The organism is Micromonospora eburnea, from assembly GCF_900090225.1.
GTDB lineage: Bacteria > Actinomycetota > Actinomycetes > Mycobacteriales > Micromonosporaceae > Micromonospora > Micromonospora eburnea.
Window position 1 is genome coordinate 5,316,927 of sequence record NZ_FMHY01000002.1, and the last position, 57,671, is coordinate 5,374,597.

At 74.2% G+C, this 57,671-nt stretch carries 49 protein-coding genes and 1 pseudogene (1 of these 50 only partly in view); 24 read left to right on the top strand and 26 right to left on the bottom strand.

Translation table 11 applies throughout. The annotated features are described in order from the left end of the window. The 4 genes from GA0070604_RS22880 to GA0070604_RS22895 all read right to left on the bottom strand — a co-directional run bounded on the left by GA0070604_RS22880 (position 1) and on the right by GA0070604_RS22895 (position 6,626). Complete coding sequence (locus GA0070604_RS22880) at positions 1-3,357, bottom strand: error-prone DNA polymerase (RefSeq protein ID WP_091122321.1); 3,357 nt, start codon at positions 3,355-3,357, stop codon at positions 1-3. 195 nt (positions 3,358-3,552) lie between these two features. Further along, positions 3,553-5,193: a DNA polymerase Y family protein gene (locus GA0070604_RS22885; protein ID WP_091122323.1), complete on the bottom strand. Its 1,641-nt coding sequence runs from the start codon at positions 5,191-5,193 to the stop codon at positions 3,553-3,555. 22 nt (positions 5,194-5,215) lie between these two features. Next, complete coding sequence (locus GA0070604_RS22890) at positions 5,216-5,980, bottom strand: hypothetical protein (protein ID WP_091122326.1); 765 nt, start codon at positions 5,978-5,980, stop codon at positions 5,216-5,218. 148 nt (positions 5,981-6,128) lie between these two features. Then, positions 6,129-6,626, bottom strand: a complete 498-nt coding sequence (locus tag GA0070604_RS22895) for an SAV_6107 family HEPN domain-containing protein (RefSeq protein WP_091122330.1) — start codon at positions 6,624-6,626, stop codon at positions 6,129-6,131. A gap of 504 nt (positions 6,627-7,130) precedes the next feature. On the opposite strand from GA0070604_RS22895, the gene GA0070604_RS22900 reads away from it, so the two are divergent. From GA0070604_RS22900 to GA0070604_RS22910, 3 genes are read left to right on the top strand one after another with little or no spacing between them, the layout of a single operon-like run. Then, positions 7,131-8,528, top strand: coding sequence for a ferredoxin reductase family protein (locus GA0070604_RS22900; RefSeq protein WP_244162050.1), 1,398 nt, complete (start codon positions 7,131-7,133; stop codon positions 8,526-8,528). A 26-nt stretch (positions 8,529-8,554) separates the two neighbouring features. Next, positions 8,555-9,034 (top strand): FMN-binding protein, encoded by a 480-nt coding sequence (locus GA0070604_RS22905; protein ID WP_091122335.1) that lies wholly within the window; start codon positions 8,555-8,557, stop codon positions 9,032-9,034. Positions 9,035-9,048: 14 nt separating this feature from the next. Further along, positions 9,049-9,861 (top strand): FAD:protein FMN transferase, encoded by an 813-nt coding sequence (locus GA0070604_RS22910; protein ID WP_208602152.1) that lies wholly within the window; start codon positions 9,049-9,051, stop codon positions 9,859-9,861. On the opposite strand, the gene GA0070604_RS22915 is transcribed toward GA0070604_RS22910, so the two are convergent. Further along, positions 9,843-11,033 (bottom strand): FAD-dependent monooxygenase, encoded by a 1,191-nt coding sequence (locus GA0070604_RS22915; protein WP_091122339.1) that lies wholly within the window; start codon positions 11,031-11,033, stop codon positions 9,843-9,845. The two genes, GA0070604_RS22910 and GA0070604_RS22915, sit on opposite strands and share 19 nt — an antisense overlap. Before the next feature lie 76 nt (positions 11,034-11,109). Here GA0070604_RS22915 and GA0070604_RS22920 point away from each other — a divergent pair, with 76 nt between their 5' ends. From GA0070604_RS22920 to GA0070604_RS22950, 7 genes are all read left to right on the top strand, one after another. Further along, complete coding sequence (locus tag GA0070604_RS22920; protein WP_244162051.1) at positions 11,110-11,946, top strand: TetR/AcrR family transcriptional regulator C-terminal domain-containing protein; 837 nt, start codon at positions 11,110-11,112, stop codon at positions 11,944-11,946. 5 nt (positions 11,947-11,951) lie between these two features. Continuing rightward, on the top strand, positions 11,952-12,461 hold the full coding sequence (locus tag GA0070604_RS22925; RefSeq protein ID WP_091127346.1) for a YbaK/EbsC family protein: 510 nt from the start codon (positions 11,952-11,954) through the stop codon (positions 12,459-12,461). Beyond that, positions 12,458-13,213: a monooxygenase gene (locus GA0070604_RS22930; RefSeq protein ID WP_091122346.1), complete on the top strand. Its 756-nt coding sequence runs from the start codon at positions 12,458-12,460 to the stop codon at positions 13,211-13,213. The genes GA0070604_RS22925 and GA0070604_RS22930 overlap by 4 nt, the downstream gene beginning before the upstream one ends. Then, a complete protein-coding gene (locus tag GA0070604_RS22935) occupies positions 13,210-13,788 on the top strand; it encodes a GNAT family N-acetyltransferase (protein ID WP_091122349.1) in 579 nt (192 codons plus the stop codon). The genes GA0070604_RS22930 and GA0070604_RS22935 overlap by 4 nt, the downstream gene beginning before the upstream one ends. Next, the gene (locus GA0070604_RS22940) at positions 13,785-14,696 is read left to right on the top strand and encodes a carotenoid biosynthesis protein (RefSeq protein ID WP_091122353.1); all 912 of its coding nucleotides are present in this window, start codon (positions 13,785-13,787) and stop codon (positions 14,694-14,696) included. Before GA0070604_RS22935 ends, GA0070604_RS22940 begins: the two co-directional genes overlap by 4 nt. A 76-nt stretch (positions 14,697-14,772) precedes the next feature. Then, positions 14,773-15,900, top strand: a complete 1,128-nt coding sequence (locus tag GA0070604_RS22945) for a glycosyltransferase family 2 protein (protein WP_091122356.1) — start codon at positions 14,773-14,775, stop codon at positions 15,898-15,900. A 12-nt stretch (positions 15,901-15,912) separates the two neighbouring features. After that, positions 15,913-17,400, top strand: a complete 1,488-nt coding sequence (locus GA0070604_RS22950; RefSeq protein ID WP_091122360.1) for a phytoene desaturase family protein — start codon at positions 15,913-15,915, stop codon at positions 17,398-17,400. A gap of 70 nt (positions 17,401-17,470) precedes the next feature. Here GA0070604_RS22950 and GA0070604_RS22955 read toward each other — a convergent pair whose 3' ends face one another. Together GA0070604_RS22955 and metF are read right to left on the bottom strand one after the other, a co-directional pair. Continuing rightward, positions 17,471-18,160: a CDP-alcohol phosphatidyltransferase family protein gene (locus GA0070604_RS22955; RefSeq protein ID WP_091122363.1), complete on the bottom strand. Its 690-nt coding sequence runs from the start codon at positions 18,158-18,160 to the stop codon at positions 17,471-17,473. 45 nt (positions 18,161-18,205) lie between these two features. After that, a pseudogene (gene metF / locus GA0070604_RS22960) lies at positions 18,206-19,122 on the bottom strand (methylenetetrahydrofolate reductase [NAD(P)H]). 227 nt (positions 19,123-19,349) lie between these two features. On the opposite strand from metF, the gene GA0070604_RS22965 reads away from it, so the two are divergent. Together GA0070604_RS22965 and GA0070604_RS22970 are read left to right on the top strand one after the other, a co-directional pair. Further along, the gene (locus GA0070604_RS22965; RefSeq protein WP_091122366.1) at positions 19,350-20,747 is read left to right on the top strand and encodes a helix-turn-helix domain-containing protein; all 1,398 of its coding nucleotides are present in this window, start codon (positions 19,350-19,352) and stop codon (positions 20,745-20,747) included. 9 nt (positions 20,748-20,756) lie between these two features. After that, on the top strand, positions 20,757-21,839 hold the full coding sequence (locus GA0070604_RS22970; RefSeq protein WP_091122369.1) for a polyprenyl synthetase family protein: 1,083 nt from the start codon (positions 20,757-20,759) through the stop codon (positions 21,837-21,839). 118 nt (positions 21,840-21,957) lie between these two features. On the opposite strand, the gene GA0070604_RS22975 is transcribed toward GA0070604_RS22970, so the two are convergent. Beyond that, positions 21,958-22,347 carry an Rv2175c family DNA-binding protein gene (locus tag GA0070604_RS22975; protein ID WP_091122372.1) on the bottom strand — a complete coding sequence of 130 codons (390 nt, stop codon included), beginning with the start codon at positions 22,345-22,347 and terminating at the stop codon, positions 21,958-21,960. A gap of 163 nt (positions 22,348-22,510) precedes the next feature. Here GA0070604_RS22975 and pknB point away from each other — a divergent pair, with 163 nt between their 5' ends. Continuing rightward, a complete protein-coding gene (gene pknB, locus GA0070604_RS22980; RefSeq protein WP_091122374.1) occupies positions 22,511-24,490 on the top strand; it encodes a Stk1 family PASTA domain-containing Ser/Thr kinase in 1,980 nt (659 codons plus the stop codon). Then, positions 24,487-25,365 carry a deoxyribonuclease IV gene (locus tag GA0070604_RS22985; RefSeq protein ID WP_244162052.1) on the top strand — a complete coding sequence of 293 codons (879 nt, stop codon included), beginning with the start codon at positions 24,487-24,489 and terminating at the stop codon, positions 25,363-25,365. The genes pknB and GA0070604_RS22985 overlap by 4 nt, the downstream gene beginning before the upstream one ends. A 102-nt stretch (positions 25,366-25,467) precedes the next feature. Here GA0070604_RS22985 and GA0070604_RS22990 read toward each other — a convergent pair whose 3' ends face one another. The 4 genes from GA0070604_RS22990 to GA0070604_RS23005 form a co-directional block, all read right to left on the bottom strand. Further along, on the bottom strand, positions 25,468-26,487 hold the full coding sequence (locus tag GA0070604_RS22990; protein ID WP_091127348.1) for a threonine aldolase family protein: 1,020 nt from the start codon (positions 26,485-26,487) through the stop codon (positions 25,468-25,470). Positions 26,488-26,723: 236 nt separating this feature from the next. Next, on the bottom strand, positions 26,724-28,130 hold the full coding sequence (locus GA0070604_RS22995) for a class II 3-deoxy-7-phosphoheptulonate synthase (RefSeq protein ID WP_091122376.1): 1,407 nt from the start codon (positions 28,128-28,130) through the stop codon (positions 26,724-26,726). A gap of 111 nt (positions 28,131-28,241) precedes the next feature. Further along, positions 28,242-28,739: a hypothetical protein gene (locus GA0070604_RS23000; RefSeq protein WP_091122379.1), complete on the bottom strand. Its 498-nt coding sequence runs from the start codon at positions 28,737-28,739 to the stop codon at positions 28,242-28,244. 310 nt (positions 28,740-29,049) lie between these two features. Continuing rightward, entirely contained in the window at positions 29,050-30,678 is a 1,629-nt protein-coding gene (locus GA0070604_RS23005) for a glycosyl hydrolase family 18 protein (RefSeq protein ID WP_091122383.1), read from the bottom strand. Positions 30,679-30,821: 143 nt separating this feature from the next. On the opposite strand from GA0070604_RS23005, the gene GA0070604_RS23010 reads away from it, so the two are divergent. After that, entirely contained in the window at positions 30,822-31,310 is a 489-nt protein-coding gene (locus tag GA0070604_RS23010) for a glutathione peroxidase (protein WP_091122386.1), read from the top strand. 96 nt (positions 31,311-31,406) lie between these two features. Here the strand turns inward: GA0070604_RS23010 and GA0070604_RS23015 are convergent, their stop codons facing one another. The 5 genes from GA0070604_RS23015 to GA0070604_RS23035 form a co-directional block, all read right to left on the bottom strand. After that, on the bottom strand, positions 31,407-32,213 hold the full coding sequence (locus tag GA0070604_RS23015) for an SGNH/GDSL hydrolase family protein (protein WP_091122389.1): 807 nt from the start codon (positions 32,211-32,213) through the stop codon (positions 31,407-31,409). A 316-nt stretch (positions 32,214-32,529) separates the two neighbouring features. Beyond that, positions 32,530-32,928 (bottom strand): NUDIX hydrolase, encoded by a 399-nt coding sequence (locus GA0070604_RS23020; protein ID WP_091122392.1) that lies wholly within the window; start codon positions 32,926-32,928, stop codon positions 32,530-32,532. A 24-nt stretch (positions 32,929-32,952) separates the two neighbouring features. Further along, entirely contained in the window at positions 32,953-33,771 is an 819-nt protein-coding gene (gene proC / locus GA0070604_RS23025) for a pyrroline-5-carboxylate reductase (protein ID WP_091122395.1), read from the bottom strand. A gap of 72 nt (positions 33,772-33,843) precedes the next feature. After that, a complete protein-coding gene (locus tag GA0070604_RS23030) occupies positions 33,844-34,872 on the bottom strand; it encodes a 6-phosphofructokinase (protein ID WP_091122399.1) in 1,029 nt (342 codons plus the stop codon). A 180-nt stretch (positions 34,873-35,052) separates the two neighbouring features. Further along, complete coding sequence (locus GA0070604_RS23035; protein WP_091122402.1) at positions 35,053-35,547, bottom strand: polyadenylate-specific 3'-exoribonuclease AS; 495 nt, start codon at positions 35,545-35,547, stop codon at positions 35,053-35,055. Between the two features lie 251 nt (positions 35,548-35,798). On the opposite strand from GA0070604_RS23035, the gene GA0070604_RS23040 reads away from it, so the two are divergent. Further along, positions 35,799-36,491 (top strand): Crp/Fnr family transcriptional regulator, encoded by a 693-nt coding sequence (locus GA0070604_RS23040; protein ID WP_091122405.1) that lies wholly within the window; start codon positions 35,799-35,801, stop codon positions 36,489-36,491. A gap of 72 nt (positions 36,492-36,563) precedes the next feature. Here the strand turns inward: GA0070604_RS23040 and GA0070604_RS23045 are convergent, their stop codons facing one another. Then, positions 36,564-36,821 (bottom strand): hypothetical protein, encoded by a 258-nt coding sequence (locus tag GA0070604_RS23045; protein WP_091122407.1) that lies wholly within the window; start codon positions 36,819-36,821, stop codon positions 36,564-36,566. 138 nt (positions 36,822-36,959) lie between these two features. Here GA0070604_RS23045 and GA0070604_RS23050 point away from each other — a divergent pair, with 138 nt between their 5' ends. The 3 genes from GA0070604_RS23050 (at position 36,960) to GA0070604_RS23060 (ending at position 43,381) form a co-directional block, all read left to right on the top strand. After that, positions 36,960-40,433, top strand: coding sequence for an ATP-binding protein (locus GA0070604_RS23050; RefSeq protein ID WP_091122411.1), 3,474 nt, complete (start codon positions 36,960-36,962; stop codon positions 40,431-40,433). Positions 40,434-40,945: 512 nt separating this feature from the next. Next, a complete protein-coding gene (locus GA0070604_RS23055) occupies positions 40,946-41,785 on the top strand; it encodes a DUF308 domain-containing protein (RefSeq protein WP_091122413.1) in 840 nt (279 codons plus the stop codon). A gap of 177 nt (positions 41,786-41,962) precedes the next feature. Next, positions 41,963-43,381 carry an alpha,alpha-trehalose-phosphate synthase (UDP-forming) gene (locus GA0070604_RS23060; RefSeq protein ID WP_091127349.1) on the top strand — a complete coding sequence of 473 codons (1,419 nt, stop codon included), beginning with the start codon at positions 41,963-41,965 and terminating at the stop codon, positions 43,379-43,381. A gap of 16 nt (positions 43,382-43,397) precedes the next feature. Here the strand turns inward: GA0070604_RS23060 and GA0070604_RS23065 are convergent, their stop codons facing one another. From GA0070604_RS23065 to GA0070604_RS23090, 6 genes are all read right to left on the bottom strand, one after another. Further along, complete coding sequence (locus GA0070604_RS23065) at positions 43,398-44,222, bottom strand: alpha/beta hydrolase (protein ID WP_091122418.1); 825 nt, start codon at positions 44,220-44,222, stop codon at positions 43,398-43,400. Positions 44,223-44,337: 115 nt separating this feature from the next. Beyond that, the gene (locus tag GA0070604_RS23070) at positions 44,338-45,741 is read right to left on the bottom strand and encodes a flavin-containing monooxygenase (protein ID WP_091122422.1); all 1,404 of its coding nucleotides are present in this window, start codon (positions 45,739-45,741) and stop codon (positions 44,338-44,340) included. Positions 45,742-45,843: 102 nt separating this feature from the next. Continuing rightward, positions 45,844-46,545, bottom strand: a complete 702-nt coding sequence (locus GA0070604_RS23075; RefSeq protein WP_091122425.1) for an endonuclease/exonuclease/phosphatase family protein — start codon at positions 46,543-46,545, stop codon at positions 45,844-45,846. Between the two features lies 1 nt (position 46,546). Next, the gene (locus GA0070604_RS23080) at positions 46,547-47,503 is read right to left on the bottom strand and encodes an ROK family glucokinase (protein ID WP_208602153.1); all 957 of its coding nucleotides are present in this window, start codon (positions 47,501-47,503) and stop codon (positions 46,547-46,549) included. A 63-nt stretch (positions 47,504-47,566) separates the two neighbouring features. Beyond that, positions 47,567-48,241, bottom strand: a complete 675-nt coding sequence (locus GA0070604_RS23085) for a hypothetical protein (protein WP_091122432.1) — start codon at positions 48,239-48,241, stop codon at positions 47,567-47,569. A 41-nt stretch (positions 48,242-48,282) separates the two neighbouring features. After that, positions 48,283-48,738, bottom strand: a complete 456-nt coding sequence (locus tag GA0070604_RS23090; protein ID WP_091122435.1) for an SRPBCC family protein — start codon at positions 48,736-48,738, stop codon at positions 48,283-48,285. 202 nt (positions 48,739-48,940) lie between these two features. Here GA0070604_RS23090 and GA0070604_RS23095 point away from each other — a divergent pair, with 202 nt between their 5' ends. From GA0070604_RS23095 to GA0070604_RS23115, 5 genes are all read left to right on the top strand, one after another. Next, complete coding sequence (locus tag GA0070604_RS23095; RefSeq protein ID WP_091127350.1) at positions 48,941-50,746, top strand: AMP-dependent synthetase/ligase; 1,806 nt, start codon at positions 48,941-48,943, stop codon at positions 50,744-50,746. A 14-nt stretch (positions 50,747-50,760) separates the two neighbouring features. Continuing rightward, positions 50,761-52,458, top strand: a complete 1,698-nt coding sequence (locus GA0070604_RS23100; protein ID WP_091122438.1) for a GAF domain-containing sensor histidine kinase — start codon at positions 50,761-50,763, stop codon at positions 52,456-52,458. Positions 52,459-52,465: 7 nt separating this feature from the next. Then, entirely contained in the window at positions 52,466-53,134 is a 669-nt protein-coding gene (locus tag GA0070604_RS23105) for a response regulator transcription factor (protein WP_007072219.1), read from the top strand. A gap of 208 nt (positions 53,135-53,342) precedes the next feature. After that, entirely contained in the window at positions 53,343-54,155 is an 813-nt protein-coding gene (locus GA0070604_RS23110) for an SAM-dependent methyltransferase (protein WP_091122442.1), read from the top strand. Positions 54,156-54,237: 82 nt separating this feature from the next. After that, a complete protein-coding gene (locus GA0070604_RS23115; protein ID WP_244162232.1) occupies positions 54,238-55,899 on the top strand; it encodes a putative bifunctional diguanylate cyclase/phosphodiesterase in 1,662 nt (553 codons plus the stop codon). A gap of 119 nt (positions 55,900-56,018) precedes the next feature. Here GA0070604_RS23115 and GA0070604_RS23120 read toward each other — a convergent pair whose 3' ends face one another. Further along, on the bottom strand, positions 56,019-57,143 hold the full coding sequence (locus GA0070604_RS23120) for a glycosyltransferase family 4 protein (protein ID WP_091122450.1): 1,125 nt from the start codon (positions 57,141-57,143) through the stop codon (positions 56,019-56,021). Beyond that, positions 57,140-57,671: the 3' portion of a M48 family metallopeptidase gene (locus GA0070604_RS23125; RefSeq protein WP_091127351.1), read on the bottom strand. The gene runs 728 nt beyond the window's last position; 532 of the gene's 1,260 nt are visible here — the last part of the coding sequence; its start codon lies beyond the right edge, outside the window — the gene reads right to left on this strand; it ends in the stop codon at positions 57,140-57,142. The genes GA0070604_RS23120 and GA0070604_RS23125 overlap by 4 nt, the downstream gene beginning before the upstream one ends.

The following is a 57,671-nucleotide window of genomic DNA, read 5'->3' on the forward strand; positions in this document are numbered from 1 at the left end:
TCACCGGAAGTCGCGGGAGGCCGGGGTGACCGGCGGGTCGATCGCGTCCAGCCGGTCCGCGACGAGGCTGGTGACGCCCTCGTGCCGGTGCAGCCGGCCCCGCACCACCAGCGCCGCGCTGGTGCGGGCCACCCGCCGGTAGCGCTGCCACAGCCCCGGCGAGCAGGTGACGTTGAGCATGCCGGTCTCGTCCTCCAGGTTGAGGAAGGTCACCCCACCCGCGGTCGCCGGCCGCTGCCGGTGGGTGACGATCCCGCCGACCCGGATCCGCCGACCCGGCTCCACCCGGCCGAGCCGGTCGATCGGCACCGCGCCCAGGGCGTCCAGCCGGTCCCGGACGAACCGGGCCGGGTGGCTCTCCGGGGACAGGCCGGTGGCCCAGACGTCGGCGACGAGGCGGTCCACCGCCTCCATCCCGGGCAGGGTGGGCGGGGCCGCGCCGGGCACCGTGCCGGGCAGCCGGCCCGGCCGGTCCTGGGCCGCCGCGCCGGCGGCCCAGAGGGCCTGCCGCCGGGTCAGCCCGAAGCAGGCGAAGGCGTCCGCGGTGGCCAACGCCTCCAGCTGCGCGGCGGTCAGGCCGACCCGCCGGGCCAGGTCCGGCATGTCCCGGTACGCCCCGTGCGCCGTCCGCTCCGCCTCGATCCGCTCGGCCACGTCGTCACCGAGGGTGCGTACGCCGCCCAGCCCGAGCCGGACCGCCGGACCGCCCAGCCCCCAGGCGTGCGGTGGCTCCCCCGGTTGGCTCCCCCACCGGGTTTCCGGGGTGGACTCCAGCACCGCCCTGGCGCCGCTGGCGTTGATGTCCGGCCGGCGTACCTCGACGCCGTGCCGGCGGGCGTCGTCGACCAGGGTCTGCGGCGAGTAGAAGCCCATCGGCTGGGCGTTGAGCAGGGCGGCCAGGAACGGGCCCGGGTGGTAGCGCTTGAGCCAGGAACTGGCGTACACCAGGTAGGCGAAGCTCATCGCGTGGCTCTCCGGGAAGCCGTAGCTGGCGAACGCGGTGAGCTTGCGGTAGACGTCGTCGGCCAGCTCGCCGGTGATGCCCCGCTCGGCCATCCCGGTGTAGAGCCGGTCGGCGATCTGCGCCATCCGCTCCACCGAGCGCTTCGCCCCCATCGCCCGGCGCAACTGGTCGGCCTCGGCCGCGTCGAAGCCGGCCAGATCGATGGCGAGCTGCATGAGCTGCTCCTGGAACAGCGGCACGCCGAGGGTCTTCTCCAACGCGTTGCGCATCAGCGGGTGCGGGAACGTCACCGGCTCCTGGCCGTTGCGGCGCCGGATGTACGGGTGCACCGAGCCGCCCTGGATCGGGCCGGGCCGGATCAGCGCCACCTCCACCACCAGGTCGTAGAACTCGCGGGGCTTGAGCCGGGGCAGGGTGGCCATCTGGGCGCGGCTCTCCACCTGGAACACCCCGACCGAGTCGGCCCGGCAGAGCATGGCGTAGACCTCGGGATCGTCCAGGGCCATGTCCCCCAGGTCGAGCGTGGACCCGATCATGTCGTAGCCGTAGTGCAGCGCGGAGAGCATGCCGAGGCCGAGCAGGTCGAACTTGACCAGCCCGACGGCGGCGCAGTCGTCCTTGTCCCACTGGAGGACGCTACGGCCGGGCATCCGCCCCCACTCCACCGGGCAGACCTCGATCACCGGCCGGTCGCAGATCACCATGCCGCCGGAGTGGATGCCCAGGTGCCGGGGGAACCTCTGCAACTCGTTGGCGTACGTGACGACCTCCTCGGGGATGTCCGCCACGTCCACCGTGGCGACCGAGCCCCAGCGGTCGATCTGCTTGCTCCAGGCGTCCTGCTGCCCGGGTGAGAAGCCGAACGCCCTGGCCACGTCCCGCACCGCCGACCGCGGCCGGTACGAGATGACGTTGGCGACCTGGGCGGTGTGCTCCCGGCCGTACCGGGCGTAGACGTGCTGGATCACCTCCTCCCGGCGGTCGGACTCGATGTCCACGTCGATGTCGGGTGGGCCGTCGCGTTCCGGGGCCAGGAAGCGCTCGAAGAGCAGCCGGTGCCGGACCGCGTCCACGTTGGTGATCCGCAGCGCGTAACAGACCGCCGAGTTGGCCGCCGAGCCCCGCCCCTGGCAGTAGATGTCCTGCTCCCGGCAGAACGCGACGATGTCGTAGACCACCAGGAAGTAGCCGGGGAAGCCCAGGTCGGCGATCATCCGCAGCTCGTGCTCCAGCTGCGCGTACGCCTCCGGGTGCGCCTCGGGCGGACCGTAGCGTTCCCGGGCGCCGTCCATGGTCAGCTTGCGCAACCAGCTCATCTCGGTGTGCCCCGGCGGCACCGGGTACGCCGGCAGCCGCGGCGCGACCAGTTGCAGGTCGAAGGCGAGTTCCCTGCCGAACTCGGCGGCCCGCGCCACCGCCCCCGGGTACGCGGCGAACCGCGCCGCCATCTCCGCGCCGCTGCGCAGGTGCGCGGTGCCGGCGGCGGGCAGCCAGCCGTCGAGCTCGTCCAGGCTGCGCCGGGCGCGGACCGCGGCCAGGGTGGTGGCCAACCGACGGCGCCCCGGGGTGGCGTAGTGCACGTTGTTCGTGGCGACCGTGGGCAGCCCCGCCGCGGCGGCCAGCTCGGCCAGGGCGTCGTTGCGGTCGGCGTCGACCGGGTGGCCGTGATCGGTCAGCTCCACCGCCACCGTCTCCGGACCGAAGAGCGTGGTGAGCCGGTCCAGCTCCCGGGCGGCGGCGTCGACACCCTCGGTGAGCAGGGCACCGGGCACGTGCCCCTTGCGGCAGCCGGTGAGCACCAGCACGTGGTCGCGCAGCTCGGCGGCGACCTCCTCCAGCTCGCCGTAGACCGGGCGGCCCTTCTCGCCGCCGCGCAGCTGGGCGCGGGAGATGGTGGCGGCGAGGCGGGCGTACCCCTCGTGTCCGTGGGCGAGCACCAGCAGGTGCGACCCGTGCGGGTCGGGCTCGCCGTTCTGCGGGCCGGGCAGCCCGAGGGAGAGCTCCGCGCCGAAGACCGTCGGCAGATGCAGCGCGCGGGCCGCCTCGGCGAAGCGCACCACGCCGTAGAAGCCGTCGTGGTCGGTGACGGCGAGCGCGGTGAGCCCCAGCCGAACCGCCTCCTCGGCCAGCTCCTCGGGGTGGCTGGCGCCGTCGAGGAAGCTGAAGTTGGAGTGGGCGTGCAGCTCCGCGTAGGGCACCGGGGCGTCCGGGCGGGGCAGCTCGGGCGGCTCGTACTGCTCCCGCTTGCGGTTCCAGGCCGGGGAGTCGCCGCCGTCGGCGTCCACCGCGAGCGGGTCCACCACGTGCAGGTGCCGCTCGTCCCGGGACCGCCCCCGGCCGGAGAGCACCTGCTCCAGCTCCGACCAGGGCATGTTCGGGTTGTGGAAACTCACCGACCCACCGCCCGGCCTTTCGCCCCGGCCGCTCGGCTGTGGGCCAGCGCCGGACGGCGGGTGACTGTTGGTCGCCTACGAACTTGATGACGTGGGTGAATCAGCGGGCCGGAGACGGGCGGCGATCCAGCTACGTCATCAAGTTCGTAGCGTCCGACGGGTCGAGTCCGGCTCGGCGTGTCCGCTCCTCCTCGCTCAGTCATAGATCGCCTCCACCAGCCATTGGCCGGCCTCGACGGCGAGCAGTAGGGCGGCCCCGTCGGCGAGGCAGACCTGGAACCGGGCCCGACGCCGGGCCTCGGCCGGTGCCCACCAGCGCTCGTCCACCGGCCACGGGCCGGCCCAGCCGACGATCTCGGCCGGCCGGCCGGTGCCGACGACCAGCCGCGCGGGCGCGGCGCTCACCGCCAGCCGGGCGCTGACCCCGACCGGCTCACCGGCGGCGTCGTGCACGGCGGCGAGGAGCGGGGTCGGCAGCACCACGGCCGGCGCGGGCGGCGGTAGCCGCCCCGGCCACGGCGGAACCGCCGCCACCCCACCCGACCGCACCACCCCAGCCTGCGGGGCCGCCTCGTCCGTTGAGCCGGCGGGCAGCGGCGGTGGGCCGGGGCGGGCGGGCAGCCGTTCGTCGCCCCACGGAACCAGACGCACCTGGTCGGCCGGGGAACGCCCGCCACCGAGCACGGCGGTGACCACCGCCTCGGGGCCGAGGATGCCCTGCACCCGGCTCAGCGCGCGGTGCGCCCGCTCCCGCTCCTCCCCGGTCTCCCCCCACAGCCCGGGTTGCAGGCCGGCCTGGGCGAGCACCCCGTCCGGCACCAGCCGCAACCGGATGATCCCGGCGGTGGGGCGGGCCGGGCGGGTGCCGCCCCGGCCGGTGCCGCCGGAGAGCCACCCGTCCAACTGCCAGCGGACCCGGTCGGCGATGGCCACGGCGGTGAGCAGGCCGTCGTGCCGCCAGACCCGGTGCAGTTCCTGCCCGTGCGCGGTGACCGCCTCGATGCCGAGCCGGGTGCAGGCCAGCCCGTACGCGGCGAGCCGCTCGTGCAGCTGCTCGGCCAGCGCCCGGGCGGCGAACGCCGCGGCGTCGACCCGGTCGAGCGGGTCGTCGTACCCGGCGGTGACCGCCAGGTCGGCCGGCGGCTGTCGGACCGCGAGCGGCCGGTGGTCCCGACCGGCGGCGAGCCGGTGGGCCAGCGCCCCGTCGAAGCCGAACCGGGCCAGCACGTCGCCGCCGGGCAACGCGGCGAAGTCACCGAGGGTACGCACCCCGAGCCGACGCAGCAGGTCGGCCAGGGCGGGCCGGCCGAGCGCCTCGACGGGCAGCGCGGCCAGGAACTCCGGGGTCCCGCCGGGCGGCACGATCCGCCCTTCCCGGGCGGCCAGCCCGGCGGCGAAGACCCCGTCGGCGATCCCGACCTGGCTCTCCACCGCGCAGCTCTGGGCGACGTGCTCGACGATCCGCTCGGCTGCCGCCTCCTCCCCGCCGAGGTAGCGGGTCGGCCCCCGGGCGGCCAACGCGCAGGCCCCGGGGCGGATCACCTCCACCCCGACGGCCACCTCCTCGACGGCGGCCACCACCGGCTCGAACGCCCGGGCGTCCCGGCCCGGGTCGTGGTCGACGACGGTGAGCTGCGGGCAGCGCCCCTGCGCCTCCCGCTTGCGCAGCCCCCGGCGTACGCCCTCGGCGCGGGCCCGCTCGGAACAGGCGACCACCCGGTTGGCGTGCAGCACCGCGACCGGCCCGGTGGCGGGCACCCCGTCGACGATCTCGGCGGCGAGGACCGGCCAGTCCGGGCACCAGAGCAGCAGGGTCCGCACCGGCGTACCGCTCATGCGGCCACCTCGCTCCGCTCACTCATGCCGGGCCGACCACGGTGCGGGACCGGGCAGCCGGGGCGGACGACGCCACCACCCGGAGCCGGGGTGGGACGGCGCGGGCGGCGGCGCCGGCCGCCCGGGGGATGACGCGGGTCAACTCGTCGCCGGGCAACCAGACCTTGATCTCCTTGGGGCGGGCGGCCGCGCCCCGCCCGCGCGCCGAGACGGTCACCTCTCGCCGGCGCAGCCGCCCCCGGCCCGGCCCGAGCCCCTCCCAGACCCCCCGGACCACCCGCAGCGTGACGTCCGCGCCGTCCCACCGGCCGTACGGGACGAGCACGCTGCCGCGCTGCCGGGCCCGGGCGGCCAGCCGGTCGGCGACGGAGGCGGAGACCGTGGCCGGTACGGCGGTGACCACCACGTCGACGCCGTCGATGAGCGCGGCGACGACGGTGGGCCACTCGGGCCCGGGATGCGGCACCAGGGCGAGCCGGTCCAGGGCGATCCCGGCCTCGGCCGCCGCACCGGCTCCGAAGGTGGGCACCCCGACCACGGCGCACCACGAGCCGGCCCGGGACGCCTCGGCGAGCAGGGCGAGGATCAGCGACGTCCCGCCGCTGTGCCGGGGCTGCCCCGCGCCGACCGCGATGGTGCTGCCGCGTCGCAGCCCACGGTGGGGCAGCAGCCCGGTCAGCTCGGGCCGGACGGGTAGCACCCGGTGGCCGCCCGCCGGGTCGGGCGCGCTCGCCGGCCGTACCAGCTCGGCCAGTGCGGCGGAACCAACCACCATGCGGCCCGCCATCCGGACCTACCCCCCTGTCGGGTGTCGCCCACGGGTACCGATCCGTGGTGCTGCTGCTGAATTTCCGCGTGCGGCGGCCGCCGCCGGATCGGGCACGACACGTCCGGCCACCCGCCTCCCCGCCGGGTGGCCGGACGTCGTCGCCCGGTCAGGCGGCGGCCGCTCCGGGTCGCGGCGTGATGTCAGACGCGCCGCGTCGGAGTGACGGAAACAGACCGCCGAGCGGCGGTTGCAGGCCGAGGGCGGTCTCCACCACGGCCACGAACTGCTCGGCGGCGCGGAGCAGGTCGTCGGCCTCCCGGGCGGTGACCACCCGGGGGATGCCGGCCTCGGCGGCGGCCCGCTTACCCGCCCCGGCGGCGAAGTAGCCGGCCCACTCGTCGAGCTCGGGGGCGACGGCGGCGAGCAGGACCCAGACGCTGGTGATCCGGCTGCGTCGGGCGGGCGTGGGGCGGGCCCGGGCGGCGAGCAGGGCGGCGGCGGCGCGCAGCGCCGCGAGGTGGGCGGCGGCGTACCGGAGGCCGTCGGGGCGGGTCCGGGCCGCCTCGGCCAGCCCGTGGCGGGCCACCACGAGCAGTTGGGCGGGGGTGCGGTGCGGCAGCACGTGCGCGGGCACCGTCGGTGCCTGGGCCGGACTGGTCGACATGGTCTCTCCTCCGCATGGGCCGGGGCGGGTGGTGCGGAGGAAGACGCACCGGGTGGGGCCGGCCGGGTGTGGACGCTTCCCCACACCACACCCGGCCGGCGTACCGGCGGGTCCGTCGCCCGCCGCCCGGGGGTCGTGGGCGGCGGGCGACGATCCTGCCTGACGGGCCCGGACTCGCGACTGTCCGGAGCCCCGGTGCGGTCCGCGGAACCGCACCGGCTCGGGAGCCGGCGCCGCGAAACACCGCTCCCGACGTTGGAACGAGCGTACGACTGAATCGAACACTCGTTCTAACTACCCTGACAGTACACCCCTCCCCCGACGAAAATGCAACGTGTGCCCCGGCCGGCGCGCCGATCCGCCGTCCGGCCGGCGAGTCGGCGGCGACACCCCACCGGCCGGAGGATTCTCAGGTGGCGCACAGCATCGGCAAAGCCAACGCCGAGTTCCCCGGCCCAGGGTGGACGCCATGAACGCCGCCAGCCGTACCGAGGGGACCGCCCGGTGACCGCCGCCGTCGCCGACCAGCGGGCCGTACGCCGCGCCCGGCCGGTGGCTCCCGCCTGGTGGACCGACGTTGCCGGCAGCGCCGCGGTGCTCAGCCTGCTGGCCGTCACCGCCCTCTGGACCGCCGACCGGGGAGTGCAGGAGCTGCTGGCCGGCCCCGCCACCGGTCTCACCTCGCTCGGCCGGCTCGCCGGCCTGGTCAGCGCCGACCTGATGCTCGTCCAGGTGGCGCTGATGGCCCGGGTGCCGCTGGTCGAGCGGAGCTTCGGCCAGGACCGGATCGCCCGCTGGCACCGGCTGGCCGGCTTCACCTCCGTCAACCTGCTCCTCGCCCACGTGGCACTGACCACCCTCGGGTACGCCGGCACCGCCCGGCAGGGCGTGCTGGCCGAGACCTGGGACCTGGTCGTCACGTACCCCGGGATGCTGCTGGCCACCGCGGCGCTGGCACTGCTGGTGCTGGTGGCGGTGACCTCGGTCCGGGCGGCCCGGCGCCGGCTGCGCTACGAGTCCTGGCACCTGCTGCACCTGTACGCGTACCTCGGCGTCGCGCTGGCGCTGCCGCACCAGCTCTGGACCGGCGCCGACTTCGTCGGCTCGGCGGCCGCCCGCGCCTACTGGTGGACGGTCTACCTGCTGACGCTGGCCAGCGTGCTGGTCTACCGGCTCGGGCTGCCCGCCTGGCGCTCGCTGCGGCACCGGGTCGAGGTGGCCGCGGTGGTCCCCGAGGCCCCCGGGATCACCTCGGTCTGGCTGCGCGGACGCGACCTGCACCGGCTGCCCGTCCGGGCCGGGCAGTTCCTCCTCTGGCGGTTCCTGGACGGTCCCGGCTGGTCCCGGGCGCACCCGTACTCGCTGTCGGCGCCGCCGAACCGGGACCTGATGCGGATCACCGTCAAGGACCTCGGCGACGGCAGCGCCCGGGTGGCCACGCTGCGCCCCGGCACGAGGGTGCTGGTCGAGGGCCCGTACGGGCGGCTGACCGGGGAGCGCTGGCGCGGCGGCGGGATCACCATGTTCGCCTGCGGGGTCGGGATCACCCCGCTGCTGGCGCTGCTCTGGGAGCTGCCGTACGCCCCGGGGCAGGCGGTGCTGCTCTACCGCGCGCGTACCCCCGAGGACCTGGCCTTCCGGGCGGAGTTGGACCGGCTCGCCGCGGAACGCGGGCTGGTCGTGCACCACCTGGTCGGCCCGCGGGCGCGGCGCCCGTCCTGGCTGCCGGCGTACGCCGAGGGGATGTCCGACGCGGAGGCCCTGCGCCGGCTCTCCCCCGGTGTCGCCGCGCACGACGTCTTCCTCTGCGGCCCGGACGGCTGGGTCGACGCCGCCCGCGCCGCCGCCCGCGCCGCCGGGGTCCCCGACGCGCACGTCCATCACGAAAGCTTCGCCTGGTGACAGGCACGAACCCACAAGGAGGATCCGTGCGCCGGATCACCCTCTGGCTGCTCTCCACCGTGGCCGTCGTGGTGCTGCTGTTCAGCTACAAGACCAGCACCATGGGTCCGGGCGGGGAGACCAGCGCGATCGCCGACGGCTCGGCCGGCAGTTCCTGGACCGGCACGGGCGACGGCTCCACCGCAGGCTCCACCGGGTCGGGCCCGTCGGGCGGGCCGTCCAACGGCGACGGCACGGCCACCGGGTCGGTGGCGCAGACCCGGTGGGGGCCGGTGCAGGTGAAGATCACCGTCTCCGGCGGGAGGATCACCGACGTCCGCGCCGTGCAGGTGCCGGACGGCAACCGCCGGGACCGGGAGATCAACGACTACGCGGTGCCGATCCTGGGGCAGGAGGCACTGGCCGCGCAGAGCGCCCGGATCGACACCGTCTCCGGCGCGACCGTCACCAGTGACGGCTACCGCGAGTCCCTCCAGTCCGCGATCGACGCGGCGCACCTGAAGTGAGCGGGGTGGCGGCGATGAACCTGGCGACGGAGCCGGACCGGCGGGCCTGGGTGGTGCAGGTGATGGGGCTGCCGGTCAGCGTGCACCTGCGTGGGCCCGGGGTGCGCACCGACGCGGTGGCGGAACGGGTGGAGCAGGTCTTCGCCGAGCTGGGCGAGATGGACGCGGTGTTCAGCACGTACCGGCCGGAGAGCGTGCTGGGCCGGCTCGGCGGCGCGCTGCCCGACCCGGCCACCGCCGAGCCGGTGGTGCGCGAGGTGGTGACGCTCTGCGAGCTGGCCCGGACCCGTACCGGCGGATGGTTCGACGCCCGGCGGCTGCCGCTGCCCGGCGGCGGCCTCGGCTTCGACCCGTCCGGGCTGGTCAAGGGGTGGGCGGTGGAGCGGGCCGCGCGGTGGCTGACCGACCTGCCCGACCACGACCTCTGCCTCAACGCCGGCGGGGACGTGCTGCTGCGCACCGCGCCGGGCCGGCCGGCCTGGCGGGTCGGGATCGAGGACCCCGGCCACCCCGAGCGGCTGCTCGACGTCGTCGAGCGGGCGCACGGCGCGGTCGCCACCTCGGGCACCGCGCGGCGCGGCGCGCACATCACCGACCCGCGCGCGGGCCGGCCCGCCGAGGCCGTCCGGTCGGTCACCGTGGTCGGCCCCGAGCTGCTCTGGGCCGACGTGTACGCGACCGCGGCCGTCGCCCGTGGCGCGGACGCGCTCGACTGGCTGGCCACCCTGGACGGGTACGCGGCCCTGCTGGTGGACGCCGCCGGCCGGGTCCGGGCCACCCCTGACTGGCCCGGCTCCCGGCCAGCCGTTCAGACCCGGGCGAGGTAGTCGGGCAGGCCGGCATCGGTGGCCAGCGCGCCCGTGCCGCGGACCATCATCGCCTGGACCGGCCGGGTGGCCAGCAGCCGGTCGCGCAGCCACAGGCCCCACCCGCTGGCCGGGGCGAGGAAGTGGCCGGGGTTGGCGCCGCGCTGCCAGCGGGACGCGTACCCGCGCATCCGCCGCTCGTACGCGGGCAGCGCCACCCGGGGATCCCCGCCGGCCAGGGCCAGCTCGCCGGCGAGCGCGTACGCCCCGACGACGCCGGTGCCGACCCCCATCCCGCCGAGGGTCACCCCCCACGCCGCGTCGCCGAGCAGCACGCTCCGATCGGTGTGCCAGCGGGGTACGCGGACCCGCGCGATGGCGTCGAAGTAGAGCTCCGGCACGGCGCGCAGGCCGGCCAGCAGGTGCGGCACGTGCCAGCCCAGCCCGGCGAAGGCGTCGGTGATCAGCGCCTTCTGCCGGTCGAGGTCGAGCCGGTCGTGATCCTGCCGGGGCGAGGCGAAGACGACGAGGGCGCCCGCCCGGTCCGGGTCGCGCTGGTCGGCGGAGACGCTGGCCATCCGCCCGGGCACGTTGTACTGCCGGGGGACGACGTCGAAGCCGCGGTCGTTGGGCAGGTCCCAGCCGGCCAGGTGGTAGCCGAGGTGGGTGACGTACGCGGACTCCGGGCCGAGCACGAGCCGGCGTACGCCGGAGTGCATCCCGTCCGCGCCGACCACCAGGTCGACGGTGCGGGAGCCGGCCCGGGCGAGGTCGACGTGCACCCCGTCGGCGGCCTCGGTGAGCGCGACGATCCGGTCCCCGAACAGGTACTCGACCCGGTCGGCGCCGCGCTCGTACAGGATCCGGGACAGGTCCCGGCGGCGGACCTCCAGCTCTCCGCCGGCGAACTCGGCCGGCAGTCGGAAGAGCTCCCGGCCGTGCTCGTCCACCCGGCTCATCGCGCCGGCGTGGGTCTGCACCGCGCGCAGTTCGTCGAGCACGCCCATGGCGGCCAGCACGCCGAGGTGGGTCGGCCCCCGGAAGTCGACGGCGAAGCCGCTGGTCCGCAGGGCGGGGGCGACCTCGACGACGGTGACCTCGGCCCCGTAGCGGGCCAGCCACCAGGCCACCGCCGGGCCGGCGACCCCGGCGCCGGAGACGAGCACGCGTGTACCGCGCAGCGGAAGAGACATGATTTCCCCCGATCAAAAACTGTGTCCGTCGGATACAGAGTACGATAGACACAGTTTCGGCCCGGAGACAAGCGGGGTGATCGTGGAGACCGGTGACGCGGACCAGCGGCGGCTGTACGAGCTGTTGTGGAACCCGCCCGGCGGGCCCCGGCGCGGGCCCCGCCCCACCCTGACGCTGGCCGCGATCGCCCGGGCCGGCATCACCATCGCCGACACCGACGGGCTCGACGGGCTGACCATGCAGCGGGTGGCCGAGTCGCTGGACGTCACCAAGATGGCGCTGTACCGGTACGTGCCCGGCAAGGCCGAGCTGGTCGCGCTGATGCTGGAGGCGGCGATGGGGGAACCACCCCCACCGCCGCAGGGCACCGACTGGCGCGGCCAGCTCGACGACTGGGCCCGGCAGTTGTTCGACCGGTTCCGCCGCCACCCGTGGGCCCACACGGCGACCATCGGTCCCCGGATTCCCGGCCCCAACGAGCTGGCCTGGCTGGAACGGGTCGTCACCGCCCTCGCCGGCACCGGGCTGACCGGCGACGAACAGCTCGACGTCGCGGTGCTGCTGGTCGGGCACGCCCGCAACCTGGCCCAGCACACGGCGTCCCCCACCGGCGCCCCGGGACCCACCCAGGAGGCCGGCTTCGCCGCGCTGCTCCGAGGCCGGGAGGAGCGCTTCCCGGCGCTCACCGCCGCCCTGCGCTCGGCCCGACACGACAGCGACCAGGCCCTCGACTTCGGCCTCGCCCGCATCCTCGACGGCATCCAGGCCCTCATCACCGCCCGCGCCGCCGGCCCCCACCCCGTCGATCAGGAAGTTGTTGCCGCGACACGCCGGGGACGAGGGCGACAGCTTCATGATCGACGTACGGAGGGTGGGCCGGACCGGCGGGACGAGGCGGGGCAGGGAGAATGAGCGGCATGCAGTCACAGCCAGACACGCAGGCGGTACACCCGAACGTGCGGGCGGTGCAACAGGCGCTCGACGACGCGGGCGCACAGGACGGCTCCGGCGCGGCGAGCCGGGTCCGCCTGCTGCCCGATGCGGTGCACACCGCCGCCGCGGCGGCCGAGGCGCTCGGCGTCGGCGTGGGCGCCATCGCCAACTCGCTCATCTTCGACGCCGACGACGCGCCGCTGCTGGTGCTCACCTCCGGCGCACACCGGGTGGACACCGCCGGCCTGGCCGCCTCCCTCGGGATCACCCGCCTGCGCCGGGCCACCCCGGAGTTCGTCAAGCGGCACACCGGCCAGGTGATCGGCGGGGTCGCCCCGGTCGGCCACCCCGAGCCGCTGCGCACCGTGGTCGACACCGCGCTGCGGGCGTACGACGAGGTGTGGGCGGCCGGCGGGGTGCCCCGGGCGGTCTTCCCCACCACGTACGCGGAGCTGCTGCGGATCACCGCCGGCACCCCGACAGAGGTGGCGTGAGCGAGCGCACCACCAAGCTCAGCGACCTGCCCGGACTCGTCACGCTGCACGTGTGGCGGATCCCCCGCCCGGCCGTCCCCCGGGCGCTGGCCCGGATGGCGGCGCATCCGTCGCGGCTGCGGCGGACCCCCGGCGTACGGTTCGCCAAGCTGCTCGGCACCGGGACGGGCACCGGCTTCGGCCCCGGCGACGCCGACCTGACCCGGTGGGCCGCCCTGGTCGTCTGGGACTCCCCCGCCGTGGCGGCCGGCTTCGACGCCTCTCCGGTCGGCCGCTCCTGGGCCCGGATCGCCCGCTCCGCCGTACGGGTGGAGCTGCGCCCGCTGACCAGCCGGGGCGAGTGGTCCGGCCAGCGGCCGTTCGGCGAGCCGTCCGGCGGCCCGGGCACCGGTCCGGTCCTGGCGCTGACCCGGGCCCGGCTGCGGCCCCGTCGGGCGGTCACCTTCTGGCGGGCCGTCCCACCGGTGGCCGCCGCCCTGCCCGGCGCGCCGGGGCTGCTCGCCCGGTTCGGCGTCGGCGAGGCCCCGCTCGGCTGGCAGGGCACGGTGACCGTGTGGCGGGACGCGGCGGACCTGGTCGCGTTCGCGTACCGTCACCCGGAGCACCGCGCCGCGATCACGCGCACCACCACCGAGGGCTGGTACGCGGAGGAACTGTTCGCGCGGTTCGCGGTGTGCGACGTGGTCGGCGACCTCGCGGTGTTGGGATGGGCCGCCGAGGGCGACCCGCAATCGGTGAGAGGACACGCATGAGGCTGGTGCGGTGGACGCCGGACGACCTGGTCCGGCGGCTCGACGACGTGGTGGCCGTCTACGGCGAGGCGATGGGCTACCGCGCCGACCTGTTGGAGGCCCGGCGCGGCTACATCGCCACCCACGTCCGCCGTCCCGGCTTCCGCGCCGTGGCCAGCCTCACCAGCGAGGGGCACCTGGCCGGCTTCGGGTACGGCTACCTCGGCGCCGCCGGGCAGTGGTGGCACGACCAGGTGCACCGGGCGCTGGGCACGGAGGCCCGGCGGCGTTGGCTGACCCACTCCTTCGAGGTGGTGGAGTTGCACGTCCGCCCACCCGCGCAGGGGCACGGCCTCGGCGCCGGCCAGCTCCGCGCCCTGCTCACCATGGCGGAGGGGGCCACCGCGCTGCTCTCCACACCGGAGGCCGACGAGCAGCGGTCCCGGGCCTGGCGGCTGTACCGCCGGTTCGGCTTCGTCGACCTCCTGCGCGACTTCTACTTCCCCGGCGACGAGCGGCCGTTCGGGGTGCTCGGCCGGGACCTGCCGCTGCCGCCACCGGACCCCGGCGTCGCACCGGGCGCGGCCACGCCGTGAGCCGCGGCCGGCTGCTCTGGGCGCTGCTGGCCGTCCTGGTCCTCGCCCAGATCTGCTACCCGCTCACCACCGGCGCCACCCGGGCCGGGCTGACCATGGCCACCGTCGTGCTCGGGTACCTGCTCTCCGTCGGCCACGCGCTGCTCAGCCGGGGTACGCGTACCGCGGTCGCGCTGGTCGTGGTGGCCACCGGCGGCGGGTTCGCCGTCGAGGCGCTCGGGGTGGCCACCGGCTTCCCGTTCGGCGGCTACGGCTACTCCGGCGAGCTGGGCCCGAAGCTGGTCGGAGTGCCGCTGATCATCCCCCTGGCGTGGACCTGGATGGCCTGGCCGGCCTGGCTCACCGCGGTCCGGATCACCGGCTCCCCGGCGCCGGGCTGGAGCTGTCGAAGCGCCGGGCGGATCGCGCTGGCCGCGGTCGGGCTGGCCACCTGGGACCTCTTCCTCGACCCGCAGATGGTGGCCGAGGGCTACTGGATGTGGCGGGACGCCACCCCGGCCCTGCCCGGGCTGCCCGGCGTCCCGGCCAGCAACTACCTCGGCTGGCTGCTCTTCGCGGTGCTGCTGGCGGCGGCGCTGCGCCCGCTGGCCGGACCGGCCGCCGACCGCACCGACCGGCGGGACGCGCCGATGTTCGCGCTCTACCTGTGGACGTACGCCGCCAGCGTGCTGGCGCACGCGGTCTTCCTGCGGCTGCCGGCCTCGGCGGTCTGGGGCGGGATCGGCATGGCGCTGGCCGCCGTGCCGCTGGCGGTGGCGCTGCTGCGCGGCCGACGACCGGCGGCAGGTGATCCCGGCAGCCCGCCCCGGCGCCGACACGCCGGCATGAGCGAGCGCCAGCGAGCGAATCATCGACACAGCGCATCGGTGCCTCATGACGTCGCCGACCGCAGGGAGGTGACGGCATGAGCGAGCGTCAGCGAGCGAATCATCGACACAGTGCATCGGTGCCTCATGACGTCACCGACCGCAGGGAGGTGACGGCATGAGTGCTGCTGTCGCCCTGGCCGTCGCGGTCGCCGCGCTCACCGCCCACACCTGGGTGAACAGCACCCGCTGGCTGCGCCGCCCCGCCGCCGGCCCGGTCGAGGTGACCGAGGCGGTGGCGGTGCTGCTGCCGCTGCGCGACGAGGCCCACCGGGTGACACCGTGCCTGCGCGCGCTGCTCGCCCAACGGGGCGTACCGGACCTGCGGATCGTGGTGCTCGACGACGGCTCGACCGACGGCACCGCCGACGTGGTCCGCGCGGTGGCCGGCGACGACCCCCGGGTAACCCTGCTCACCGGGGTCGCCCCGCCGCCCGGCTGGCTCGGCAAGCCGTACGCCTGCTGGCAGCTCGCCACCCGGGCCCACCCGGCCCCGACCGTGCTGGCCTTCGTCGACGCCGACGTGGTGCTCACCCCGTACGCCGTCGCGGCGGCCGTGACCGAGCTGCGCGCGGCGGGGGCCACGCTGCTGTCGCCGTACCCCCGGATCGTGGTGCGGACGGCGGCCGACCGCCTGGTGCAGCCGCTGCTGCAGTGGCTGTGGCTGACCTTCCTGCCGCTGCGCGCGATGGAACGCTCGCCGCGGCCGTCCCTGGCGGCGGCGGGCGGGCAGTTCCTGGTGGTCGACCGGGCCGGTTACCGGCGGGCCGGCGGGCACGCGGCGGTGGCCGGCAAGGTCCTGGAGGACATCGAGCTGGCCCGGGCGGTGAAGCGGGCCGGCGGCCGGATCGCCCTGGCCGACGGCTCCCGGCTGGCCGCCTGCCGGATGTACGACGGCTGGCCGCAGCTGCGCGACGGCTACACCAAGTCGCTGTGGGCCTCGTTCGGCCACCCGGCCGCCGCGGCCCTGGTGGTGGCCCTGCTGCTGCTGCTCTTCACCGCGCCCCCGCTGGTCGCCGCCGCGGCCCTGGTCGCGGGCGCGCCGACGGTGGCCGGGGTGGCGTTCCTGGCCTACCTCCTGGGCGTCGCCGGGCGGATGGTCAGTGCCCGAGCCACTGGCGGACGGGCCTGGCCCGACGCGCTGGGCCACCCCGTGTCGGTCGTGGTCCTCGGTTGGCTGACGTTCCGGTCGTACCATCTGCGGAAGCGACGCCGGCTCGCCTGGCGGGGTCGCCCGGTCAGCTAGGAGGGGCGCGGCATGGCGCGGATCGTGGTCATCGGCGCCGGCGTCGGCGGGCTGGCCACCGCCGCCCGGCTGGCGGTCACCGGGCACGAGGTCACCGTCTTCGAGCGGGCCGACACGGTCGGCGGCAAGCTCGGCCGGCACGTCCACGACACCCCCGAGGGCACGTACCACTTCGACACCGGGCCGAGCCTGATCACCCTGCCGCAGGTCCTCCACGACCTGTTCGAGGCGACCGGGGCGAAACTCGACGAGTACCTCGACCTGGTGCCGCTGGACCCGATCGTCCGGCACGTCTTCCCCGGCGGCGGCCCCACCCTCGACTCCTGCGCCGACCCGGCCGAGTTCGCCGCCCGGATCGGCACGGCGTTCGGCGACCGGGCCGCCGCCGACTGGCAGCGGCTCTGGCGGCGGGCCGCCCGGGTCTGGGCGGCGTCGCACCGCGACGTCCTGCGCCGCCCGATCGACTCCCCCCGCGACCTGGCCACGCTGGCCTGGCGGCTCGGCGACCTGGCCGCGATCGCCCCCGGCCGTACCCTGCGTGGCCTCGGCCGCCGCGAGCTGTCCGACCCCCGGCTGCGGATGCTGCTCGACCGGTACGCCACCTACACCGGCGCCGACCCGCGCCGCGCGCCGGCCGCGCTGGTCGCCGTCCCGTACGCCGAACTGGCGTACGGCGGCTGGTACCTGCGCGGCGGGCTGGCCACCCTCGCCGACGCGCTGCTGTCCCGTTGCCTCGACCTCGGCGTGACGGTACGGACCGACACCACGGTCACCCGGATCGACGCCGCCGGCGGCCGGGTGCACGGGGTACGTCTCGCCGGGGCCGCCGCCCCGGTCCCCGCAGACGTGGTGGTGGCCAACGTGGACGCGCTCACCCTCTACCGGGACCTGCTGCCCACCCCGCGCCGGCTGGCCGGGCTCACCGACCGCAGCCTGGCCGGCTTCGTGCTGCTGCTCGGCGTACGCGGCGACTCCGGGCTGGCGCACCACACCGTCTTCTTCCCCGACAACAACGATGCCGAGTTCGACGCGGTCTTCGGCGACCCGGGGCGGGGGATGCGCGCCCGGCCGGCCCTCGACCCGACGGTCTTCGTCACCGTGGCCGCCGACCCGGCAGTCCGCCCGGACGGGCACGAGGCGTGGTTCGTACTGGTCAACGCCGCCCGCCACGGCACCGCCGCCGGCGCGGTCGACTGGCGCCGGCCGGGGCTGGCCGAGGCGTACGCCGACCGGATCCTCGACGTGCTCGCCGAACGGGGCGTGGACGTCCGGGACCGGCTGGTGTTCCGCGAGACCCGTACGCCGGCCGACCTGGACGCGGCGACCGGCGCGCCCGGCGGGGCGATCTACGGCACGGCGGGCGGGCTGCTCCGCCCGGCCAACCGGGGCCCGGCGGCCGGGTTGTGGCTGGTCGGCGGCTCCAGCCACCCCGGCGGCGGCCTTCCCATGGTCGCCCTCTCCGCGGAGATCGTCGCCGACGAGATCGGCCCGGCTTGGTAAGGAGGGGCCCCTTCTTAACGCCTGCGGTAGAGAGGGGCTCCCTTCTCACCACCGTGCAGGTGCGGGGCGGTCAGCCGGCGTTGAGGAGGGTGCGACGGACGGTGGAGATGAGTTGGCCGAGGCCGAAACCGGCCAGCAGCACCCAGACCGTGGCAGCCATGGTGATGGTGCCGGCGATCACGTCGGTGTCGATCAGACCGGTGAGCCCGGCGACCAGCAGCCCGACCAGGGCCACGCAGACCCGGGTGGGCCGTTCCCCCACGGTCACCGTGCCGATCTCGCGCATGCCGGCGGCGACCGCCCGGGCCCGCACGTACTCGTGCAGCCAGGACAGGCCGCCGGCCGCGACGACCACCGCGCCCGGTGCGCCGAGCAGCCAGAACGCGACCAGCCAGGCGGCCTCGCCGAGCCGGTCGGCGATCGAGTCGTAGACGTAGCCGAGCCGGGTGGTGCGGTTGGTGGCCACCGCCACCGCCCCGTCGACGCTGTCCGCCACCGCGGCCAGCAGCACGAACAGCGCGCCGAGAAACGGCCCGTCGGTCGGCCGCCCGACCAGCAGCGGCACGCAGACGCAGAGCAGCACCCCGAACACGGTCACCGGGGTCGGGCCGACCCGGAGCCGGCCCAGGACGTAACCCACGTGGTAGGAGAAGCGCAGCCAGGCGCGGACCACCGGCGCGGCGGCCCGGGGATCGAACCCGCCGTGCAACCGCGCCCAGGCGGTCGCGTACTGGTCCCAGTTCAACTGTGTGCCCACCACGGGATCAACCGTAGAAGGGCGGACCGGGTGTCGTGGGCCGGCCGGTCACACCCGCGCGTCGGCCCGCAGGTGCTGCCAGACCTCGCGGGTGGCGGTGGACCGGTTGAGGGTGATGAAGTGGATGCCGGGCACCCCCTCGTCCAGCAGTCGCGCGCACATCTCGCTGGCCTGCTCGATGCCGAGCCGGCGGACCGCCTCCGGGTCGTCGGCGACCTTCTCGAACCGCGCGGCCAGGGCCGGCGGGAAGGGCGCCCCGGAAAGCTGCACGGACCGCTCGATGGTGCTCATCTGGGCCACCGGCATCACGCCGGCCAGGATCGGGGTGTCGCAGCCGGCGGCCGCCACCCGGTCCCGTAGCCGCAGGTAGTCCTCGGCGTCGAAGAACATCTGGGTGATCGCGAACGCGGCGCCCGCCCGGCACTTGCGGACGAAGTGCTCCGTGTCGCTGGCCACGTCGGGCGAGCGCGGGTGCTTGTAGGGAAGGCGGCCACCCCGACGCTGAAGTCGCCGGCATCGCGGACCAGCCGGACCAGCTCCTCGGCGTACCGCACGCCCTCCGGGTGCCGGATCCACTCGCCGCCCGGGTTGCCCGGCGGGTCACCCCGCACCGCCAGCACGTTGCGGACGCCGACGGAGGCCAGCCGGCCGATGACGTTACGCAGCTCGGCGACCGAGTGGTTGACCGCGGTCAGGTGCGCCATCGGCAGCAGGGTGGTCTCGGTGGCGATCCGCTCGGTCACCGCGACCGTGGTGTCCCGGGTCGAGCCGCCCGCGCCGTAGGTGATCGAGACGAACGAGGGGCGCAGCGACTCCAGCTCGCGGATGGCCTGCCAGAGCAGGCGCTCCCCACGGGGCGTCTTGGGCGGGAAGAACTCGAACGAGAAGGTCGGCCGGCCGTCACGGATCAGCTCCCCGATGGCCGGCTGCGGGTTGGGGAGGACCGAGGGAAGACCGAGCGCCACGGATCGACTCTAACCGGTACGCCACGTCGTACCCGAGATCTTCCCAGCCTGCGAGCACGGGCGCACGGAGCGTCGTACCCCCGGGGTAGAAACGGGGGCAGCGCGGTGGGGCCGGTCGAGGGCCGGCCCGGGGGTCCGCGCGGGGGTCAGCACGATCGGCGGCGCGCCGGTCCGGCACTGCCGGGCGTCCGCGCCGTCGCCCCGCGCCGACGCCCTCCGGAGGACCGATGACCCCGATCCCACCAGCCGACCCGCGCCCGCTCGGACCGCTCCTCGCCGAGTTGCGGTCCGCGCGCGGCTGGAGCCAGCAGCGGGTCGCCGCCGAGCTCTGCGCCGCCTCGGGTGTGCCGACGCTGACCCGGCACGAGGTCTCCCGGTGGGAGCGGCAGCGCCGGCTCCCCGGCGACTTCTGGACCGGCTGGCTCGCGACGGTCCTCGGGGTGCCGGGTGAGCTGCTCGCCGAGGCCGCGGCGCACACCCGGCGGCTGGGCGTCGTGCCGGCCGTGGTCGACCGGGCCGGTTCCCGCTCGCGGGTGGCCCTGCTCACCCTCGCGTACCGCTGGGCGGCCGACCCGTCCGGCGCCTCGCTGGGCGGTCCGCTCGCCGCCCGTACCCCCGGGGCGCCGGGCCGGTCGGCGGGCCCGGCCATCCCCGGCATCCCCGAGGTGGCCGAGCTGCGGCGCTGGGACGACCTGCTGGGTGGGGCCGACCTGGCCGGGCACGGCACCCACCGGCTACGCCGCGCGGCCCGGGAGTACACCGTCGCCGGGCCGACCGGCCGTCGCCGGCTGCTGCCGGCGCTGGCCGAGTCGGCGCAGCTCGCCGGCTGGCTCGCCGCCGACGCCGGAGACCTGGCCGGTGGCCTGGACGCCTACCGGCTGGCGCTGCGCGCGGCGGTGGCCGCCGCCGACCCGGGGCTCGCCGGGCACGTGCTCGGGTCGGCCAGCCACCTGCTGGCCGGCGTCGGGGACGCGCCGGGCGCGCTGGCCCTGGCCCGGATCGGGTACGCCGGCTGCCGCGGCGCGGCCTCCCCCGGCCTGCGGGCGCTGCTGCTGCACCGGGTGGCGCTCGCCGCCGCGCTCGCCGGGCGGTCGCGCGCCGCCCGGCAGGCGCTGGACGCCGCCGAGCGGACCGGGGGGCCCGGGCCGGGCCGGGAGCCGCCCTGGCTGTACTGGCTCGACGCGGCCGAGCTGGCGGCGATGACCGGCCGTGCCCTGGTCGCGGTGGGCCGCCCCGGGCCCGCCGTGCCGCTGCTGACGCCCGTCACGGGCGGTCGGGGCGGGCCGCGCCGGGCGGCGGTCTACGGCGGCTGGCTGGCCCGGGCCCACCTCCAGCTCGGCGAGGTGACAGCGGCCTGCGCGGTGGCCGGCGAGGCGCTGCTCGACGCCGTCCGGTCCGGCTCGCCACGGGCGGTCGGCCAGCTCGTCGAGGTACGCCATCGGCTGGCCACGCACCGCGACGAGCCGGCGGCCCGCCGGTACGCCGACCAGCTCGCCGCCGCCCGCCCGTACCTGCCGTGCGGGGCGGCGGACGGGCCCGACGCGGTGCGCTCACGGCGGCCCGGCGTCACCCGCCGCACGGCACACCGACATGCCGGGACGACGCGGTCGACGGGGACCGGCTAGCGTCGTGGCGTGACCGACGCTGCTCCCGTATCCCCCGTCGACCGCGCCGGCCTGCGTCAGCGGATCGACAAGGCCCTCACCGAGTTCCTCGCCGGCCAGCGCGGCTGGCTGGCCGCCGTCGACGACGGCCTCGTCCCGGTCGCCGAGGCGATCGAGGCGTTCGTGCTGAGGGGCGGGAAGCGGCTGCGGCCGGCGTTCGCCTACTGGGGCTACCGGGGCGCCGGCGGGCTCGACTCCGACCACCTGGTCGCGGCCCTCGCCGCGCTGGAGTTCGTGCAGGCCAGCGCCCTGATCCACGACGATCTGATGGACCGCTCGGACACTCGGCGCGGCGAGCCTTCGGTGCACCGGAGCTTCGCGTCCCGGCACCGCGCGGCCGGTTGGGGCGGCGACCCGGACGGGTTCGGCGACGCGGCGGCGATCCTCCTCGGCGACCTCTGCCTGGTCTGGTCGGACGAGCTGCTGCACTCCGCCGGCCTCGACCCGCGTACGGTGGCCCGGGCCCGCCCGGTCTTCGACGAGATGCGCACCGAGGTGACCGTCGGGCAGTACCTCGACGTGCTGACCCAGGTCACCGGGGACACCTCCCGGGAACGGGCCGGCAAGGTGGCCCGCTACAAGTCGGCGAAATACACGGTCGAGCGGCCGCTGCTGCTGGGCGCCGCGCTGGCCGACGCCCCGGCCGAGGTGCACGCGGCGTACTCGGCGTACGGGCTGCCGCTGGGCGAGGCGTTCCAGCTCCGCGACGACGTGCTGGGCGTCTTCGGCGACCCGGAGCGCACCGGCAAGCCCGCCGGCGACGACCTGCGCGAGGGCAAGCGGACGTACCTGGTGGCGACCGCCCTGGAGGGGGTCGACGACGCCGGCCGGGAGCTGCTGCTCGGCGGGCTCGGCGACCCGGGGCTGGACACCGCCGGGGTGACCCGGCTGCGCGAGTTGATCACGGCCAGCGGGGCGCTGGAACGCACCGAACGGCGAATCGCGACCCTGACCGAGAGCGCGCTGGCCGCCCTCACCACGGTCGACCTGGACACCGAGGCCCGTCAGGCCCTGGTCGACCTGGCCATCGCCGCCACCCGCCGCACCGACTGACCCGCCCGCCGCCACGCTCGCCCCCGCCCGAGCCGTTGATCATGTTGTTGTCGCGCCGCTGATCGGCGGGTCGCGACAACAACATCATGATCAACGAGCGGAGCGGGGGCAGGGTGGGTCAGAAGCCGAGGGCCTGGGCTCGGCGTTTGACCTCGCGGGCCTGGTCGGTGGCGAGGGCGGCGGCGGGGGTGCCGGGGAGGGTGGGGTCCTCCTCGTAGAGCCAGCGCAGCGCCTCCTCGTCGTCATAGCCGGCGTCGGCGAGCAGGTTGAGCACGCCGGGCAGATGCTTGAGCACGGTGTGGTTGGCCACCATCTCGGCCGGGACGCGGCGGACACCGTCACGGCGTACCGCGATCAGCTCCCGGTCCCGGATCATCTGGTGCACCTTGCTGATCGACAGGTCGAGACGCTCGGCCACGTCGGGCAGGGTCAGCCAACCGGCCGGGTCGGCCGGTCCGGGCAGGTCGACGCCGGCGGTGGCCGCGTCGGCGGGTACGGAATCGGTCACCCGAACACCCTGCCACGTGCCGGAGCGGCCCGGGCACCGGTACCCCCGGCCGGGCACCTCCGGACCCGGCGGCGCCGCCCTGCCGCGCGACGAGACGGGTGTCGGACCCCGGCTGTAGCATCCTGTTCAACCCTCACCCCATGGACACATAGACTGCCTGCCGATGGACACACAGGTCGCCGACACGTTGCTGGGCTCGCTGATCGACGGGCGCTACCGCATTCGCGGTCGCGTGGCCCGTGGCGGCATGGCGACCGTGTACACCGCCACCGACGAGCGCCTGGAGCGCACCGTGGCGGTCAAGATCATTCACCCGACCCAGGCGGCCGAGGCCCGCTCCCGAACGGCCGGCTTCGTCGAGCGGTTCACCGACGAGGCGAAGACCATCGCCCGGCTGACCCACCCCAACGTGGTGGCGGTCTACGACCAGGGCACCCACGGCGGGCTCCCCTACCTGGTGATGGAGTACGTCCGGGGCCGCACCCTGCGCGACGTCCTCGCCGAGCGGCGCCGGCTCAACCCGGACGAGGCCCTCGCGATCGCCGAGCAGATGCTCGCCGCGATCGCCGCCGCCCACCGGGCCGGCCTGGTGCACCGCGACGTCAAGCCGGAGAACGTGCTGGTCGCCGAGGCACCCACCGGCGGCACCTTCAACCTGGTGGACTGCGTGGTCAAGGTGGCCGACTTCGGGCTGGCCCGCGCGGTCGAGGCGAGCGCCGAGGACGAGAACGGCACCCAGCTCATGGCCACCGTGGCGTACGTGGCTCCGGAGCTGGTCACCGAGGGCCACGCCGACCCGCGCACCGACGTCTACTCCGCCGGCATCGTGCTGTTCGAGATGCTCACCGGCCGGGTGCCGTACGACGGCGCCCGCCCGGTGGACGTGGCATGGCAGCACGTCGACCGGGACGTACCGGCCCCGTCGACCCTGGTCCCGAGCCTGCCGAAGGTCCTCGACGACCTGGTCTGCCGGGCCACCCGGCGGGATCCGGGCGCCCGGCCCGCCGACGCGGGTGCGCTGTTGACCGAGGTGCAGGTGGCCCGGGACGGCCTGGGCAACCCCAACTCGCACACCACCGTGCTGCGGAGGGTGACCGACGAGACCGCCCCGGTGGCCCAGCCCACCATGGTGGTGGCGGCGGTCCGCCCCACCGAGCGTCCCTCCTGGGCCCGGCTACCCGAGGGGGGCGGGCAACGTCCGCACCGCCGGGCCGCCCCCGCGGACGACCGGGGTGGCGGGCTGGCCGAGCTGCGTACCCGGCTGATGGGCTCCCCGCGCGGCCGCCTGGCGGTGGCCGCGGTGGTCGTGGTGCTCGGCCTGGTCGCCGCGGTCGGCGGCTGGTGGTTCGGGGTGGGGCGCTACACCGTCACCCCGCAGCTGGTGAGCCTGACCAAGGCAGACGCGGAGGGGCAGGCCGCCCGGAGCGGCTTCACCCTGAAGTACACCGACTCCCGCTATGACGAGAAGGTGCCGAAGGACAGCGTGCTGAGGCAGGACCCGGCCGCCACGGCCCGGATCGTCAAGGGCGGCACCATCACCCTGACCCTGTCGCTCGGCCCGGAGCAACTCCCGGTGCCGGACGTGGTGGGCAAGGAGTTCGAGGTGGCGCAGGCCGAGCTGACCGGCGCCAAGCTGGTGGTGGTCAAGGGCACGGCCAAGTACGACGACGAGTTGCCCGCCGGGGTGGTGGTGACCACCGACCCGAAGGTGGGCACAGTGGTCAAGCCGGGCACGAAGGTGACCGTGATCCTGAGCAAGGGCCGCGCCCCGATCTCCGTACCGAACCTGGTGGGCAAGAACCTCAACGAGGCCCGGAACATCCTCGCCCAGCTCGGGTTGACGCCGGTGGAGTCGTACAAGGACTCGGACAAGCCGAGGGACGAGATCCTCGGCCAGAGCCCGGCCGACGGCACCGGGGTGGAGAAGGGCGCCCAGGTCAAGCTGGAGGTCAGCAAGGGGCCGCCGCAGGTGCCCGTCCCCCGGGTGATCGACATGCCCTGTCAGGAGGCCAAGCAGGTGCTGGAGAGCCAGGGCTTCCCGGCCAACATCCAGTTCAACCCCAACGGGGTGGTCCGCTTCCAGAACCCGGGCGAGAACACCCCGGTGCCGCCGGGCACCCCGGTCACCCTGACGTGCCTGTGAACGCGAGGAGCGAGCCGGTCCTGCGGCGGCGGGTCGGCTCGCACACCCCCACCTCGGGTGGCCTGGCGAAGGCGGCGCTGCCATACGTCGACGCCGCGGCGTCCGAGGTGGTGCAGGTCTACGTCTCGAACTCCCGGGGCTGGGCCCTGCCGGCGGGGAACCCCACCCAGGACGCGCTGTTCCGGAGCGGCTGCGCCGAGCGCGGGGTGCCGGTGTTCATCCACGCCTCGCTGCTGGTGAACCTCGGCTCGCCCACGCCGGCCACGGTCGAGCGGTCGGCGCAGACCCTGGCGCACGCGCTGCGCCGGGGCCGGGCGATCGGCGCCGAGGCGGTGGTGTTCCACGCGGGCAGCGCGGTGGACGCGGGGCACGCCGAGACGGCGATGCGGCAGGTACGCGAGGCCCTGCTGCCGCTGCTCGACGAGGCGGCAGCCGTCGAGGGGCCGATGCTGCTGGTCGAGCCGAGCGCCGGGGGCGGCCGGTCGCTGGCCTCCCGGGTGGAGCACCTGGGCCCGTACCTCGACACGGTGGACCGCCACCCGATGCTGGGCGTCTGTTTCGACACCTGCCACGCCTGGGCCGCCGGGCACGACCTGGCCGTCGAGGGTGGGATGACGGCCACGCTGGACGCCCTCGTCGCCGCCGTCGGCGCCGACCGGTTGAAGCTGGTGCACGCGAACGACTCGAAGGACCTGTGCGGTTCCACCCGGGACCGGCACGAGAACATCGGCAAGGGCAACATCGGGGAGGCGCCGTTCGCCGAGCTGATGCGCCACCCGGCCACCGCGGGCGTACCGGTCCTGGTGGAGACCCCGACGGAGGCCCACGCCGGCCACGCCGCCGACATAGCCACCCTCAAACGCCTCCACCCCTGACCACCCACCCGTGGGCGCGGCGCTCAGGCGGGCGTTGATCAAGAAGTTTGCGTCCGCCGGAGCGCGGATTCCGACGCAAACTCCTTGATCAACAAGGGCGGGTCAGGCGCGGAGGATTCCGGCGATGGCCTCGGCGGCACGGTCGACGGCCGCCTCCGACACGTCCAGGTGGGTGACCAGGCGCGCGGTACGGGGGCCGAGCACCGAGATCAGCACGCCCGCCGCCCGGGCCGCGGTCGCGAGGGCCTTCGCGTCGAGCGGGTGCTTGGTCAGGTCGAGCGGCACGATGTTGGTCCGCACCGGGGTGGCGAGCACCCCGTACGGGGCGACGGCCTCGGCCAGCCGGGCCGCCTTGGCGTGGTCCTCGGCGAGCCGCTCGACGTGGTGGGCGAGGGCGTACCGGCCGGCGGCGGCGAGGATGCCGACCTGTCGCATGCCGCCGCCCATCCGCTTGCGGACCCACCGAGCCCGGTCGATCTTCTCGGCGCTGCCCAGGACCAGCGAGCCGACCGGCGCGCCGAGGCCCTTGGAGAGGCAGACGGACATGGTGTCGAAAAGCGCGCCGTAATCCGCCAGCGGCACCCCGTCGGCGACGTGTGCGTGCCAGATCCGGGCACCGTCGCAGTGCAGGGCGAGCGCGTGCTCGTCGGCAACCCGGCGCAGCTCGCGCAGGGTGGCGAGGGGAATCACCCCGCCGCCGCCCCGGTTGTGGGTCTGCTCGACGGCGATCGCCCGGGTCGGCACCGCGAAGTAGCCGTCGGGCCGGACCATCCCGGCCACCACGTCCGGGTCGAGCTGCGCGCCGACCGCCGGCCAGGTCCGGGACGAGATTCCCCCGTACGCGGCGGCCGCGCCGATCTCGTACGTGACGACGTGCGCGTCGGCGTCGCAGAGCAGTTCCTCGCCGGGCGGTACGACGAGCTGGAGAGCGATCTGGTTGGCCATCGACCCGCTCGGGGCGAACAGCGCGGCCTCGTGCCCGAAGCGGGCGGCGACCTCGGCCTCCAGCGCGGCGACGGTCGGGTCCTCGCCGTACACGTCGTCGCCGACCTCGGCGGTCGCCATCGCCTCCCGCATCCCGACGGTCGGCCGGGTCACGGTGTCCGAACGGAGATCGATCAGGTTGTCAGCCACTGTTGTCCCTTCGGCCGCCGACTGCGGGGCTCGCAAGCTCACTCCTCGCGTCAGCCACTGTCGTCCTTTCGGCCGCCGACTGCGGGGCTCGCAAGCTCACTCCTCGCGTCAGCCACTGTCGTCCTTTCGGCTGCCGACTGCGGGGCTCGCAAGCTCACTCCTCGCGTCAGCCACTGTCGTCCTTTCGGCCGCCGACTGCGGGGCTCGCAAGCTCACTCCTCGCGTCAGCCACGGAGCATCTCCGCCACCAGGAAAGCCAGTTCCAGCGACTGCTGCGTGTTCAGTCGCGGGTCACAGGCGGTCTCGTACCGATCCGGCAGGTCGAGGTCCTCGATGCCCTGGGCGCCGCCGAGGCACTCGGTGACGTCCTCGCCGGTCAGCTCGACGTGCAGGCCGCCCGGGTGGGTCTCCAGGCCACGGTGCACCTCGAAGTAGCCGAGCACCTCGTCGACGATCCGGTCGAAGTGCCGGGTCTTGTAGCCGTTCGAGGACTCGTGGGTGTTGCCGTGCATCGGGTCGCACTGCCAGACCACCTTGGCGCCGGCCGCGGTGACCTTGGCGACGATCGGGGGCAGGACGTCGCGGACCCGGTGGTTGCCCATCCGGCTGATCAGGGTGAGCCGGCCGGGGATGTTGTCCGGGTTGAGCTTCTCGCACAGCTCGATGGCCTCGTCCGGGGTGGTGGTCGGGCCGAGCTTCACGCCGATGGGGTTGGCGATCCGGGAGATGTAGTCGATGTGCGCGCCGTCGAGTTGCCGGGTGCGCTCGCCGATCCAGAGGAAGTGCCCGGAGAGGCCGTACGCCCGGTTGTCGGAGATCCGGGTGAGCGCCCGGTCGTACTCCAGCGCGAGGGCCTCGTGGGAGCAGTAGAGGGTGACCGTCCGCAACGCCTCGTCGTCGGTCATCCCACAGGCCCGGATGAACGCGAGGGCTCGGTCGATCTCCCGGGCGATCTCCTCGTAGCGCTCGCCGAACGGCGACTGCCGAACGAAGTCCTTGTTCCAGTCGTGCACCGCGTGCAGGTCGGCCAGCCCGCCGGCCAGATAGGCGCGGAGCATGTTCATCGCGGCGGCCGAGTTGGCGTACGCCCGGATCATGCGCTGCGGGTCGGCGACCCGCGCCTCCGGCGTCGCCTCCAGCGAGTTGATCATGTCACCGCGGTACGCGGGGAGACCCCGCGCGTCGGTCGGCAGCGAGCGGGGCTTGGTGTACTGGCCGGCGACCCGGGCCACCTTCACCACCGGCAGCGAGGCGCCGTAGGTCAGCACGATCGCCATCTGGAGCAGGGTGCGGGCGTTGGCCAGCAGGTGGCTCTCGGTGTTGTCGGCGAAGGTCTCCGCGCAGTCGCCGCCCTGGAGCAGGAACGCCTTGCCCTCGCAGACCAGCGCCAGGCGCCGCCGGAGCTGGTCGACCTCGTACGGCGCGACCACCGAGGGCACCTTGTCGAGCACCTTGCAGACCTGAGCGACCTGGGCCGGGTCCGGCCAGGGCGGGGTCTGAACGCGGGGCAGCTCCCGCCAGCGGTCCAGGCCGAAGGCCGCGTCCTCAGCGGAGTCGGCGGTCGGCCGGCTGGTCTGCAGGCTCGGGCTGCCCACCGCGGGGTGACTCAGTTGATGCCACTCATGGCGCATGACAGAAAGCGTACGGCGACCGCGGTGGCGGCCCACCGCCGAGGGGCACGGTTCCGGTGGTTGGGAGATCGCCCACACTCCCGCCCGGCGCGAGTTCCGCCCGGCGCCGGGTCAGGGGGTGGTGTCGGGATCCGGGGTGTTGCCACCCGGCGCCTCGGCCGAGATGCACCAGTCGGCGCCACTGCGGGTGACCGTGAACAGCAGCGGCCGGGTGGCCTTGCGGGATCCGACGGCGACCGTGACGCTGGTGCTGACCTCCTGGCCGTTCGGGCCGGAGCGGACGTCGGTGATGGTCGCCTGCGGCACGGTGAAGTGGTCGGCAAAGTCGCCGTTGGGACCGGTCGCGGCGGCGTCGAAGGCGGTCTGGGCGGGCGCGCAGAGCTGGCTACGACCCGCGTCGGTGTCCTTGGCGGCCATCGCGTCGAGGTACGCCTGCACCCGCTCGCGGCTCTTGGCCGCCGCTTCCTCGGCCGGTGCCCGCCGCGCGTCGCTGGACGCGGCTCCCCCGGCGGTGTCGTCGTCGCCGCCGAAGCCGCAGCCGGTCAGGACGGCCGGCAGGAGCGCGAGCAGGGCGGCAGCGGCCGCCGTTCTCGGGTGCGTCAGGCCCATCGGTCTCTCCCATCGGCGCGGGCGTCGAGACATGCCGAGCGGCGAGTCTGTCACATCGGCCGGCGACCTCGACGCGGAGCCCGGACGGTCGTGGTGGTCGGCCCGCCCATCCTCGCCTCCGCCGGCCCGTCCGCCCGGGCGGGCACGCGGCGCCGGCCCGGGACCGGGCGCACTTCAGCCGGGCGGTCCGGTCCGCGTACGGGCTGCCGCCCAGGGAACACCGCGAGCGCGGCCCGCGGGGCTGAGCAGCGGGCGGGGAGGGGCCGGTGCGGCCCCTCCCCGCCGGGTGGGTGGTGCGTCGGCCCTCGGCTCAGCCGAGACCGCCCTTGATGGCGCCGATCAGCTCGCCGTTGCTGGTGTCACCGGAGAGCTCCCAGAAGAACGCGCCACCGAGGCCCTGGTTCTTCGCGTACGTCATCTTTCCGCCGATGGTGGATGGGGTGTCGTAGCTCCACCAGTTGCTGCCGCACTTGGCGTACGCGGTGCCGGCCACGGTGCCGGTGGCGGGGCAGGTGTTCTTGAGCACCTTGTAGTCCTCGATGCCCTGCTCGTACGTGCCGGGCGCCGGGCCGGTGGCGGTGCCGCCCGGGGCGGACTGGGTGACCCCGGTCCAGCCGCGGCCGTAGAAGCCGATGCCGAGCAGCAACTTGTCCGACGGGATGCCCTTGGACTTGAGCTTCTGGATCGCCGCGTCCGACCAGAAGCCCTGCTGCGGGATACCGGTGTACGAGGTGAGCGGCGAGTGCGGCGCGGTCGGGCCCTGGGCCGCCCAGGCGCCGAAGAAGTCGTACGTCATCGGCATCAGCCAGTTGAGCTGCGGTGCGGCGCCCGCGTAGTCGGCCGCGTCGATCTTGCCGCCGGCGCTGCCGTCCGCGGTGATCGCCGCGGTGATCAGGAAGCTGGAGCCGAACTTGCTGCGCAGCGCGCTGATCACGTTCTTGAAGGCGTTCGGGCCACTGCTGTCGCATTGCAGGCCGCAGGCGTTCGGGTACTCCCAGTCGATGTCGATGCCGTCGAAAACGTCCGCCCAGCGCGGGTCCTTGATCAGTGAGTAGCAGGAGTCCGCGAACGCGGCCGGGTTCTGCGCGGCCTGGGTGAAGCCGGCCGACCAGGTCCAGCCGCCGAACGACCAGAGCACCTTCAGGTTCGGGTACATCCTCTTGAGCTTGCGGAGCTGGTTGAAGCTGCCGCGCAGCGGCTGGTCCCAGGTGTCGGCGACGCCGTCCACGCTGTCCGCCGCGGTGTACGCCTTGTCGTAGTCGGCGTAGCTGTCACCGATGCTGCACCGGCCACCACTGGTGTTGCCGAAGGCGTACAGGATGTGGGTGAGCTTCGCCGCGGACCCGCTGGTGTGGATGTTCTTGACGTGGTAGTTGCGGGCATAGACGCCCCACTCGGCGAAGTAGCCGACCACCTTCTTGCCCCCGGCCGGCGGCGGGGTCGTGGGCGGCGGGGTGGTCGGGGGCGGAGTGGTCGGCGGGGCCGTGGTGGGCGGGGTCGTCGTCGGCGGGGCGGTGGTGGGCGGCGGGGTGCTGCCGCCGGAGCAGGAGGCGCCGTTGACGGTGCAGTTCACCGGCCCCTGGTACGCCCCGGTGCCGTTGTAGCCCCAGCTGAAGCTGGCACCGGGCGCGAGCGGGCCGGCCCAGCTCTTCTTCACCGCGACGTAGTGGTTGCCGCTGCTGGTGACGTCGGCGTCCCAGAAGGTGCCGATGGTCGTGCCCGCGGGCAGGTCGAACTCGATGCGCCAGGTGTCCACGCTGGCGCTGGTGCCGTTGGTGACGGTCACCCTCGTCTCGTGGCCGGTCCCCCAGTCCTGCACCTTGGCGAAGGTGGCGGTCACGCTGCCCGCGGCGGACGCGGTCGCCATCGGTACCGCCGCGACCACCAGTGTGAAGACGGCACCGGTGGCCCAGAGGGCCTGGCGGAGCGATCTCTTCATATGGCGCCTCCCAACAGTTAGGAAACTTTCCTAATTGATTGCTGAGACGCTACTCACGCCGTCATCACTTCGTCAAGATGCAGATGCATCGATTTGTTGGTGGCTGGCACCGGCGCGCCCGTCAGGGCGCGTAGCCTCGCCCCATGAGCGTTTTCGACGTACGGATCGATGCCCTCTCCGGTGGCCCGGCCGACCTCGGGCGGTACCGCGGCCGCGCCCTGCTGGTGGTCAACGTGGCCTCCCGGTGCGGCCTGACCCCCCAGTACGCCGGCCTCCAGGCTCTCGCCGACTCCTACGCCGGCCGGGGCCTGACCGTGCTCGGGGTGCCGTGCAACCAGTTCGCCGGCCAGGAGCCGGGCACGGCCGCCGAGATCGAGGAGTTCTGCCAGGTCAACTACGGCGTGACGTTCCCGCTGACGGAGAAGGTCGACGTCAACGGCCCGAACCGGCACCCGCTCTACGCCGAGCTGGTGTCCACTCCGGACGACGAGGGACACACCGGCGACGTGCGGTGGAACTTCGAAAAGTTCCTGGTCGCGCCGGACGGCACGGTGGCCGGACGGTTCGCCCCGCAGGTGACGCCGGACTCCCCCGAACTGCGCGCCGCGATCGAGAAGGTGCTGCCGGCCTGACCCTCAGGATCCACCCTGGTTGACGAAAAGAGTGGCTATTCCACATGGAATAGCCACTCTTTTCGTGAAAGCGCAGGTAGTGAGCGCCGCGCCGGCTCAGCCCGCCGTGGAGCGGAAGACCGGGTAGTAGCCGCCGGACTGCCCCGCGGCCGTCGGGTGGTACGAGATGGTGAGGTTGAGGAAGTTCAGCGCGTGCAGCCACTTCGTGCCGGAGCTGCAGAGCTGGTGACCGACGAAGGCCGACCGGACGTCGGCGAACTTGAAGCCGGCCGAGGTGGCGGCCGTGCGGATGGTGTCGTCGAGCAGGTTGATGCCCTCGTTGATCTTCGCGCGGGAGGCCTCGGTGAGCCCGACGCAGATCGGGTTGCCGAGCTGGTAGAAGACCGGGTACCCGACGACCACCACGCGGGCGTTGGGCGAGCGGCTCTTGATGCCGTTGTAGACGTTGGCCAGCTTGCCCGGCAGCTCGGAGCGGACCTTGTTCTCGGCCGTCTGGATGGCGGCGATGCACTGGGACTCGCCGTTGAGCACGCAGGTGGTCATGATGCTGGAGAAGCCGATGTCGTTGCCGCCGATGGTGATACTGACCAGGGTGGTGGTCGACGACAGCGCGGAGAGCTGGTTGTTGATGACGTCGGTCGTGGTCGCGCCCGAGCAGGCCACCGAGCGGTACGACGCCGGCTTGATGTTGGTGCTGTAGAGCGCGGGGTACGCGTTGTTGCTGCGCATGCAGGACCCGCTCTCCGAGGTGTAGCTGTCGGCGCCGACGCCGGCGGCGTACGAGTCGCCGAGCGCGACGTACCGGTCGGTGGCGGCTGCCTGGGCGGGGGTGGCCAGGGCCAGCGTGACACCGAGCGAGGACGCCAGCGTCAGGGCGAGGGTGGCAAGACGGAATCTCCGCACGTCGCACTCCTGGGGGTGGGAAGTGTTGGTGGGAGATTGATATCAATAGATTAACCCTGGCGGAAGATCAACATTTTGCAGGGTCTGCCGATAGACCCTTACGCATACAAATCGTTATCAGCCCCGCCATGATCACTGAAGGTTTTTGCCAGACGGACGCTGCGTCACAACCCGGGTGCCGCCTCTTCGAATAACCAACCGCCATGGCAGGAAATGCTGACGGTGGCCGCCGGCCACGACGCGGTGCTCAGCGACTCACTCGGACGAAGACCCTCTTCTCGGCACGCCGAAGCACCCCCGGCCGCGAACGGAGGCGTCAGCGCAGCGCGTCGGTCGCCCGCAGGTGATCGAAGATGAGCTGGTCCACCGGAGAGACCAGGTGCCGGTCGGCGTAGCCGAGCCAGGCCAGTTCCTCGATCTCGCTCGCCGGACGCAGCGCGCCCCGAAAGTCGGCGGAGTAGCAGGTCATCCGCACCAGCGTGCCGGCTGCCTGCCCGTGGGCCTGCGCGGTGAACGTGCCGACGTGCGCGGCCGACTCCGGCACGATCGTGACATCCAGCTCCTCGGTGATCTCCCGGGTGAGGGTCGCCAGATCGGTCTCGCCCGCCTCCCGCTTACCGCCGGGCAGATACCAGACGTCCTTCCCGCGGGATCGGGTGCTCAGCACCCGGCCGTCCTCGATCCGGATCCAGGCCACCTTGTCGATCTCGCGCACCGTACTCCCTCAGGCGCGCCCGGATCAGTCGGCCTGGGCGGCCAGCTCGCGGGCGCGGTCACGGGCGGCCTCCAGGGCCGCCAGCATGGCGGCGCGTACGCCGTGGTTCTCCAGCTCACGGATCGCGGAGATGGTGGTGCCGGCCGGCGAGGTGACCGCCTCGCGCAGCTTGACCGGGTGCTCCCCGGAGTCGCGCAGCATCACCGCCGACCCGATGGCGGTCTGCACGATCAGCTCGTGCGCCACCTGACGGGGCAGGCCGAGCAGGATACCGGCGTCGATCATGGCCTCGACCAGCAGGTAGAAGTAGGCGGGGCCGGAGCCGGACAGGGCGGTCACCGCGTCCTGCTGGGACTCGGGGACCCGGACGGTGACGCCCAGCGGCCGGAACATCTCCTCGGCGAGGGCCAGATGCTCACCGGTGGCGTACGCGCCGGCCGAGATCGCGCTCATCGCCTCGTCCACCAGCGCCGGGGTGTTGGTCATCACCCGGACCACCGGGGTGCCCTCGGGCAGCCGCCGGCTGAAGAAGCTGGTGGGCAGGCCGGCACAGAGTGAGATGACCAACTTGTCGGCCGGCACCTTGGGGCCGATCTCGTCCAGCAGCGCCCCGGCGTCCTGCGGCTTGACCGAGATGGCGAGCACCGCCGCCTCGTCCACCGCGGTGACGTTGTCCACCACCCGCACGCCGTACCGGGCGGCCAGTTCCTCGGCGCGGGCGGGACGCCGGGCGGTCGCGAGCAGCCGCTCCGCCGGCCAGCCGGAGCGGAGCAGCCCGGAGAGCATCAGCTCGCCGATCTTGCCCGCGCCGATCACCGCGACCGTGTGCACCTCGGGTGCCATGACGCCGTACCCCTCTCGATGGCGGCGGGGCGCGGCGGACCCTCGCGGGCCCGCCGCGCCACCGGCCGTCGGTCAGCTGCCGAAGAAGACCTCGGCCTCGGCGTACCGCTCCAGCGGCACCGTCTTCAGCTCCCGGGTGGCGTCGGCCAGCGGGACGCGGATGATGTCGGTGCTCTTCATCGCGACCATCTTGCCCCAGTCGCCCTCGTGCGCCGCGTCGATCGCGTGCAGGCCGAGCCGGGTGGCGAGCACCCGGTCGAAGGCGGTCGGGGTGCCACCACGCTGGATGTGGCCGAGCACGACGGTACGCGCCTCCTTGCCGGTCTTCGCCTCCAGCTGCTCGGCGAGCCACTGGCCGATGCCGCCGAGACGGACGTGACCGAAGGAGTCCAGCTCCTGGTTGTGCAGGACCATCTGGCCCTCCAGCGGGTGCGCGCCCTCGGCGACCACGACGATCGGGGCGTACTGGTGCTGGAAGCGCTTCTCGACGTACCCGGCGACCTGGTCCACGTCGAACTGCCGCTCGGGCAGCAGGATCACGTTGGCGCCACCGGCGAGGCCGGCGTGCAGCGCGATCCAGCCGGCGTGCCGGCCCATCACCTCGACCACGAGGGTGCGGTGGTGGCTCTCGGCGGTGGTGTGGAGGCGGTCGATCGCCTCCATGGCGATGTTGACCGCGGTGTCGAAGCCGAACGTGTAGTCGGTGGCGCCGAGGTCGTTGTCGATGGTCTTCGGCACGCCGACGACCTTGACGTCCAGCTCGTGCAGCTTGGTGGCGACGCCGAGGGTGTCCTCGCCGCCGATGGCGATCAGCGCGTCCACCCCCTGCGCGGCCAGGTTCTCCTTGATCCGCTCGACGCCGTTCTCGATCTTGAACGGGTTGGTCCGGGACGAACCGAGGATGGTGCCGCCGCGCGGCAGGATGCCACGGACCTCCGCGATACCCAGCGGCTTGGTCAGGCCCTCCAGCGGCCCCTTCCAGCCGTCCCGGAAGCCCACGAACTCATGACCGTAGGTCGCGACGCCCTTGCGGACGACCGCCCGAATCACCGCGTTGAGACCAGGGCAGTCGCCGCCACCGGTGAGCACGCCGATACGCATGTCTGCTCATCCTCCTGGAGCATCAGGTCAAGCCCGGATTAAGCCCCAGGATATGTGTCAGATCAGACCATCGGCGCCATTGCCGGCCCGGGGCGGGCCGTCAGTCCGCACTGTAGCCCGCGCGGGTGTACGACCACACCGCGCCCCGGGGGCTACCCCTCGGTAGTAGGCCGGTATCGGCTAACCGGTCATCGCCCGCCAGCGCGCCAGGTTGTGCCGGGCGTCGACCAGGGCGTCGTGCCGGTCCGCGTCGGCGTCGGGCAGCCTCGGCCGGCCGCGGTCCTCCCAGAGCTGGCGCAGCTCCTTGGTGAACCGCGGGATCTCCCGGGGCAGTGCCGGCATCGCCCCCCACAACTGGGCCAGCACCACGTGGTCGTACGCCGCGTACCAGGCCCACAGCTCAAGCTGCTCGCCCGGCCGGTCCCGGATCGGCTCCAACAGGAACTCGTAGAGGTCGTCGCGGATGCGCGACCGCGACCGCCAGGCCCGGTCGGCCGGCGACGGAAGCTTGTCGAGCACGTTACGGCGCACCCACGGCACGGCGCGGGAGTCGTCGAACTCGGTGGAGACCGCGTAGAACTCGCGGCCGTACTCGTCGACGACGCCGATCGACACCAGGTCGACGATCCGGCCGTCCTCGATGAACTCGCAGTCGTAGAAGTAGCGGTAGACCATCCCCACCATCCTCACGCACCGTCGCCGACGGCCGCTCGCCGGGGCTGCCACCGAGGTCGGTGCCGCTGCTAACGGCGCAGCTGACGAAGGGTCACGGAAGTGTCTCCGGGGGTGTACAGCACGCGACCGGAGCGTCATGATCTGATGTGTATCGCTACCGGACGCCGGAACCGGATCAGAATGCCTCACACCGGGCTGTCAGGTTAACCCGGTGAGCGAGTTGTGGTCCTTGACCGGGGAGGGGTTGGGCCGTGGAGGGTCGCCTGCCGGAGCCGGGTGACGCGCTCACGGGCGTGGAGATGTTCGCCGGGCTCGAGCCGGAGGTGCGACAGCGGGTCATCGCCGCGGCGGTGCCGCGCACGTACCGCAAGGGTCAGTTGCTCTTCGTGGAGAACGACCCCGGCGAGTCCCTCATCGTGCTGCGCCGGGGGGCCGTGGCCGTGTTCCGCACCGCGCCGACCGGCGAACGCGCCGTACTGACGGTCATCCGTCCGCCGGACGTGCTGGGTGAGGTCTCCCTGCTGGACGCCTCGACCCGGTCCGCCTCGGCCGAGGCCATCGAGGACTGCGCGGCCCTGGCGCTGTCCCGTCCCGCTTTCATGGAGCTGGTGCACTCCAACCCGCGCATCCTCGACGCGGTGATGCGATCGCTCGGCGGGCTGATCCGCCGGCTCACCGAGCAGAACGCCGACCATGTCTTCCTCGACCTGCCCGGTCGGGTGGCCAAGACGCTGGTCCGGCTGGCCGGCGAGAGCCAGGCCCCGATGATCACGATCGAGCTCAACCAGAGCCAGCTCGCCGAGATGGCCGGCGGCTCCCGGCAGAGCGTCAACCAGGCGATCGGATCGTTCGCCAGCCGGGGCTGGCTGCGCACCGAGGGGCGCCGGATCGTGGTGACCGATGTGGGCGCGCTGCGCCGCCGCGCGGGGATGAACGACCGCTGACCCGGCCGGCGGCCGCCGCGCTGAGAACGGCCAGGTGGGGCCGGCGGGACGACCGCCGACCCCACCTGCCGGTCACTTCTCCGTGTTGTCGGCCGGGGGCGAGCTCGGACCGGGGCCGATCTTCTGCGGCGGCGCGCTCGGGCCGGGGCCGATCATCTGCGGGTCGGTCTTCGTGCTCTCGGTCGAGCCAGAGCTCTGACCCTCGGGCTGCTCCACCATGCCCTTTTCCTCCAGTTCGGCGAGGGTAACGACGTCGACGTCGACCGTGTCGCCCGGGGCCCAGACCTTCCCATGCGGATCGATCCAGGAAGCGCACAGCCGAACGTTCACGGCACTCTCCCTGTCGGCGTCTCTTTCTGGTACGGAACACTAGACCGAGCCGATCAGCCGTGACGTCCCGCCGCACGTCGGGTACCCGACTCGGTAGCCGGGCGGGATACTGGGAACCTCTCGCGTACGGAGCCGGACATCGACCTCACCTGTGGACACTGCTCCCGGTCCGCCGGGCCGGACGACCGCTTCTGCGGCGGATGCGGTCGGCCCCTGACGGTCACCTGTCCGGGCTGCGGCCATACCAACAACGCCGAGGCCAACTTCTGCACCAACTGCGGCCAGCCGCTACGCGACCACTCCGTCGCGCCCCAGGAGGACCGACGCCAGGTCAGCGTGCTGTTCATCGACATCGTCGACTTCACCAAGTACGCCGAGCGCGCCGACCCGGAGCAGGCGCGGGGGCTGCAACAGGCGTACTTCGCCACGGTCCGGCGGCTGGTCCACCAGTACGGCGGCGTGGTCGAGAAGTACATCGGCGACGCGGTGATGGCGCTGTTCGGCGCCCCGGTGGCGACGGACAACGACGCCCTGCGCTGCGTCCGGGCGGGGCTGGAGCTGCAGCGGAGCCTGGCCCGGCAGCCGGGCGGCCCACACCCGCCCCTCGGGTTCCGGGTCGGCATCGCGACGGGTGAGGCGCTGGTCGACCTCACCGCGGCCCGCGACGGCGGCCAGGCGTTCGTCACCGGCGACGTGGTGAACACCGCCTCCCGGTTGCAGGGGCTGGCGCCCGCCGGCGGGGTGGTGGTCGACGAGAGCACCTGGGCGGCCACCCAGCACGAGATGGAGTACGCCGACCAGCCGCCGGTGACGCTGCGCGGGCGGTCCGCGGTCAGCCGGATCTGGCTGGCGCTGCGCGCCCGGCCCCAGCGCGACGCGCACAGCGCCGAGCTGACCCCGATGGTCGACCGGGACCACGAGCGGGGCCTGCTGGTCAGCGCGCTGCACCGCACCGTCACCGAGCGCACCTCGCAGCTGGTGACGGTGTTCGGCCCGGCCGGGGTGGGCAAGAGCCGGCTGCTGCGTGAGCTGGCCCGGCACGCGGCGAACCTGCCCGGCTCCCGGGTGACCTGGCTGACCGGCCACTGCCCGCCGTTCGGCGAGAACGTCACGTACGCGGCGCTGGCCGACATCGTCAGAAGCTGGACCGGGCTGCCGGACTCCGACGATCCGACCGGCACGCGCGAGCGCCTGCGGGAGCGGCTGGGCCGACTGGCCGACCCGCACGCGGTGCGACTGGCCGAGGCGCTGGGCCCGCTGGTCGGCGTACCCGGCGAGCGGCTCACCTCGGCGGAGACCGAGGCCGCCTGGCGGCGGTTCCTGCTCGCGCTGGCCGCGACCGCGCCGACGGTGCTCGTCTTCGAGGACATGCACTGGGCGGACGAGGCGATGCTCTCCTTCGTCGAGCAACTCGGCGCGGCGGCCCGGGGCGTGCCGCTGCTGGTGCTCGCCACCGCCCGCCCGGAGCTGCGCGAGCGGCACCCGGCCTGGACCGGCACGATCAGCGGCGCGATGTCGATCTCCGTGCCGCCGATGCACGACGGGGACATCGACGTTCTCTACTCGCTGCTGCTGGGGCAGGCCACCCTGCCGGCGGAGGCCCGCGCCCCGCTGATCGAGTTCGCCGACGGCAACCCGCTCTACGCGCAGGAGTACGCGCGGATGCTGCTCGACGGCGGGCTCGTCAACCCGACGAGGAACGCGGTCCGGCTCGACCCGGTCGGCGGGGCGGAGATGCCCCGCACCGTGCAGGCGGTGATCGCCAACCGGCTCGACCTGCTCGACCCGGCCGACCGTGGGGTGCTCCAGGCCGCCTCGGTGGTCGGGGTGCAGTTCTGGGCGGCGCCGGTGGCGCTGTCGCTCAACCGCCCGGTGGAGTGGGTGGAGCGGGCGCTGCACCGGCTCCAGCGCCGGGACATGGTCTACGAGCTGCCCACCTCGACCATGCCCGGCCAGCCGGAGTACCGGTTCCGCCACATCCTGGTGCGGGACGTCTGCTACCAGCGGCTGCCCCGGGCCGAGCGGGTGTCCCGGCACCAGCGCACCGCCGACTGGCTGGAGCAGCTCGCCGACGACCGGCCGCACGACCTGGCCGAGGTGCTGGCCAACCATCGCTGGGCGGCACACGAGATCGCCCGCACGATCGGGCTCGATCCGGCCCCGTACGCGCGGGCCACCCGCACCGCGCTGCACCGCGCGGCCCGCCGGGCGTACGAGCTGCACGCGCTGGACACCGCGGCCACCCTGGTCGGCCGGGCCCTCGCCGTGGAGTGCGGCCCGGACCCGACGTTGGAGCTCTTCCAGGCCGAGGTGGCGTTCTACCGGGACAGCGACGGGTTCCTGGTCGACGGGGGCACCGAGGTCCTCACCGAGCTGGCCGAGCGGCTGTCCGGTGCGGGCGACCTGCCGGGCGCGGCGAAGGCCTGGCGGCTGCTGGCCACCGCGGCCTGGGCCCGGGCCGACCGGTCGGAGACGCTGCGCTGCCTGGATCGGGCGATCGGCCTGCACGCCGGGCTGCCGGACAGCGAGGACAAGGTCGGCGCGCTGCTGGAGCTGGCACGGTTGCACATGCTCGACGCCGCGGCCGAGCCGGCCTGCGCCGCCGCCGAGGCGGCCACCGAGCTGGCCGAGCGGCTGGAGCTGCGGGAGGCACGGGCGAACGGCCGCATCACCCTCGCCGTGGCCCGCTACCAGGCCGGGGCCGAGGAGGCGTACGCGGAGCTGGCCGCGATCACCGAGGAGTGCCGGGTGGAGCGGCTGACCAGCCGCCGGCGGGCCGTGCACAACCTGGCCTGGGCGCTACAGGAGGAGGGTGACCTGGCCGGCTCGGCCCGACTGATCGACGAGCAGCGGTCGCTGGACCTGGCCGGTGAGCACGGCCTGACGGTGAGCTTCGCCGATCAGTGGACCCGCTCGTACTACAGCGGCGACTGGACGGCGGCGCTGCGGATGGCCGAAGGGTCGACGCGGCGACCGACCGACGAGTGGGATCTGCACATCGTGGCCGTGTCCGGCTGGATCCGCGCCCTCGGCGACACGCCGGACACCGTGCCGGAGGGCGGCGCGGCACCGGACCTGGTGGACCAGGCGCTGGTCGCCGCCCGGCGCAGCGGCTTCCACCGGGTGCTGCGCTCGACCGTGGCGCACGCGGCGCTGTGCCGGGCGGTGCAGGGCCGCCGCGAGGAGGCGTTGGCGCTGCTGCGCGAGCTGGACGCCGACTGGCGGCGTACCCGGATGATCCCGTTCGCCGAGTGGGTGCCGGCGGTCGGGCACGTGGCCGGGGTGCTCGGCGGCGAGGCGGCGCTGCTGGTACGCGACCTGCTGGCCCGCTCGCCCCGGGCGACCCGCTGGGCGCGGGCGGCCGGGCGCTCCGCCGACGCGGCCCTGGCCTGGCGGGCCGGCGACGCGCGGCGGGCGGCCGACCTGCTCGCGACGGCGGCCCGCAGCTACGCCGAGATGACCGACGTCACCGACCACGTCATCGCATCGGCCCTGTCGGTCGGGCCACTGGCGGAGGTGGATCCGAAGGCCGCGGCCGACACGCTCGCCCGGGTACGCGCGTTCGCCGAGCGGAACGCGGCCGGCGGCCTGCTCCGCCTCGCGTCGACCTGAACGGTCGTCGGTCGAACCGGGCTGGCCCGCCGCGCGGCAGACACAAGGCTGATGAGCGATGTGCCTCTGAGGCATGTCACTCTCAGACGTGTGCGACACCACGTCGGCCACTCCTTGATCCCTTTCCCGGCGAGGTACCTCCGCTTTGGCGACGAATGTGACTTTTCGCTTGCGGGCACCGGTTGCCGGATGGCGCTCGGTTCAGTCGACCTACGCGCGCAGGATCAGCCCCGGCGGCAGGCCACGGACGGCGCACTTCAGCAGCCAGTACAGCAGGGGAGTCCGCCAGGCGGGGCGGTGCCGACCGCGGCCGGCGGGGGCCGCCGGAACGCGCGCGGACCATGCCCCGGGGCGCCGTCGGCGAGCGGGACCGCCGGGGGAAGAGCCTACGAACGGGAGCGGCACGCCACAACGCACTCCCGGAACCGGGTGCGGACGTGTCACGATTCAGGGCACGGCGTGCGGGGCGTCGGGACGGGACGCACCGACGGGTGCGGCGAGGAGGGTGGCCGGTGTCAGCGGGTGGGCCGCGCCGAGGGCGGCGGGACAACGGGCTCGACGCGGCGGAGTACGCGGTCGCGGGCGACGTCGATCCGCGCGTCGGCGAACACCTGCTCGACGTGCTCGCCGCCGGCGGGATCGCGGCATACCTGCAACCCTCCGCGGACCTGAACCCGGTCACCCGCACCACCACCGTCCCGTCCCGTCCGGTCGACCGGCTCTACGTCGACCGCTCCCACCTCACCACCGCCCGGGACTACCTCACGCAGCTCGCCGACGAGGGCGCGCGCGATTCGGCCCGCGACGAGCCGGACGTCGAGGCCGAGTGGGCGAAGATCGTGGCCGGCTTCCACACCGCGCCGGCCGCCGGCAGCCACCCGTGGCCGGCCGCCGAGGACGTCGACGAGCCGCCGCTCGACCCGCCCGGTGCCGGCGCGGGCGCCGGTGGCCGCACCGAGGAGACCACCGGCCCGACCGCCACCGACCTGCGGCGCCTGCCCTACGCGGCGGACGTCTCCGGGATCTCGGTGAACCGCGGCCGGCCCGACGAGCCCTCGCTCCTGGACGGGCTGGACACCTTCGGCGCCGACCTGCCCGACGAGGAGGAGCACTACACCCCGCCACCGCCACCCCCGCTGCCGCGCTTCTCGAAGTACGCGGTGGTCGGCGTGCTCTGCATCGTGCTCGGGTTCGCGCTCTTCCTCTCCCCCACCATGCTGCCGGTCACCGACCCGTCGGTGGTGACGCTGCTCGGGTTCACCGGCATCCTGGCCGGCTTCGTGACACTGATCTGGCGGCTACGGCCCGGCGACTCCGACGAGGAGGACCCGGACGACGGCGCGGTCGTCTGACCCGAGTCGCCTCGCCCGCCTCCCGAATGCCGGGACGGCCGCCCCGCTGTGCCGCCGGTGTAACAGTCGTGTAACTTACGGTCAGTAGGAATATCGCTGTACGTCACTTCCCGCGCCGGCTGTCCGGGTTGCCCGTCTCTCCGGGGGGTCGGTCCTCGGCTGATCGGAATGCCCGAGATGCGACAGAGTCCCCTCGTGGTGGTGGCCAACCGCCTCCCCGTCGACGACAGTGTGGCGCCGGACGGCGCCTTCGAGTGGCGGCGCAGCCCGGGCGGCCTGGTGAGCGCCCTGCACCCGCTGCTCCGTAACACCCCGGCCGCCTGGGTCGGCTGGGCCGGCGGCACCGGCGTGGCACCGCACCTGCCCGACGTGGACGGCGTCCGGATGCACACCGTCCCGCTCAGCGGCGACGACCTCCGCGACCACTACGAGGGCTTCGCCAACGCCACCCTCTGGCCCCTCTATCACGACGCCGTCGAGCAGCCCGAGTACCACCGCCGCTGGTGGGAGGCGTACCAGCGGGTCAACCAGCGGTTCGCCGAGGCCGCCGCCGAGGCCGCCGAGCCCGGCGCCCTGGTCTGGGTGCAGGACTACCACCTCCAGCTGGTACCGGGGCTGCTCCGGGAACTCCGCCCCGACCTGCGGATCGGTTTCTTCCTGCACGTGCCGTTCCCGCCGCCCGAGCTGTTCATGCAGCTGCCCCGCCGGGCGGAACTGCTGCGCGGCATGCTCGGCGCCGACCTGATCGGCTTCCAGCGCGCCCAGGCCGCGCACAACTTCGCCCAGCTGGTGGCGAAGGTGCTCGACTTGCCCGCCACCGACCGGCGGATCAACGTCGGCGAGCGGGTGGTCCGGGTCGGCGCGTTCCCCGTCTCCATCGACACCGCCGAGATGGCCGCGCTCGCCACCCGGCCCGAGGTCGCCGACCGGGCCCGTCGGCTCCGCCAGGACCTCGGCGATCCCGAGCGCGTCATCCTCAGCGTCGACCGGATGGACTACACCAAGGGCATCGAGCAGCGGCTCAAGGCGTATCGCGAGCTGCTGGCCAGCGGAGACGTCAAGGTCCGGGACACCGTCCTGATCCAGGTCGCGGTGCCCAGCCGGGACCGGGTCGCGCAGTACCAGATCCTCCGGGACCGGGTGGAACACCAGGTCGGCCGGATCAACGGCGAGTTCGGCCGGGTCGGCGAGCCGGCGATCCACTACCTCAGCCAGCCGTTCGACCGGGCCGAGTTGGTCGCCCTCTACCGGACCGCCGACGTGATGGCGGTGACGCCGCTGCGGGACGGGATGAACCTGGTCGCCAAGGAGTACGTCGCCGCCCGGGTGGACGACACCGGGGCGCTGCTGCTCAGCGAGTTCGCCGGTGCCGCCGCCGAGCTGGAGCAGGCGTACCTGGTCAACCCGCACGACCTGGACGGGCTCAAACAGGGGCTGCTCGCGGCGCTGCGGGCCACGCCCGAGGACGTCGCCGCGCGGATGCGCGCGATGCGCGCGCAGCTGCGCCACGACGACATCCACGCCTGGGCCCGGTCGTACCTGACCGCCCTGGACGAGACCGGCTCACTGCTGCACCGGCTCGGCACGACCGACTGAGCCGGCCGCCCGGCGCTCACCCGGCGGCCGGCGTCGGGACCTTCTCCAGCCAGTCGAGGATCGCGTCGATCGGCTCCCGCCAGCGGGCGTCGAGCATCAGGTCGTGCCCCATGCCGGGGAAGAGCAGCGGGGCCGAGGCGTACCGGCGGGCGGCCCGGGTCAGCGCGGCCGGCGACACCACCCGGTCGTCCGGGCTGCCCAGCACCAGCACCGGCGGGCGGCCCACGGCCGGCTCCGGCTGCCGGCCGGTGACCAGCTGCCACTGCGCCCGCCGGCCCGCGCGACCCAACCGCGAGACGTACCGGCGGGCCTCGCCGTCGGGCAGTTCCCGGCTGAACAGCTGCCGGCGGTGCAGCCGCAGCCGGCCACCGAAGACCGCCGGCAGGGTGCCGACGGGGTTGCGGCGCAGCGCGGTGGCGAGCGTGCCCCAGCCGCCGAGCACCGGCGCCACCAGCACCGCCGCCCGGGCCGGGTAGCGGGCCAGGGCGTGCGCCACCACCCGGGCACCGGCGCCGTGCCCCACCAGCACCGCCTGCCGCGGCAGGCCCGCCGCCGCCTGGACCACGTCATGGGTGTACGACCGCAGCGTCGCCTCCGGCGCCGGCGCGCTGCCGCCGTGCCCGCGCAGGCTGAGCGCGTACGCCGGGAAGCCCCGGGACGCGGCATGCCCCAGCCAGTGCTCGGCGAACGCCCACGCCCCGTGCCCGAACCCGGGTACGAAGAGCAGCGGCGGCTTCGCCTCCTCCAGCTCGGGCACCGTGGCCAGCACCTCGCGGCGGGCCGGGCGCTCCGGGCGGGCCCAGTCCCACGGCCGGACGATCCGGACCCGTTCACCCGTCACGGTGCTGGCCTCTCGTTCGCGGCTGCGGGGCTCCGCTGCGCTGCACTCCTCGCGCTCACCGGTGCTGACCTTCCGTTCGCGGCTGCGGGGCTCCGCTCCGCTGCACTCCTCGCGCTCACTTGGCCTCCAGGTCGTGCAGGGCACGCTGGAGCGCGCGCAGGTAGTCGACGTGCCCGACCTCGAACCAGTGCCGGGTGCTGTCCTTGACCTTCCCCGAGTAGCGCTCGCCGAGGCCGGCGGCCACCTTGCGGCCGAACGCGGCGGCCCGCTCCGGCCGGGTGACGCGGAGCGCGAGCAGCCGGGCGAAGAGCACGCTCTGCCAGTGCGCGATGGGGAACATGCCGGAGTCCGGCTGCACCAGGCCGACCACGGCCAGGGTGGGGTGGCCGGCGGTGAAGGCGTTCAGCCAGAGCCGGGGCCGGCCGCTGCCGTCGGCGTCGCCGAGCACCGCGCCGTCGAGGAACTCGAAGCGCGGCAGGTACCCGGTGGCGAAGACGACCAGCTCCGGGTCGATCTCCCGCCCGTCGGTCAGCGTCACCGTGCGGTCGTGGAACCGGGCCACGTCCGGCACCGGGGTGATCTGCCCGTGACCGACGTGGTAGACGAGCTGGCTGTTGGCGATCGGGTGGGTCTCGTAGACCCGGTGGTCGGGCTTTGGTAGCCCGAACCGGGTCAGGTCGCCGACGGTCAGCCGCAGCGTCCAGTGGTAGAGCCACTGCCGTATCCGCAGCGGCACCCGCAGCGCGAGCAGGGTGTCGTTGACCTGGTCGGCGGGGCGACCGAAGACGTACTTCGGGGCGTACCAGTAGCCCCGGCGGGTCGAGTGCCAGCAGCGGGACGCCTGCTGGGCCGCCTCGACCGCGATGTCGCAGCCGGTGTTGCCGGCGCCGACCACCAGCACCCGCTTGCCGCGCAGTTGCGCCGCGTCCTTGTAGGACGAGGCGTGCATGACCTCGCCCCGGAACTCTTCCAGCCCGTCGTACCTGGGCAGCTTCGGCGACCAGTTGTGCCCGTTGGCGAGCACCACGGCCGCGTACCGGGAGGTGCGTTCGGGGCCGTAGCCGCCGGTGCTGCGGGTGGTGACGTCCCAGCGGTCCCCGTCGACCGGCTCCACCCGGACCACCTCGGTGCCGAACCAGACGTGCTGGCGCAGGTCGAAGTGGTCGGCGTAGCGCTCGAAGTAGGACAGCAGCTGGGCGTGGTGCGGGTAGTCCGGCCAGTCGTCCGGCATCGGGAAGTCGGGGAATTGGGTGAACGGCCGGGACGAGATGAGGTGGGTGCTGGCGTACACCGGGCTGCGGTCGTGCCGCCAGTTCCACGCGCCGCCGACGCCGGTCTCCCGCTCGTAGCAGTCGACGCCGAAGCCGTGCTCGCGGAGGTTCTTCACGGCGGTGAGGCCGCTGGCGCCGGCGCCGATGACGCAGACGGTGTCGCCCCGGTCGGAGACCGGGCGGCCGTCCCGGGTCGGGGCGACCGCCGGGTCCGGGCCTGGGGGGCCGAGGTCGGTGGAGGAGGACACCGGGGAAATCTCCTTTGTGCGGCACGTGTGCCGGGTCGGTGCGAAATCCTGCCGACAATGCCCGCCGTTGTCCAGCCCACCGGGCCGTCCCGGGCCGGTGGCTCAGCCGGCGGCCGGCAGCGACAGGTCGACCAGGATCGGGAAGTGGTCGCTGGCCCGGCGGGTACGCGGGGTGTCCACCACGTCGTAGTCGACCACCCCGATCCGTCGGTCGACGAAGACGGCGTCGATGCGGCGGCGCGGGTCGGCGCACGGAAACGTGTGCCGATCGGCCCGGTCCGCGGCGACCGCGGCGTCGGTCAGGCCCTCCGCCACCGTCCGCCACGCCGACCCGTCCGGCCCCTCGTTGAGATCGACACCGGCGACCACCGGCAGCGTCGCGGCGGCCAGCTCCCGCTTGAACGCGGCCGCCTGGGCCGGCCGCTCGGCCGGGTCGGTGGACAGGTGGGATCCGGCCAGCAGGAACCGGGCCCCACCCACCAGGCACTCGGCGTACGCGGCGCCGCGCAGGTGCCGCCCGGGCGTCAGCGGGTAGCGCCGGCAACGGGTGGCGAGCACCCGTACCCGCAGGCTGACCAGCAGCAGGTTGCCCAGGGCGGGCAGGCCGCCGGCCGCCACCACCAGACCGAACGAGTCGGCCAGCGAGGCGCACTTCTGCCGCCACCGGAACCGCCGTGGCCCCTCCTGGATGATCACCACGTCCGGCTCGGCCGCCCGGACCACCCCGGCGAGCGCGGTGGTGTCGTCCCGCTGGCTGTGGATGTTGTACGACACCACCCGCAACGGCACGCCGGGGCCGGCCATCTCAGATCCGCCGGGCCAGGTCGGCGGCCCCGATGACGCCGGCGGCGTTGCCCAGCTCGGCCGGGCGGACCTCGGCGACGGGCAGCCGGCTGCGCTGGGCGAGCGCGTCACGGTACGACCGCCGGGTCGGCCCCATCAGCAGGTCGCCGGCTTCCACCACGCCACCGCCGACGACCAGCACCTGCGGGTCGAGGATCTGCGCCATGTCCGCGAGGCTGGTGCCGAGCCAGCGGCCGACCTGGGCGAACGCCTCGGCGGAGACCGGGTCGCCGCCCTGCGCCGCGGCGGTCACCATCGGCCCGGTGATGGTGTCGGCCTCGCCACCGGCCAGCTCCAACAGGGCGGTGGCCCGGTGCGGCTCCTGGCGGGCGGCGGCGCGGGCGAAGCGGACCAGGGCGCTGCCGCTGGCGTACTGCTCGATGCAGCCCAGCCGGCCGCAGCCGCACTGGTGGCCGTCCGGCACGGTGAGCATGTGGCCGAGTTCGGCGGCGATGCCGTTGGCCCCGCGCAGCAGCTCGCCGCCGAGCACGATGCCGCCGCCGACGCCGGTGCCGATGGTGAACATGACCATCGAGTCGTCGGCGGACCGGCCCGCGCCGTAGCGGAACTCCGCCCAGGCGGCCACGTTCGCGTCGTTCTCCACGATCACCGGCAGGCCGGTGGCGGCGCTGACGTAGTCGCGCAGCGGCTCGTCGCGCCAGGCCAGGTTGGGCGCGAAGAGCACGGTGGCGCGGGCCGCGTCGATCCAGCCGGCCGCGCCGATGCCGACCGCCTCGATGCTCCGACCGGTGCCCAGCTCGGTGACCACCTCGATGATGACGTCCCGGGTCTTGGCCACGTCGTCGGCGGGGGTGTCCCGTCGGGCCTGCACGAGAACCTTGCCGGTGTCGTCCACGACACCGCCGGCCACCTTCGTGCCACCGACGTCGACTCCGATGGTCAGCGTCACCGCTGCCACTCCCCTCTGCTGTGCTGCCCGACATCGGCCGAGCCGGCCGTGCGCTGCCGGGATGTCCGGTGGTCAGGCCCCGTCGCCTGGTGCGTCCTCGCCCACTTCGCCGGACGCCCGCGAGGCGGGCACCACGGGACGGCCGGCCGGCGGCCGGCGCGGTGCCGGCGCGTCCGGCCCGGCGGCGTCGGCGGGCGGCACGACGGCACCCGGAGCGACCGCGCCCTCCTCCCGGGTGGCGGCGGACCACACGTCCTGCTCGGGTGCCGGCTGAGAATCATGCCCGGTACGGGTCGCCTCGCGCCAGACGTGGTCCTCCGTCGGGGTCCCGGCCGCCCCGGCGGCGCCGGCCGGCTCGGTGGGCGCGGCGGACTCGGCCGGGGCGAAGGCGCGCAGCAGACTGGCCACGCCGGCGGCGAGGTCGCCGGCGCCGGTGGCGAGCCGCTCGGCGAATTCCGGACTCGGATCCCGTAACGCAGCGATACCCCGACAGACCGGGCATACGCAGCACTCGGGCGAGCCAGTGGCGAAACCGGCACCTCCCGTCGCCGCCCCCGGCGACGCCGCAGCCTGGTCACCAGCACCGGCGCCACCCTCGGTGTGACCGAGCACACCCGCCAGCATCCCACCGAGCGGACCCCAGGGCCCCGCGCCGGGTCCGGCGGCGGCCAGCCGGGCGGTGGCCAGCAGCATGGCGACGAGGCGCTCGGCCTCCTCCCGGGCCGAACCCGGATCAGTGGTGCCCATCAGTCGGCTCCTCTGGAGTGGCGACCGGATCGCCGGTCGGGTCAGTGGGCCGCACCGGGTGCTTCTACCCGGCGCTTGAGCTGCTTCAACGCCGCGTCCATGATCATCTTCTCGGCCTTGCGGCGAAACATGCCGAGCATGGCCACGGAGAGCTCCACCTCAAGGGTGTAGGTCACCGTGGTGGTGCCGTCCGGGTTGCCGACCAGGTCGTACGACCCGCGCTGGGACGTCTGCATCTTCGAGGGCGCCACCAGATGCCACTCGATCCGGGAGAGGTCCTCGGCGTACTCGTAGGCCAGCACGTACTCGTCGGCCATGACGCCGGCGTCGATGGTGAACCGGACCTGGCTGGCGTAGCCGTCCTCGTACTCCTCGACCACCTCCGCCCGCCGGATCGCCTCGGCCCACTCTGGATAGCGGGGGAAGTCGCAGATGACCGCGGCCACCCGGTCCGGTGGCGCGCCGATGATGATCGACTGGGTGGAGGAGTCCGCCATGGGGGGAGGCTACCCGGCGCGGGCCCCGCGCGCCCCGCTCCACCCCCGCCGGGTGTCGTGCCGAGCCGCCGGTGGCCGTCCCACGGTGGCCGTCCCACCAGCCGGGCCGGCAGCCTCCCACGTCAACCCGCCGACGGGACGGGTAGGTTTCGACAGGGCCGCCCACGGCCGGCCCGGCCAGTGCGAGCACGAGGGAGTGCAGGTGCGTGAGTTCTCCGTTCCGCCGATCGTCACCGTCGGCGACTCGGCCAACCTGACCCATCCGGTCTGGGAAAACGCCGAGGTCGCCCCCGACACCGTGCAGTTCGTCCGGCGCGGCTGCGGTGCGGAGCACGCCCAGACGGAGGTCACCTGCCGGCAGTTCCGCGACGAGGTGGTCGCGGTGGCCCGGGGCCTCGTCGCCGCCGGCATCTCTCCCGGTGACCGGGTCGCGCTGATGAGCCGTACCCGCTACGAGTGGACCCTGATCGACTACGCGATCTGGGCCGCCGGCGCGGTCACCGTGCCGATCTACGAGACGTCCAGCGCCGACCAGGCCGCGTGGATCCTCGCCGACTCGGGGGCGGTGGCCGCGGTGGTCGAGACCCCGGCGCACGCCAGCCTGGTCGACGGGGTGCGGGACCGGTTCCCCGAGCTGCGCCAGGTCTGGCAGATCGAGCTGGGCGCGGTGGACGAGCTGATCACGGCCGGCGAGTCGGTCGACCCGGCCGAGATCGAGGTACGCCGCTCGACGACCAAGGCCGACGACATCGCCACCATCATCTACACCAGCGGCACGACCGGCCGCCCCAAGGGCTGTGTGCTGACCCACCGCAACATGTACGCCGACATCGCCAACGCGGTGCCGGTGCTGCCGAACCTGTTCCGGCAGAGCTCCTCCACCCTGCTGTTCCTGCCGCTCGCCCACGCCTTCGCCCGGCTCATCCAGATCGGCGTGGTGCAGGCCCGGGCCACCCTGGCGCACTGCGCGGACACCAAGAACCTGGTCGCCGAGTTGCAGGAGTTCAAGCCGACGTTCGTGCTCTCCGTACCCCGGGTCTTCGAGAAGGTCTACAACGGCGCGCGGCAGAAGGCCGAGGCCGAGGGGAAGGGCCGGATCTTCGACCGGGCCGAGAAGGTCGCCATCGCGTACAGCGAGGCGCTGGAGACCACCAACGGGCCGGGCCTGGCGCTGCGCGCCCAGCACCTGCTCTTCGACAAGCTGGTCTACCGCAGGCTGCGGGCGGCGCTGGGCGGCCGGTGCCGGGACGCCATCTCCGGCGGGGCGCCGCTCGGCGCCCGGTTGGGGCACTTCTTCCGGGGTGTCGGGGTGAACATCTCCGAGGGCTACGGTCTGACCGAGACCTCCCCCGCCGCCGCCGCGAACCTGCCGACCGCCACCCGGATCGGCACCGTGGGCCGCCCGTTGCCCGGGGTCACCATCCGGATCGAGGACGACGGCGAGATCCTGATCTCCGGCGAGCTCGTGTTCCGGGGATACTGGCGCAACGACACGGCCACCGCGGAGGTGCTCACCTCGGACGGCTGGTTCCGCACCGGTGATCTCGGCCACCTCGACGAGGACGGCTACCTGTGCATCACCGGCCGCAAGAAGGAGATCATCGTGACCGCGGGCGGCAAGAACGTCGCCCCGGCGGTGCTGGAGGACCAGGTCCGGGCCCACCCGCTGATCAGCCAGTGCCTGGTGGTCGGCGACCGGCAGCCGTTCATCGCGGCGCTGGTCACCGTCGACGAGGAGGCGCTGCCGAGGTGGTTGGCCGCACACGGCCGGCCGGAGACCACCAGCGTCGCGGAGCTGCGCGACGACGAGGCGCTGCGGGCCGAGATCCAGGGCGCGATCGACCAGGCCAACCAGTCGGTCTCCAAGGCCGAGGCGATCAAGGTGTTCCGGATTTTGCCGCAGGACTTCACCGAGGCCACCGGCGAGCTGACCCCGTCGCTCAAGGTGAAGCGCCAGGTCGTGCAGAAGACGTACGCCGCGGAGATCGCGGAGATCTACCAGCGCTGACTACCATCCGTCACGTGCCCGCCTCGACATCGAGCCAACCGCAGACGCAGCCCCTCGCGGCGGCCGCGCGGGTGGTCCTCCTCGCGCTGGTCGCCGCCCTGACCCTGTTCGCCACCCGCGACGTGTCCCAGCTCTGGTGGATCGCCCTGCTGGGCCTCGCCGGGCTGCCCGCGGTGCTGGCCCCGCAGCACCGGCTGCTCGGCCCGCTCAGCCACTTCGCCGAGGTGGTGGTCCTCGGCCTGGCCGCCAGCAAGGTGGCTGCCGACACCCACCTGAACGGGGTGACCGGCGGGGTGGGCGCCTCGGCGGTGCTGCCGTATCTCGCCGTGCCGGTCACCGTGGCCGCGCTGCGCCGCCGGTTCCGGGAGGGCGCGGCCCTGCTCGCCGTGGTCGCGGCCACCCTGGTGGTCAGCGCGGCCGTCACCGACGTCGGCGACGGGCGGCAGCTCGGCCAGCTCGGCTACCTCGCGGTCTGCGCCCAGTGGCTGATCCTGGCCGCCCTCGGCCTCTACACGGCCGGCATGCTCCAGCGGGTGATGCGGGTCCGGGGCGAGGGCAAGCCGCAGCCGTACGCGGAGGCGACCCGGCTGCTGACCCAGCTCCGTACGGTCGCCCGCCAGCTGCCCGGCGCCACGCTCGACCCGGGCGGCATCTCCGAGCACCTGCTGGAGGAGCTGCGGGTGGTGGCGAAGACCGACCGGGGGGCGGTGCTGTCCGCCGGCGGGGCCGGCCGGCTGGTGGTGCTCGCCCAGCTGGGCGCGGATCGGGTGGACTGGGAGACCACGCTCGACGCGGACTCGGCGATCGCCGACGCCTGGGCCAGCCAGCAGCCGCAGACCTCGACCCGCTCGCAGGCCCGCTCCCTGCACTCCGGGGAGGTCTCCGCGCTGATCGTGCCGCTGGTGGCCGGGGTGCGGACGGTCGGTCTGGTGGTCGTCGAGGCGGACACCGCGCACGCGTACCCGCCGCCGGTGGTCTCCCGGGTGACCGCGCTGACCGGCCCGGCGGCGCTGCGGCTGGAGGCCGCGCTGCTCTTCGACGAGGTCCGGTCGCTGGCCACCAACGAGGAACGGCAGCGACTGGCCCGGGAGATCCATGACGGGGTCGCCCAGGAGCTGGTGATGGTCGGGTACGGCATCGACAACGCCCTGGCCACCGTGCACGACGACGCCGAGGAGACCGCCGAGAGCCTGCGGACGCTGCGGCACGAGGTCACCCGGGTGATCACCGAGCTGCGGCTGAGCCTGTTCGAGCTGCGCAGCGAGGTGGACCGGCACGGCGGGCTGGCCGCCGCGATCGCCGAGTACGCCCGCACCGTCGGCGCGGCCGGCGGCCTGCGGGTGCACCTGTCCCTGGACGAGTCCACCGCCCGGCTGCCCGCCGCCACCGAGGCCGAGCTGTTGCGGATCGCCCAGGAGGCGGTGACCAACGCGCGCAAGCACGCCGGGGCGGCGAACCTGTGGGTCACGTGCGAGGTGGACCCCCCGTACGCGCAGATCGAAGTGTCGGATGACGGTCACGGCATCGGTGACCAGCGCCCCGACGGGCACTACGGCCTTGCGATCATGGCCGAGAGGGCGGAACGTATCCGGGGCCGGCTGGAGATCAGGCCGCGGCGACCCAGCGGTACCACCGTGGCGGTGGTAATCGGCTCCTCGCCCCGGCGCGATATGGTGCGCGGCAGCGCCGCAGCAGCAGCAGAAGGGGAGTAACCCGAGGATGACCACTAGCCCGACACCGGCCACCCGGACCAAGGTTCTCCTTGTCGACGATCACGACCTCATCCGGAAGGGACTGCGGCACGCCTTCGAGCGGGACCGGCAGTTCGAGGTCGTGGGCGAGGCCGCCACGGCCGCGGAAGGCGTACGGCAGGCCGGCGCGCTCCAGCCGGACGTCGTGATCATGGATCTGCGGCTGCCCGACGGCAGTGGCCTGGAGGCCACCCGCGCCCTGCGCAAGTCCAGTGCGTCGATGGGCATCGTCGTGCTCACCATGTACGCCGGCGACGACCAGCTCTTCGGGGCCCTGGAGGCGGGGGCGAGCGCGTTCGTGCCGAAGACCGCCCCGGCCGACGAGGTGGTGGCCGCCGCCCGGCACGCCGCCTCCTCGCCCAGCGCGTTCACCGCGGCCGATCTGGCCGAGGCGATGAAGCGGCGGCTCGCCCCGTCCGGCCCGCAGCTCTCCCCGCGGGAGGGCCAGGTGCTGCGGCTGCTCGCCGACGGCATGAGCGTCGCCGGCATCGCCAAGCAGCTGTTCGTCAGCGAGTCGACCGCCAAGACGCACATCTCCAAGCTCTACGAGAAGCTGGGCGCCGCCAACCGGGCCCAGGCGCTGATGACGGCGCTGCGGCTGGGCCTGCTGGAGGCCCCGGACGCGCCCAAGTTCTGACGGCTGTCCGACAAGCTCGACGGGAAAGGCCCGCGTCCGCGCCCCGGACCCGGGCCTTCCCGGCATTCCAGGCAGTTTGCCACCACGTACGGTGAAGGGCCGACCGCGTAGCGACGGTGGTCTTTGCACCGGGAGGACGGGCGGGCAGAATACCCGGATGGCCAGCGTGGGGCGAGCCCGCGCGCTGTTGACACAAAAGGGGCGAGCCATGCAGCGGCCGGACTGGGCACCCGACACGATCGACATCGACCGCCCGAGCGTCGCCCGCATGTACGACTACTACCTCGGCGGCTCGCACAACTTCGCCGCCGACCGGGCCGCCGCCCGAGCCATGGTGGACGCCGTGCCGGAGGCCCCGCTGATGGCCCAGGCCAACCGGGCGTTCCTCCGCCGGGCGGTGCAGTTCCTGGTCGAGTCGGGCGTACGCCAGTTCCTCGACATCGGCTCCGGTATCCCGACCGTGGGCAACGTGCACGAGATCGCCCAGCGGGTCGACCCGGAGTGCCGGGTGGTCTACGTCGACGTCGACCCGGTCGCGGTGGCGCACAGCCGGGAGATCCTGGCCGGCAACGACCAGGCCACGGTGGTCCGGGAGGACCTCCGCCACCCGGCGGCGATCCTCGGCCACCCCGAGGTCACCCGGCTGCTGGACTTCACCCAGCCGGTCGCCGTGATGATCGTGGCGGTGCTGCACTTCATCCCCGACGCGGACCGGCCGGAGGAGATCCTGGGGACGTTGCGCTCGGCCCTGGCCCCCGGCAGTTACCTGGTCATGTCCCAGGCCAGCGACGACGGCCGTACCGAGACGGGTGAGCGGGCCGAGGCCGAACAGGTCTACCGCCGCACCGACAGTCAGCTCTGGATCCGCAGCCGGGCCGAGCTGACCGCGCTCTTCGACGGCTTCGAGCTGGTCGACCCGGGCGTGGTCTGGGTGCCACAGTGGCGCCCGGAGACGCCGGAGCAGGCGGAGAACGCCGCGCAGGCGGTCTTCCTGGGCGGCGTCGGGCGGCTCGGTGGGTAGCAGCGCCACCGCGACCCGCTCCTGCCCCGACAGCTTCGCGCGGGCCTGGGCCAAGGCGGTCTCCGGAACCAGTTACCTGCCGATGACCCAGGCCCAGCTCGAGGCCCTGCTCCAGCGGCTCACCGAGCGGCTCGCCGTGGCGATCCGGACCGAGCCGTTCGACCTACGCGTCGGCCAGCAGGTCGGCGCCGAACTGGTGCAGGCGCACATCGCCTCCGCCGAGGGGTTGGGCCGCACCATCGAGGTGATCCAGCTCCGCCTGGTCCGTGACCTCGGCCTGCTCGACGGCGATGTCGAGGACCGGATGGCCCGGCTGCTCGCCACGGTCGCCACCGGGTACGCCCGCGCCCTGCGCGACCGCACCCTGGACGAGCAGGAGTCCATCCTGCGGGCCGCGATGGTGGCCCGGGCACAGGCCGAACGGGCGCTGCGGGACAGCGAGGCCCGCTTCCGGCACCAGGCCACCCACGACCCGCTGACCGATCTGCCCAACCGCACCCTGTTCACCGAGCGGCTCACCGCCGCGCTCGACGATCCCGGTCGGGGCGCCGACCGGATCGGGGTCTGCTTCCTCGACCTCGACCGGTTCAAGGTGGTCAACGACACCCTCGGCCACCAGGTCGGCGACTCGCTGCTGGTGTCGGTGGCGCAGCGGCTGCGTCGGGCGCTCGGTGAGCACCTGGTGGCCCGGCTCGGCGGCGACGAGTTCGTCATCCTGGTCGAACGGACCGGCTGCACGGAGGACGCGGTCAAGGTCGCCGAGGCCGCTCTCGCGGCGGTGAGCGAGCCGGCGCTCGTCGAAGGGCACGAGCTGACCGTGTCGGCCAGCATCGGCATCGTGGAGCGGCCGGTGGCCGGCACCACGCCGGTGGAGCTGATGCGGGCCGCGGACAGCACCCTGCACTGGGCGAAGGCGGCCGGCGGGGCCCGCTGGTCGATCTTCGACGCCGACCGCAACCGCCGCGAGCTGGCCCGGTACGCCCTCTCCGCGGCCATCCCCGCCGCCCTGGACCGAGGCGAGTTCTACCTCGACTACCAGCCGCTGACCTCGCTGCGCGACGGCCGGGTGCTCGGCATGGAGGCGCTGGTCCGCTGGCGCCACCCGGAGCTGGGCGTGCTCCGGCCGGACAGCTTCATCGGGCTGGCCGAGGAGACCGGGCTGATCGTACGGCTGGGCGGCTGGGTGCTCGCCGAGGCCTGCCGGGAGGCCCGCACCTGGGCCGGTGACGACCCGCCGTTCGTCAGCGTCAACCTGGCCGTCCGCCAGTTGCACCGGCCCGGACTGGTGCAGGAGGTGCAGGGCGTGCTCGGGCGGACCGGGCTGCCCCCGGAGCGACTCCAGTTGGAGGTCACCGAGAGCACCATGATGAGCACGGTGGCCGAGCCGGTCCGCGCCCTGCGGGTGCTCAAGGAGCTCGGGTGCCGGATCGCCATCGACGACTTCGGCACCGGCTACTGCAACCTGGCGTACCTGCGGGACCTGCCGGTCACCGAGCTGAAGGTGGCCGGCGAGTTCGTCGCCGGGCTCCGCGCCCCGGCCGCCGATCCGGGCAGCCGTACCGACGAACGGATCCTCGCGTCGCTGGTCTCGCTCGCCCACGCGCTCGACCTGACCGTCACCGCCGAGGGCGTGGAGACCGCCGAACAGGCGGACCGGCTGCGGGCGATCGGCTGCGACGCCGGGCAGGGCTGGCACTTCGGCCGCCCCGCCCCCGCCCACGCGGCCCTTCCCGCCCTGGCCTGACCGCACACGCCCGGCTTGATCGACTCAATGTGCGGCATCTTGTGATCAAATCGGGCAACGAGACCACCACTTGCCGCACCCGGAGCTGATCAAGTCGGCGGGATGGCGCGGCAGGCGGATCAGCCGGCGAGCAGGGCGGCCATCCGTTCCGCCTGGGCCTCCCAGCGCCACTCCTTCTCCACCCACGCGCGACCCGCCGCGCCGAACTGGCGGGCCAGATCCCGGTCGGCGAGCAGCGTCGCCACCCGGTCGGCGAGCTGGGCCACGTCGCGACCCCGGACCACGTACCCGGTCTCCCCCTCGCGGACGGCGTCGGGCGCGCCGCCGGAGTCCCCGGCGACCACCGGCAGCCCGGTCGCGCTGGCCTCCAGGTAGACGATGCCCAGGCCCTCCACGTCCAGACCCCGGTTGCGGGTACGACAGGGCATGGCGTAGACATCGCCGGCCGCGTAGTGGGCGGGCAGCTCGGCCGACGGCACCGAGCCGGTGAAGACCACGTCCCGCTCCACCCCGGTCTGCCGGGCCAGCTTCTCCAGCGTCGCCCGGTACGGCCCGCCGCCGACGATCAGCAGCGCCGCATCCGGCACCCGGCGGCGGATCTCCGGCATGGCCCGGATCAGCATGTCCTGTCCCTTACGCGGCACCAGGCGCGAGACGCACACCACGACCGGCCGGTCGGCCAGGCCCAGCCGCAGCCGCACCCGCCCCCCGTCGACGGTCGGATGGTAGGTCTCCACGTCGACGCCCGGCGCGAGCCGGCACAGCTCGGTCACCCCGTCCAGCACCCGGGCCAGCCGCACCCGGGTGTACTCGCCCAGGTAGGTGGTCACGTCCACGCCCTGGCCGATCCGGCGCAACGCGGACCGGGCGCCGGGCAGCGCCGCCCAGCCGGCCTCGTGCCCGTGGGTCAGCGCCACCGCCCGCCGGATCCCGGCGCGCCGGCGCAGCCCCGCCGCGAGCAGCCCCAGCGGGGCGGCCGCACCGAACCAGACCGTGTCACAGTCGTACGCCCGGGCCAGCTTGGCGGCGCGGCGGGCGATCAGCGGGGTGGGCAGCAGCACCTTGGTGCGTTCCCGGATCACCTCGAAGGGCTGGTCGGCGTCGAACTTGGCGGCGCCCCGCCAGCTCGACGCGTAGACCACCACCGAGCCCGGGGGCTGGCGCACCGCGAGGTTGTGTACGAAGGACTGGATGCCGCCGGGGCGGGGCGGGAAGTCGTTGGTGATCAGCAAGGTCCGGCTCATCTGCCGATCTCCCTGGCGTAGGCGCGGGCGGCGGCCATCCGCTCCACGGTGGACGGGTGGGACGCCGACCAGCGGTACTCCCAGCGGGGCGGGTCGGGGTCGGCCAGGTTGACCCCGGCCAGACGGCGCTGCATCGCCTCGAAGGTGCCCGGGTCGCCGGTGAGCGCCAACGCGTGCGCGTCCGCCCGGGCCTCCACCCGCCGCGACATCAGTGCCTGCATCGGGGTGGCCACCAGCCCGGCCACCGTGATCAACGCGATGAGCAGCGGGAACGCCCGGGGCTGGGCGATCGAGTCGACTCCGGCCAGGCGCAGCAGCGGCGGCCAGGAGCCGATCAGGTAGAGGGCCACCACCGCGGCGGCGGCGCCGAGCGCGCCGACCAGCGTGCCGACCCAGACGTCGCGGTCCTTGGCGTGCCCCAGCTCGTGGGCGACCACGCTGGTCACCTCTTCGGGGGTGGCCTCGCGCAGCAGGGTGTCGTAGACCACCACCCGCCGGGTGGGTCCCAGCCCGGAGACGTACGCGTTG

What these genes read in the sequence shown, in the direction of transcription:
- GA0070604_RS22885 (WP_091122323.1), bottom strand. Translation starts at nt 5,193, where the DNA reads ATGAGCGGTACGCCGGTGCGGACCCTGCTGCTCTGGTGCCCGGACTGG.
- GA0070604_RS22890 (WP_091122326.1), bottom strand. Translation starts at nt 5,980, where the DNA reads ATGGCGGGCCGCATGGTGGTTGGTTCCGCCGCACTGGCCGAGCTGGTA.
- GA0070604_RS22895 (WP_091122330.1), bottom strand. Translation starts at nt 6,626, where the DNA reads ATGTCGACCAGTCCGGCCCAGGCACCGACGGTGCCCGCGCACGTGCTG.
- GA0070604_RS22910 (WP_208602152.1), top strand. Translation starts at nt 9,049, where the DNA reads ATGAACCTGGCGACGGAGCCGGACCGGCGGGCCTGGGTGGTGCAGGTG.
- GA0070604_RS22915 (WP_091122339.1), bottom strand. Translation starts at nt 11,033, where the DNA reads ATGTCTCTTCCGCTGCGCGGTACACGCGTGCTCGTCTCCGGCGCCGGG.
- GA0070604_RS22925 (WP_091127346.1), top strand. Translation starts at nt 11,952, where the DNA reads ATGCAGTCACAGCCAGACACGCAGGCGGTACACCCGAACGTGCGGGCG.
- GA0070604_RS22935 (WP_091122349.1), top strand. Translation starts at nt 13,210, where the DNA reads ATGAGGCTGGTGCGGTGGACGCCGGACGACCTGGTCCGGCGGCTCGAC.
- GA0070604_RS22945 (WP_091122356.1), top strand. Translation starts at nt 14,773, where the DNA reads ATGAGTGCTGCTGTCGCCCTGGCCGTCGCGGTCGCCGCGCTCACCGCC.
- GA0070604_RS22950 (WP_091122360.1), top strand. Translation starts at nt 15,913, where the DNA reads ATGGCGCGGATCGTGGTCATCGGCGCCGGCGTCGGCGGGCTGGCCACC.
- GA0070604_RS22965 (WP_091122366.1), top strand. Translation starts at nt 19,350, where the DNA reads ATGACCCCGATCCCACCAGCCGACCCGCGCCCGCTCGGACCGCTCCTC.
- pknB (WP_091122374.1), top strand. Translation starts at nt 22,511, where the DNA reads ATGGACACACAGGTCGCCGACACGTTGCTGGGCTCGCTGATCGACGGG.
- GA0070604_RS22995 (WP_091122376.1), bottom strand. Translation starts at nt 28,130, where the DNA reads ATGCGCCATGAGTGGCATCAACTGAGTCACCCCGCGGTGGGCAGCCCG.
- GA0070604_RS23000 (WP_091122379.1), bottom strand. Translation starts at nt 28,739, where the DNA reads ATGGGCCTGACGCACCCGAGAACGGCGGCCGCTGCCGCCCTGCTCGCG.
- GA0070604_RS23005 (WP_091122383.1), bottom strand. Translation starts at nt 30,678, where the DNA reads ATGAAGAGATCGCTCCGCCAGGCCCTCTGGGCCACCGGTGCCGTCTTC.
- GA0070604_RS23010 (WP_091122386.1), top strand. Translation starts at nt 30,822, where the DNA reads ATGAGCGTTTTCGACGTACGGATCGATGCCCTCTCCGGTGGCCCGGCC.
- proC (WP_091122395.1), bottom strand. Translation starts at nt 33,771, where the DNA reads ATGGCACCCGAGGTGCACACGGTCGCGGTGATCGGCGCGGGCAAGATC.
- GA0070604_RS23030 (WP_091122399.1), bottom strand. Translation starts at nt 34,872, where the DNA reads ATGCGTATCGGCGTGCTCACCGGTGGCGGCGACTGCCCTGGTCTCAAC.
- GA0070604_RS23035 (WP_091122402.1), bottom strand. Translation starts at nt 35,547, where the DNA reads ATGGTCTACCGCTACTTCTACGACTGCGAGTTCATCGAGGACGGCCGG.
- GA0070604_RS23060 (WP_091127349.1), top strand. Translation starts at nt 41,963, where the DNA reads ATGCGACAGAGTCCCCTCGTGGTGGTGGCCAACCGCCTCCCCGTCGAC.
- GA0070604_RS23075 (WP_091122425.1), bottom strand. Translation starts at nt 46,545, where the DNA reads ATGGCCGGCCCCGGCGTGCCGTTGCGGGTGGTGTCGTACAACATCCAC.
- GA0070604_RS23085 (WP_091122432.1), bottom strand. Translation starts at nt 48,241, where the DNA reads ATGGGCACCACTGATCCGGGTTCGGCCCGGGAGGAGGCCGAGCGCCTC.
- GA0070604_RS23090 (WP_091122435.1), bottom strand. Translation starts at nt 48,738, where the DNA reads ATGGCGGACTCCTCCACCCAGTCGATCATCATCGGCGCGCCACCGGAC.
- GA0070604_RS23105 (WP_007072219.1), top strand. Translation starts at nt 52,466, where the DNA reads ATGACCACTAGCCCGACACCGGCCACCCGGACCAAGGTTCTCCTTGTC.
- GA0070604_RS23110 (WP_091122442.1), top strand. Translation starts at nt 53,343, where the DNA reads ATGCAGCGGCCGGACTGGGCACCCGACACGATCGACATCGACCGCCCG.
- GA0070604_RS23115 (WP_244162232.1), top strand. Translation starts at nt 54,238, where the DNA reads ATGACCCAGGCCCAGCTCGAGGCCCTGCTCCAGCGGCTCACCGAGCGG.
- GA0070604_RS23120 (WP_091122450.1), bottom strand. Translation starts at nt 57,143, where the DNA reads ATGAGCCGGACCTTGCTGATCACCAACGACTTCCCGCCCCGCCCCGGC.